This is a genomic window from Bacillus sp. 007/AIA-02/001, assembly GCF_004634455.1.
GTDB lineage: Bacteria > Bacillota > Bacilli > Bacillales > Bacillaceae_G > Bacillus_A > Bacillus_A cereus.
Window position 1 is genome coordinate 1 of record NZ_SEIY01000014.1, and the last position, 57,671, is coordinate 57,671.

Here is a 57,671-nt window from a genome sequence, read left to right on the forward strand (position 1 = left end):
AAGAATTAAAACAAAACTAAAAGGATTGTCCCCTGTGCAATACAGAGTTCAATCCTTAGTAGCTGCTTAATATATTTTTCTAATTTTTTGGGTTCAGTTCAAATCAGGTGTCTTTTTGCAAAAATCATTTCCTAATCTTTGTTTAAATAATTTAAGATTTTGCGATACCTACATCACTAAATGCTTTTTTCACAACTTGTTCTGTGTTTTGGGGCATTTTCCCTTCGGTTATAAGTACTTTCGCGGCTTTTAGAATTTCTTCAAAAGCATCATGGAAATCAGAATTTGGGTGAAGATGAGGCCATGCATTGTACCATAAGATTGCAGCATTATCTGTTCCTATTCCCATAGAAACTAGATAAAATGCTTTGTTTGGAATACCACTGTTAGTATGCACGATATAACTTTGCCTTTTTTCTTCTGTTTCAAAATTAAGATTACTACCATCATCATATTTATTCATGTGATTCGGTTGAGTATCATGATCATTTGCAGTTCCTGGTTCTTTCATTGAACGAAGAGCTTTTCCAGGAAATTTAGGACCAATAATTTTGTCACCTATTAACCAATCGGCATTTTGAGCATTTTGACCCAAATGATATTGTTTTATTGCACTTCCCATACAATCAGAAAAGCTCTCGTTAAGGGAACCAGGTTGATCATGATATTCGAGTTTAGATGTATACTGTGTTACACCATGACTCATTTCATGTCCTATAACATCAATTCCTCCTGTAAAATCAATGAAGATTTCACCATCACCATCACCGAAAATCATTTGTTCTCCATCCCAAAAAGCATTCATAAAATGATTGCTATAGTGAACGTTAAAAATAAGATCCAGCCCTAGATTATCAATAGAATTACGATGTAATACATTTTTATAATACTCTAAAATGACTTGTCCAGCATCATATGCTTGATTCACATCCTCATCATCTGTAGGTGAATCTCCCTCGTCTCGAACTAATTTATGCTGACGTTCTTCCGTGTGTTGACAATCATAAACATGTCTAGTAGGTTTATGCTCTCTATTGTTATCAAATGTAGATTCCATTATTTGTTGACTTTTGATTATACTTTTTCTTTCCTCATGAATTTTCCTAGTATGTTCTAAGCTTTTCTGGGCTTTTTCGCTCCCTTTTTCTGCAAACTTTTCCAATAAGTATTCTGGAACAATACTTTCAATTTTTCTCATAATAATCATCTCTTTTCTATAATAATAGGTATTTTATATCCAAAAGAACTCAATATTTGTTAATTTCATTCCCTAATTCTCATCCAGTGGGAATAAAAAAGCATCCCTACGGGTTGGTTAATTGCAAAAATGACTACTCTAATAATAAATATTACTTCCTATATTTTTCTGCAAATTTTTATTCGTAATGTACACCATTATAATTTACAAAACCTACTGGGTGATGCGTGAAATGTATGACTGGATCACCTGGATTCCCAATTCCTACTTTTACATGTGTTTTATCAACATATTCCCCTTGCAGTTCGATTTCTTCCCCTTCTTTTAAGCCTGGAATTGGATTTTTCAATCCTAATTTATCCCCAAAACGAATTGCACAGAAGGCTTCATCTTCTACTAAAGATTTTTGTGCCCCTTTTATATCAATAACTTGAATATTATTAATTAAAAAATGCTGATGTGTTCCGCCTTCTGAATTAGAATCATCGTCTTCTACTAATTTTATTGTTGCTTTTACATGCACAATTGGAGCATGAAATGAAAGTGGATTTCGATGATGCTCCATAAAATGATCTGCTAACGTATTACCAAAATGTGGATGTCGTTGTAAATGCTCACTCATATTTGTTCACTCCATTTTTTAGTTTTACTTCCATCTGTTAATAATTCGAAATTATAACGAGATTTAAAACAAAACTAATTTTTTTTGAATTTTAGCCAAACAACATTCTCTTTTAATCAGATGGTTTTTCACTTACCCAGCTTATAAATTGATTTAAACTTATTAAACCAACAAATTCATATCCTAATGCCAATCCTTTTGAATTTTAGAATTTATTTATAACTAACAGCTGAAAAATCTAAATGATTTCCAGTAAATTTTCCGATCGATTGGAACATCTCTATTCATTACATTTTACATTATTCGAATTTAACATTATGATGTAACGATTGTAAGTTCAGATATACTCTTCACATATTGATCGTATTTGAAAAACAAGATATCTTTAAATGAACATCACACCAAATACTAAATGCAAACCTTTTAGCTAATTTTAATGGAATAATACTGTACACTAATGTTAATACTAGTAACCCTATAACTTCTATTTTATTCTTTTGCCAGATCTAACAAACCATTACCTACTAAACGCTTCGACTCAGCAAGAGGTGTTGTTCTTTTAATCAATTGTGCATAAATTTCATCCTCAGATAACGTTCTATCGAATTCCTGTTTACTTTCACAAAGTTTAATAATTAATGCTGAGCCACCTAAAATATGTGGAGTTGCCATTGATGTCCCACTTAATGTTGCATAGCCTCCACCTTTATAAGTCGATAAAATCCCTACTCCAGGACCAACTAAATCTATATTTTTATTTGAATCACTAAAAGGAGCTATTTTTTTATTAAAATCAACAGCACCAACTTCTACAACCTCTTGATACGCACCAGGGTAGCTAAACGTATCAGTAGCATGCCCATCATTACCAGTTGCGCAAGCAACTAATATATCGTTATTCACTGCATTTTTTACAGCTTGATGTAGTTCTGGTACATCTTGAGGTCCGCCTAACGACATAGAAATAACTCTTACTTTTTCTCCATTAGGGCCTCTCCAGTTTGCTGCGTAATTAATCCCATTTATTATCCACTCATAGGATCCTTTACCATTTTCCGCTAAAATTTTTACGATAAGTAGCTTAGCTTGTGGCGCTACACCTAAAACACCTTGATTATTTTCTGTAGCAGCAATCGTTCCCGCCACATGCGTTCCATGACCATTTAAATCAGAATAATTACTAGGATCACTATTATTATCAGTAGTAAAGTTTTTCCCCCCAATAATACGATCCTTTAAATCCACATGATCTGTTTGACATCCAGTATCTTACAATATCTTTTCCTTTTTCACTTTTTTCCCATACTGCCGGAGCATTTATGAGTTTGACGCCTTCAGGTATTTCACGAACTTCACTAACAACGTCCAACACTTCAAAAGGGATTAATCCTACTTCGTTACTCTTTACAGCATTTGAATTATTTTGACTCATATCTTCACCTCCTGTAATAGATTTTGATCGTTATTAAACAATCAAAATCTATTCTCTACATATATCTCACTAAATATGCAACTTATATACAAATTGCTCTAAAAATCTTCAAAGCGATAGTATTTAAAAGACATTCTCTTAGTTTATAGTTTAACTTTGTGTCTCTTTATTTGATAAAAAATCTATATGCAACTAAATATAAAAACCACCGATAAACCCCTGTGAAATCAGTAATTTTGGGTACTTTAAATATTTTCTTGAAGAGAGATATTTAAAGGATAAACCGAATAACTCTTCGTAATTTATTTAATATTGTTAAATAAAAGCTAGTTTCACTGTTATAAACGCTCTTCATAGCTTCTATACATTCTTATTAATATATACATAAAATAATATAATGTATTTATCAACTATTATTCAAAAACTTTTTGATTATAAATTTTTAATAGAAAAAATATTTTTTCTCACATTTTTACTAACATAACTTTAGAATAAAAATAAAGGTATTATTGAAAATGATTCGAAAAAATACTTAGATGAAAATGCGGAGAAAAACATTAAAGCATCTTATTATAAAACAATTGATTTCGATCAATTAAAACCAAATGAATTATTTAAGGCTTTGTATTCCTTAATAGAAAGTACACATAAACCCGTCAAATATAATCCCACACAATATTTATATATTTGGGTAGCTTTACAAGAAGACGGAAATTTAATAAGTATCTACTCTGGAAACATAAGAAACCCAGAAGAAGTTATTGCTGAAGACATTGAAATAATCACCCAACGAAAAAATGAATTAGATTCACTTCTTACTAATCACTCATTAACTGAAAATGAGTTAGAAACTCACAAAAAGCGAATTGAAGAAAACAATAAATTGAACTGTGAACATGTAGTGGTTTCATAAATAGGAACCAATGAGAGGTGATTTACATCATTTATTCGCATGTGATCCAGTATGTAACTCGATGAGAAGTAATTATCCTTATCATGATTTCCTAGATTTTGAGAAAGGGATTGAGCTGGAATCAAATAAACAAAAGTGTGGGAAATTAGAGGAAAGTTTATTCGAACCTGAATACGGTAAAGGTATAGTCGCACGAGCCACTTTATACTTTTTACTAAGATATCCAGATAAAATTACAAATGACAAAGAAAAGAATATAGACATTGAATTATTACTTAGATAGCATGAACAATATCCAGTAAGTATTTATGAAAAGCATCGAAATCAAAGTATTCAAGACACTCAAGGGAATAGAAATCCCCTTATCGATTTTCCGGAATATGGTCGTAAAATTGATTTTTCATTGAGTTCTTCTTGAGTTTTTTTAAATCTAATAAATATAAGTTAAAAAGCTTAATCCTTACTCCCTTACCTTTTCAAGGAGGGGGTTTTCTTTATTTTAACAAAATAAACCTAATATAAACTTTTTAATAATTATATACAGAAAAACCATAGAAACTAATTACTTCTACGGTTTTAATTTTATATTTATTTTTTGAGTACCCTCATAAAAACCTTAACGTTTTCAGGTAGTATTTCATATCTTATAATATTTCTAACAATAACACTGTTCGGTTGACTTTCTAGATTTCCATTGTTAACTTATTGATTATAAAAAGTTAATCTCTGATAGTGGATAAAAGGCACGAATTATACTTACATAATCTTTCCCCTGATTAGCAAGGTATATACTTCCCCATCTACAGAAGTATTCATTTGAATCATTTCTTATGCCGCTACAGTAATTAATTAGTAGTGGTTCAATACTATACGGTCTTGTAATATATTGATTAAATATCTCGTCAACTATTTCATCAATTTCAGAAAAAGTACTTCTACCATAATAATAAGATTGATCAAACAAAGACATGCTACTGATTGTAAACCCTCTTTCCAAATAATGATTATTATATATACGATTTAATACAAAAGATGTTATACAAATTATATTTGCCTTAATAGCTTCTTTGGGCCATGTTGGGTAAAGTTCTGAAGCAGCTACGTTTTTTATATATTCCTTAAATTCCACTTTATATCTTGGCGCTAATTCATTAGGATTTCCATCATGAACTATAATGTATTGAGGTATGCTTAAACTATTTGCATGTGGAGGAAAGTGAGAAAAGCGGGGATAGTTCGACTGAAGTTTCCTTTCTAAATAACATTCTGTTAATGCATGTTGAGGAACATCAATTGTTTCAATTAATTGACGTTCTCCTGTTCGATTAATAGGAAGCATTTCCACTCTTTGTTTCGCTGTAGTTTCTGGAAAGATTTGTACACCTCTAACTATTTTAACACCATAGTTAGGTGCTTCGACTGTAAGAATATATTCTGTATAAGGTTTAGGTCCTGAAGGATTATAAGAATACTCTTTAGGAGGCGCTGATAAAGAAATAGGACTTGTTAAACCAATGTCATTTGTTTGGAGTGTAGCAATAACTTGACTACTATCATCTTGCTTACGAATGAATACCTTTGCACCCTTAATGGGTTTATCTGTATTCATTTCATAAACAGATATAATTAATTTACCAGTGGATGCCCGATAAGAATTCAGTGTATCATAATAAATTTGATTTTCATTTAATAATGAATGTGATTGATAATAAAATTGCTGTCCTAAATCCAATGGATAAGCATAATTTTCATTCAAATTTATTCGTCCTCCTTCTATGTCTGTTCATTTAATTACTCCTTGTTGCTTTCACATATATCACTAATTAAGAAAAAGGATAATATCTATTATTATTGTAGAATGGTTGTGTCTGTTGATAATTGGACACACTTGTCATAGAAGGGGGATAAATAGATACTGGCTTTTGATTTTGAGAAGGCGCTTGTGTTTTAAGATTTAATCCTGTATTTGTTTGCTGTGGAATTGAATTACCTGTTAAAGACCTTCGGGAAGTTCCCATAGTATATTCTATCTCTTCAAGGACCATCCATAGTTCCTTACGCACTACTCCTGTAACAGTAAAACTTTTAATCTTCTGAAACTCTTTCACTGATACTTCAGTTCCAAGCCCAAAAAAACCATCTAATTGTCCTTCGTAAAAACCATAATCTTTCAATAAATTTTGTAATCTCCTTACAAGTTCTCCTTGGCTACCATTCTGCAAAATTGGATACATGCCAGGGAGATTGGTAACATATACATAAATATCATTCATTTTATTCCAAGTTATCTCATCTACAGCCCCATTTTCAGAAAGTTGGAACTGTCTTTGAAAAGCCTTAACTGCATTTGTAGTACTTGAATTGAACGTACCATTTACTCTTACTTCAGGAATATCTGTATATCTTTTTCGTATATGGTATAAATATTTTTGAATTGTTTCAACAGCAAGATTTTGATCTCCTTCCTTTAAAATTTTCCCCGGAAAAGATTTGACGACTTGTATAAATTCCGCTAAACGGATTTCAATATCTTTATAGTAATATTTCAAAATATCCAAATAGCTCATTCCTTTTTCTGCTAGACAGAATGTTCCCCATTGATATAGCATTCCTGGTCTTTTAGCATATAGGCATGTTTGTTTTTTCCCATCACGATATTGTGTAAAAAACGGTGTGTTTTCTCCATGCTTTGCAAGATATTGCTTAAACACCTCCTCCACTGCATCATCAGTAGATTCAAAGGTATTTCTCCCATGAGTATACTTTTGATCAAACTGTGTAGTACTTGTGATGTCGAATCCTTTTCCTTTAAAAGGGTTTACATAAAGACGATTTAATGTAAAAGTCATTATGCAAAGGGCATTAGCTAACAACGCTTCTTTTTTCCAATTCGGATAAACCTCAGAAGCGACCACATTTTTTATATAATCTTTAAATCTCATTCTGTAATTTCTTGCAGGTGTATTTGGATGACCATCGTGAACGGTAATAAATTCAGGTATCACAATATCTCTATCGGTATCTTCTCTTATCTCTTGTTGCGTCTCAAGTTCTTTTTGTAGTTCCTGTTGGGATTCCTGCTGGGGATATTGTCCAATTAATGTATGTTCCGGAATATCAATTATTTCAACAAGATCCCGTCCTTCCGTTCCATTAATGGGTATAAGTTCCATTTTCTGAACAGCAGTCACATCTTCAAAAATTTGTGTACCGCGCAGTACTACAGGTGCATAACCCGCAGCTTCAATAGAAATTGCATACTCTGAATAAGGTTTAGATCCTAAAGGATCGGTAGCATTCTCTTTAGGGGGCGTAGGTAAGGCAACTGTATTTGTTTCACCGAATTCATTCGTATATAAAGTAATAACCTCACTTTGTCGGGAAGCTAAAATACGCCCTTCATTTGTCATTTTATAAATTGATACTTTGACACCCTTAATCGGTCTTTCTGTGTCTTTTTCAAATATTTTTGCAAATATCTTTCCACTTGGTTGCCGATAAAAAGCTTCCTGAGCTTCATCACTGACTCCAGCTATAGAATATGATGGATAATTATACAAATTCATCTCTCCTCTCGTTAAATCCTATTTATATTAAAACTCTTCTATATAAACAAAATAAAAGGCCCTTTATCCATGATATTATGCTCAACTCTATTTTTTGAAATCATATAATTGCCTATTTTCTTTAAAGATTCTCTAGATTTTTTAAAAATTAAGTATGGACTACTCTATTTATACTCGACCACTTCCTGCTAATCTACCCAAAATCTCCTTCAATCCAAAAGGTTAATCTAGTTACACTTTTGTTACATACTATAAAAGTTAAATAACCTTATTTACAAAGATAATTTTATGTAATTCAAATTTATATTTGTCTATTGCAAAGAAAGTTATGAATTGAAGATTTCAGTTGATTTATAAAGGAATTTTTTAGAATTACTCCTTTAAAATCTATATTTTATGAGTAGAAAAACACTTACAAATATTCAAATATAGTAACTTTAATAAAATCGATTTTATTTTTTTACGATTAGTACTTGTCATATTAAAGTTCAATCTAACTATAATTAAGTAACAGTATTCTAAAATCAAGGGGTGAAATATGGAGAATTTACCCACTCTTAAATTAGGCTCTACAGGCTATTACGTAACCGTACTCCAATTAAATTTAATTGGTTTGGGAGTAAACTACGAGAAACTTCCTATTACCGGCTTTTTTGATGAAAAAACACATAAATACACAAAAATTTTCCAAGAGAAAACTAAATTAAAGCCTAATGGGATAGTAGGAGTTAACACATGGAAATCATTATTTGAGAACGTAATATTAATACAAAAGAAGCTACAATCTATAGGGTTTTATTTTGGACAACTTGATGGATTATTCGGTTTATCAACTACCCAAGCCACACAAGAATACCAAAAAGAGCAAAATTTATACCCTTCTGGAGATATTACACCGAGAACACGCCACAAATTATTTAATCCCAATTCTCAATCTGAACTTTATACTAGCTCTAATCATTTACAATCCTCACATCCATATGTAGAGATGTTGGCTAAAGAATTTCTTCAATTAGCAAAAACTAATGGCTTAGATGTTCGAATATATTCAGTGTTTAGGAGTTGGAGTGAACAAGATAGATTATTTTCTTTAGGTAGATGGAAACCGGGTAAAAAGGTTACAAACGCTCGAGGCGGAGAATCATATCACAATTGGGGATTAGCTTTTGATGCTGCACCTTATGAAAATAATTCTATACCTTGGAATAACATCAAAAAATTTAAGCAAATGGGGTATATAGGGGAACAACTTGGTCTAACTTGGGGTGGGCGCTTTACTACCCTAGTTGATTATCCGCATTTCGAATATTCTTTTGGATTAAGTACTTGGGATCTCCTTAACGGTATTACCCCTCCTATTTAAAATATATAGCTTTTCATGTAACTTAAATCACATCAACATTTATCATTTTAGCCAAGAAGACTCCTTCCTCAAGGAGAGTGAAGGGTCACAGCCCAGTGAGTAGGTGGGAGATTAATTGGCTAAAATGATAGAAACCGTAAAGATTAGAAATCCTTACGGTTTTTATTTGGATTATTTACATGCGTTGCGTATTCGGGTCTATATAGTTATTCTGAATTACTTTATTTTTAAAAATTTAACTTCATTAGATTTATTTAATTGTAGCCTCCACTTTTATTTGTTCTTTTTGGGTATTGTTATCTATAGCTATATATATTTTTTCAATTTTATAGACGGTATTTCTTGGCAATAATAATTCGTATTGCCCTGGATATGCAGTCAAGTCATCTGAATTCATATAAGCACCATGAGTCCCAGAACCTACCTTAAATTCTGTCATAACTGGTCTTGTTTTGGCATATCCGGCATCAATAAGTATAGAAGTACTTATATATCCAAATTCTGTTATTGTTTTTCCTTGGAATTTTTTTTGTATTTCCTTGAATTTCTCCCTATCAACCTTGCCATTTTTTATTATGGAATTATCATACTCCTTTCCAAAAATCCATGCATCATCCCCTCGATACACTTTTATATTGTCATTCACTTTTGCCTCTTTTCTATTTAATGCTTTATCTAAGGATTCAATTTTTTTCTTCATTGTAGGATCAGAATCTAATTTACCCGCATGCGTTCTTAAAAATTCATTATACGGTCTTGCATTTTTTGTATAATCTCTTATGGCAGACTTCTCTTCTTTACTCCACTTATTAAATTGTTTTTTCCCCCAAGCATCAGCTTCTTCTTTGCTTGTACACAGCTTATATTTGTCTACATTATTACAGTCCTTGGGTTTTGACGGTATATTTCCTATATATTTTGATGTAGATTGAACCGTCACATTATCGTTTGGCTCACTCATCGCAAATGTAGATGTAGTACCACCAAATACAGTTAAACTTAATGATAGAATAGTAGCTATAGCTAGACTTTGTTTTTTCATATTAAAACTCCTCTTATTCTGTATTTTTTAAAAATTAAAGGTTGCCATACCAAAGGAACAAACTTATTTATTGAACTTTATTTATTAATTTGTTTGTATCAAATCTCAGAGTCCTTAATTATTTCCTATTAAATTTTTTTGATTCTGCCAAACTATAAAGAACCCTATAGTAAGAGATATCCATTCTCCAAAACTATGTTTATATAGATACGTAAAGCCATCATGACTATGAACTTTTATAAGTGGATAACATAGTTATAAAACAAAAGAAAAATATCATTATAAAAATAGTATTCATTTCAAAGAATAAACAACCCCATAAGAACTCGTATCTTAATAGTTATTCCTACAATTTATCTCTGGTTATTTATTGTATATAAAGTGAAGTACGCATTGTATTGAATGGGAAATTAATAGAGGTTTTTTGATATTCAAATGTCCCCTGTTGATGTCCAGATGCATCCCACTTATAATACCAACCAACTATTGGGTTGCCGCCAATTACAGTTGATCCAATACTCTTTACTGCTGAACCATTCATTTTTGCAATTGAATTTTGTCCATATCCAATTTCTTTTGTGTAAATATATAAGTAACTTCCCCCATGGTTTCTTGTTGTACTAAAGCTATTAGTATTGATTGTCTCTACCCCACCTTGCTCAGACTCTACTTGTACAACGTTTAATGAAGATAATGGTGCTGCAGGACCAGCAGATGCCTCTGTTGCCATTCCTAAACCTACAAATGTAGTGATTGCTAACGATAAAATCCCTAAAGCTACTTTTTTAAACATAATAAGATCACTTCCCTCCATTTATTGTATATCATCACAAACATAACTTTTTCCCCTAAATATGTAAATAACTTGAAGTTTTATAAATATAAGATGGAATATTCTGTTTTATATTTCTGCAGCTTTATCAACAAGAGAGATAGGATTTTCGCATCTCTACGTAGACCGTATTACAGGCCTGTAAAATTGTTCATACTTTGTTAATATACGGAATTAAATTATCAAATTAATTAATTTGATAATTTAAATTCAAGATTTTTATCAATGATAGAACCATTATAGGGGTAGCGAAACGATTCTGGGTATGAGGTGCCACTATGGGATTAATTAAAAATAAAAAAAGAACTTTATTCAAGTTCTTTTACCCAATGAGACTAGGTGGTCTAGCTCACACCTGTAATTTGATATATTTCTTCATTTTTTCCTTTAATCTATTAAAGCGTGTAGTTATAGGCATACCGCCAACATTTTAACGAGAATATACGCTAAGCAAGATTTCACATAAGAAAACGTCACTTTATATATTATTCCTATAAGAAATCACAGTGTGCAATCCAATCATTTGTTTTACTATTTTTAGCAAAATAAATTCCGCCGCCATGAATAATCTTTAAATGTGCTTTTGGATCGTCTGTTATTTGAAAAACAAATTCATAATCCGCGGGCCATTGGATGCCTGATTGGGCAAAACAAGCATAGCCACCTAATTTATGTATGTAATAATTTTCTTCAAAAATATCCTCGTAGTATTCAATATCAATTGTGTTTTCAAGTTCTAAAATTCTATCTTGCATGTTGTTTGGAAAATCTTCCGTATCCCATTGTGGAAACTCATCAGTTACTAATCTAGGGATTAAGGGAAAAGGTTTTAGATTTGGAAACGTAAGTGACATCTCATTGGGTACTAGTTCCTCTAAAGAATCATATTCTCTAATACAAAAATTCCCCGATAAGTTGGACAAATCTTTAGCAAAGTTTGGAGAAAGAAATACTGTGATGGCTTTCATATCTTTTACTGCTTCTGGAACAAAGGGTATTTGGGTTAAATTAAACATCATGATTGCATACATTTTTTCTTGATAGCGGTCGATTGGGTAAGTTTCATTTGGTAATGAATAGGGAATCTTTCCAATCCAACTTTCATTTATAGATAAATCGGGTCTTTTTCCTCCTGTTTGAAAGATAGTTGCTCTTTTTCTTAGGATATTCTTTATTTGATCTATTTCCAAAGTATTTCACCTCCTAAATTTATATTTTATTTTCTCCTTATCTCAATGAATAATTATATTGTATCAATATTGCGAGTTTTTTGTTATAACAATTCTTTTGAAAGGTACTATTAGCAGCAATTTAACGTATCTTTTTGTGGTTTTACTGTCAATTTAAAATAAATTTGTAGTGTTGTAGGTCCTTTCAATTTGCAAAACTATGTGATATATTTTTAACATATAGAGCGAAATATATCACATAGGAGGATTGTATGAAAAATAAAATGGCTTATTTAGGATTTATCGGTTTTTTAGGGTTTTTGGCACCTTTCTCATTTTTAGGTGATATTACGTGGGCAGGTCTCCTATTCAATTTCTTTTTCTTCTTTGCATATGCAAAAGTGGTACCAGATGAGCTTTTTATACTACATGTTCGCATCTCTGCTACAAGAGCTTTTTTCGTAGCATTGGTGCTAGGTATCATACTAGTTTTGAGTATATTTATTTTTGAAAATCTACATATAATTCGTTTCCTTGTTATTATTTCAGTTTTTGCACCATTAGGTACCTTCTTAATTAACTTAGAAATATTTGAACGTAGGGAAAAGAAAGGAATGCAAGATGCCACTTAAGACTCGAATGAAAGAATATAGAGTAAAGTTAAATATGTCTCAGGAAGATTTAGCTAATAAGGTTGGGGTTAGAAGAGAAACAATTGGCAATCTCGAAAACGGAAAATATAACCCTTCATTCAAACTTACTTATGATATCGCAAAAGTTTTAGAAGCGCCTATCGAGACTCTGTTTTGGTTTGAAGAATAGAATAATTCTAGTACAAGTAAGTCAACTTTTGTAATTAATATATTCATGTGTTTTAATCAATTTTTTCATAAAATCTACAATCAGAATTTAAAAATTGGAATCTGTTTTGATTAATTTTTTTCAAATTAGATTCTTTTTAGTGTTAATTCAATACAGATTTTCAAAGCATTTAGGGGCACGCCACATCCCTATCAAGCTGACAAAACAAAATATCCCCTAAAACGAAAAAGAGATGAAGAAAATAATAAAAAGCTTATCATTATGTATTAAAAGATAAGCTTTTTTGTCTATACTTATTAAATTTTATTGGATTTATTCCATGCTAATACAGTAATAAAATATTGAATACCAAACAAAATAGTAACAAGTAGAATAAACTTAATACATACTAAGATCCATCCAACAATATCTTGAGGTAATTGATTATGATATGTAGTGTAGGCTACACCAGAAAAAGATAAAATAAGAGTATAAGATAATTTAGCTTTTAATTTTTGTTTTAATTTTTCCTTGTTATCGATTTCTGGTTCGTAAACACCAGCTAAAATGGATCTAATAAAGAAGAATACCATATAACAGATAATGATACCAAGAGCTGTAGCCCATTCTAGAAACGGTCTTTGTAAGTATACGCCCCTTATTATTAAATCTAAGAAGGCTAGCAATAAAACCACAATTCCAGATTGAGCCCAAATTTTCATTTCGATTTGTTGAATTCTTTCATCTGAATGTGTACTGAGTGAAAACAAAGCTTTAAATTTTTCCATTCTATTTTTCCTCCCAAAATAATTCATCTAAAGTTTTATCGAGTGATTTAGCTATATCAATACAAAGCTTTAAAGATGGATTGTATTTATTAAGTTCAATAAGGCCAATGGTTTGCCGGGTAACATTTACAAGCCCAGCTAATTCTTGTTGAGTTAGCCCCTTTTCTGTTCTAGCAATTTTTATTTTGCTTACTGACATTAAATACACCCCGTTTGTAAAGATAATCTTTACTTCTTTTATCTTATATTCTATATATTAAATTATAAACAAAATAAATGCAATATATACTTTACATTAGGGCGTATATAAATTGCTTTTATCCTTTCTGTTTCCATTTCTAGTGTTTTTATCTCTAAAACTATCTCACAAAGATAAAAAATAAATTATGATTCTGGTACTGCGCATATTTATGGGAGCTTTGTAACACCTATTACATCAGTTTATAAGCCAGGATTATTTGTAGATGTTATGAAAATTGATAAACATAATTATTATGGTGGCAGCTTTAAAATTAAAAAATAATAAAAGTTAATTTCACTAATGATAATATTTTTGATATGATCAATGTATAATAAAAACATAACTCATGTAATAGTCTAGGCGGTATACTTAACCAACGGCCGCTCAGCTAATGAGTTATATCCCTTAGAAAAGGTACCTTGCAGCAGGGGTGCCTTTTCTTTTACTTTTTAGTGATACATCATTCTAAATTGAAGCCATATAGTTAAAAAGTATAATGATTAAATTGTAATTGAAGTGAAGTATGTATCCCATATGAATATTTTTAAATATTAGAAAAAAAATCATTTGAGCGATAGCTGGTATTCCAATGATAATTAAACATTGTACCCAATTATAGTTATACGTAGAGAGATGGAGTAATCCAAATGAGCTTCCAGACAATATTAAAGAGGCTGTAATTGAAGCTATGGGGCTTATTTTGAAGAAGCGTATGATCTTATGCCAAAAGAAAAAGCATCCCTCAGGATGCCTAACTTACCCTATTTATTAAATACATTTTCATCATGATGATATAAAGGAATACTTCTAAAGGATAAATTAAGAACTATTTCTTCATCCTCTTTTCAACCCAACTAATAAAACTGGTACTTAGTTGCTGTTCTTGCAGCCAGTCTTGTAGTTTTCTATATTCATCCCAATATGTTTCCTGGGTCCCTTTAATTGATTCTAAATAAATTGATTTTGTTGTAAAATATATAAATTGCTCTTCAGTGTATTTAGCCATATTTTTCACTTCCTTTTTCCCTGCACTTTAACGAAGCTTATTATTTATAGTACACACGTAACCCTATTAAGCTAACAATACCGGTTGAGCTCAAAATAAAAATGAATTTCATCAATATAAAAATATCTGTATTAATTTTGCTCCACTAGGCGTACCACCAACATTTTAACGAAAATATACGCTAAGCAAAAATATAATAAGCTGTCCATATGGACAGCTTATTTACATAAAATTCGTTATTGGAAGTTGATTAATATCAGTTCATTTGTTTTTCGAAAGGAGTTATTTTGTTCTTTCAAAGATAATATCAAAGTAATTCGCGTACCCTATAGTTTGGGGCACAAATAGTTGATTTTATAGGGGGAAAACCTGTAACTAAATCCTAATATAGGTGTTTTTGTTTAAATTTTGCTTAATTCTCACCGGTAATTAACTAAAAATTTAGGAATCGTTATATAATGAATTTAATTTAAAATTAGGAGTGATTAAATTGTCAGATATGATAAACCTCGTTCTTTTCATCATTATAGCGATTAGTACTGTTTTTTATTTAATAAAAGAATTTCAAAAACCTGAGAAAAAGTACTTTGGATTTCACTAGAGTTTTTAGTTCTTTTCTGGGCTATAGGAAGCATATCGACTATCATAATCTAATAGGGGTACCACCACATCGCTATCAAGCTAATACAACAGAATCCTCCTAAAATGGAAATTAATAAAGATAGAGTTTTGGTGAAACAAAGATGGAGAAAGACAAAAGATACAAAGGGTCGGTTATATGATTTCTGTCAAGACCTTACGGTAGTAGAAAAAGACTATAAACCTGAAGTATGTTGTAGCAGTTACGAGTGTGGATGCTATGGTATGCCAAACAATCCAGTAGTTTGCAAGAAGTGTATCAAACAACATACTTTTAAATTAAAACTAAATCTAAGAAAGAACTCAAAACGAGGTCTTCATAAACGTAAAATAGATGTGTATCTTCCGTAAAGGAGGGGGATGATGTATTTTTATAAGGAGTCAAGATGGAGTAAGTTTAAACGTAAGAGTAAATCCTTTGGAAACTGGTTACTGGAATTAATAGACTTCATTATAAGCGATATCATATGGAATTTCATCTTCAGAGGTTTCTTTAGACTAATAGGTTGGGTGTTTTGGGGTATTGGAAAGGTGTTAAAACTTCTAATAGAAAGCATATTCGATTAAGAAAGAAGGGGGAGTTATGAAAACTAGTGAAGAAACGCATTGGCAAAGGTTTAAACGTAAGAGTAAATCCCCGAAAGAGTGGTTAAAGAAAGTATATGAATTTTTTATTAATGAACACGTATGGGATGCTATCTTTAAAGTGTTCATTAAACTAGTATGGGCAGTAAAAGGTATGGGAAAAAGCTTGAAACGGGTAATAGAAAACATATTCAATTAAGAAAGATGGGGTATTGCAATGGAAATGAAACAGATTGATAGTAAAGGGAAACCAATTGTTCCATTTCACATTAAAAATAAATTAAAATTTTTTCTCTGGGTGTTTTTGTTTACTCCTTGTGCTAAAGATAAGATCGTGTTCCCGGATCTTATCTTTTTTTGTTTGTAGGGGTACAGCCACATTGCTATCAAGCTAAGCTCATACAACGTCAATTATAGTAAAAGGTTGTTTCTTTTTTCTAAAGGCTACCGTGTAGGAAATGGTGCCCCCTATTTATCAATCAATATCAATGGTAAATTAAAGCGATGACTTCATTAATTATAAGTTTTTAATAAACTAGTTAAAAAACAATAAAATATAATAAGAATATGTTAAACAGCCCTTAATCTACTTGTAATGAATTTTTTAAAATTAGCCCTTATTGTATTCCCTCGTTGAATAAAACCTCTTATAAAGGAATCTGGAAGGTCGTTTTTAAGTTATAAAAACTAATTTTCGGATTTAGTGTAAATAAAAGGAAAAAGAATCCGTTTTATGGATCCTTTTTCCTTTTTATTTTGACTTAATGTAATCTGTGTTGTCCTGATAATTGCTCTTCAGCCATTCGAACTAAGCGTTTTGTAATTTCTCCACCGACAGAGCCATTTGCACGTGACGATGTATCTGGTCCAAGTGTGACTCCTAATTCACGGGCAATTTCATACTTCATTTGCTCAATAGCACTTGCAGCGGCAGAAATAAGAATTTCATTTGTATTACTTTCGTGTCTTTGAATATTCATAATTGCACCTCCACTATATTTGTATATAACATGTGCTTAATTATAATATTTATACGTAAGTAAACTATTTTCTTCTATTATTTTTAGGAGAACTCTTTTTCGTTCTCTCTTTACCATATTCCACTAACTGAATTTGAAACACATCTGAATCCTGAATTCCTAACACATTCATTTCTTCTCTAAATGAACGCCAGGACTCTACCTTTATTGATTTTTCTTGGCCATTTCTTAATGTGTAGATTCTTGAGTTACTCTATAATTAACCCTCCTTACACGTTAAATAATGCGTATTTAATTATGTAAAAAAGACATAATTAAACAATTTTTCATATTAAAATTTCATACCAACATATCTGCAAATGTAGTCCCCACATTATTCTTTCGTTTCATATGCTTCTCTAAATAGATCTTTGTTGTTTGAATATTTTCATGCCCAAGTGTTTGCATTAAATGATATAGATCCGCATTTCCTTGTTCAACTGCCATGATTGCAAAAGCATGACGGAATGTATGTGCCGTTACAGGATTTTCACGATACTGTAGAAACTCTAAATTTGTCTTTTTTATCATATCTGTTACCTGGTTTGATAACGTTTTGGGATTATAAAAGTTACCTCTTTGATTGATAAATACAGGACTTTCATCTCCACGATTCAATACAGTTTGGAATCCTCTTCTCCGTCTCATTTCGCTAATACATTGGAATAAATGCTCAGGAATGAAAAGTTCACGTACTTTATCCCCTTTTCCTGTGACTTTTAACCAATACTTTCCGTCATAATGTAAGTCTTTAACTCTCGCGGTGCACAATTCTTGAATTCTTGCACCGGTACTCGCTAGAGCGAGTAAAATTGTATAGTTTACTAAATGCCCTTGTTCTTTATAAAACCCTAAAATTTTCATCACTTCATCATAGGATAGGTCTCGATTTGGCCGATCCTGTTCATTTACATTAGCGCGCTGCAGTTCTTCATGAAGAGGCTTTTCAATGTAAGAAAATACATGAAGATGTTTTAGAAAAGAACGAATGAGCACTGTTTTCTTCGCAAGTGTTGCGACCGCGTACGTATCTCCTTTTCTACCGTTCTCTACCTGCTTCAACCAAGCATTATATTTACGAATATGCCAAGGTTGCAATGTTTTTAATAAAGAGTCGTTTTGCTGTACCTCTTCCCCATTCAATTCGAATTCCTCTGCATGCTGCACCATGCACTGACAAAATGACAAGATTTCGGATACATAACTCTTTTTCGTATCCTCTTTTCTATTCTTCTTTTCATCCATATCTTTTTGTAAATGCACAAAATGATAAATTACTTCTATATCACTTAAATACGTATATTTACTCTTTCCCTCTTTTTCTGCAACCTCCATTTTCTCTTCCACTTTATCTACATAACGATTGTTATGCAGAAATGGAATGATACCACTTATATTCTCTACATATGTATCCATATACTTACTTTGATTGTTTATAATAGGTACATTTTCTTTTGTATTGTTATTACCCATAATTCGAATTTACCTCTCCTATTGAAGATTATGAATATAATTATCTTTATTACCTATAAGTATTATTTTATTTCACTTCTATCTATTATACAAATGATAATTCATATTATTTCTGTAAGAATTCTACATTCTTCTCTATTTACTTATACTTATATTTTTTTATAATTTATTAGTAAATAGATATCTTTTAATTATTCACCATTTAACATTAAAATTATTTTTATAATAAAATCAACTATAAAAACCGATTAAAACACAAAACCAATTACAAGTATTTTTAAATTATAAATATGTATAAGAACTTTAATAAATTCTATTTCTTATTTTAAATATAAATCATATTCTGATATGATATATACATACCTAAAATATTACCAAACGATAGTTATGGAGGTGTCCTTTCATGACACAAGATTTATTGTTCATTACAAAACCTACTGTAACGACAAAAGAGGCAGCCGACTTATTAGGAGTAACGGTACAAACAATTTTAAAAAAAGAAAAAGATGGATTAATAGAATGTGTATATAAAGATAACTGGAAGCAATTCGGTAGTAAGATTTTCTATTTAGAGGATATTGAACGTTTAAAAAAGAAAAATGAAGTTAAAGGCCTTAGCACGAAAGAAGTAGCTGAAATTCTTAATGTTGCACCATCTACTATCTTTACATACATCAAATCTGGTAAATTACCCGCAACAATGGTAGAAAAACGAGGAAAACAAGTATATATTATCGATGAGGAAGAACTAGAGATTTTTATGCTTGATTATGAAAAAACTAAAACAAAAGAGCGAAAAACATTTATTACTAAGATTCAAGATGAAGATATATATTTATATCAATTATTAAAACATCTACATACTGGAAAAACAGCTAGGGTAATAGAGGTTAATGGAGGAGACGGCAAGATTCTTACAGAAGACGAAGAAATTTTCCCTCTATCCACTTATAAGCAACATGATTACTCCTTTGAACCTTTCAATAAGAAAGCGGTAATTACAAAACGAGGGTATTTATCTTTTTCATTTAAAAAACCTCAACTATTTAATTCTATCACTTATAATCTAATAAATTTATTTTATAAAGAGCTAGGTGTCACAAATATGCGATTAAGTAATTCATCAGATACTATCAAATTAGAAATTAAACCTTTTGTATTACAAGTAAATCCATTGCAGTTTCAAGAAGAAATTAAATACTTACATTCTCATATAAAATCCGGCACGATACTTCCACATGTAGAAGGAATTTACTTTAAAAGTAATGTAGAGCCATTAACTTTTCATGTCGATCATCAATTCAAGCAAAAAGTAGTTCAGATGGCAGCCGGTGCTGGTATGGGACAGGAAGAATTCTTATTGCAAGCTGTGAAATCTTATATAAGAAATTTAGAACAACAGTAAATATTTATTAATAATAAGAAGCGTGGAAAATAAACCTTTCTACGCTTTTTTAGATTTATAAATTTAAACTCCCCTCCTATCTTAGCAATTTTACAAGGACATGAATCAGCATTAGACTCAAATTTAATCGGACCTACATTTCCACCTACCCCAACATTTACAATACCTACTGGCACTACAGGGCCAACCGGTGATACAGGACCAACCGGCAATACAGGGCTAACCGGTGATACAGGACCAACCGGTGATACAGGGCCAACCGATGATACAGGGCCAACCGGTGATACAGGACCGACTGGCACTACGGGGCCAACCGGCGATACGGGATCAACGGGTACTACAGGGCCGACCGGCATATCACCTGTTCCAGTTTTTGTTGCAAATCGGAATTCAAATAATGTATCTGTTATTGATGCAAATACGAACTCTATTATTACCACCATTTCAGTTGAGGTAGCTCCTGTGGGAGTGACCGTAAATTCTAATACAAATCTTGTTTATGTGGCCAATCAGGGCAGTAATACGGTGTCTGTCATTAATGCGAATACGAATTCTGTTATTGCTACTATTCCTGTTGGTTCATTTCCTATAGAAGTTGCAGTAAACACTAAAACAAATCTTATTTATGTGACTAACACAGGCAGTAATACGGTGTCTGTCATTGATCCTATTACCAATTCTGTTATCGATACGGTCCCTGTTGATTCATTTCCTTTTGGAATTGATATTCTAATTAGGTAAGGATATCTCTATATTAAATAAAATTTGAATACGAAAATAACTAGTATATACTTTTCTGCTTGAATTTTTTTCTTATAGAATAAATCATGAATATATTCATAAAGATTCCTTTCAAAGGGCATGCCTAGTTGTATGCTCTTTTATAATAAATTTCAAATTTAATGTCTATCAAAACGATAAATTAATTCATATTTTTTGTTTCTTTTTTTCCTTTTAAAGTATAAATACATAATAATACTAATTAATATGATAATTGGTATAGATATTATCCAACCTTCCTTTAAAGAAGCTTTTTGTATCATAGCTTTTTCTTGTTCAACATATGGGATACGATGACCTCGGACTAACAATCTATGTGTATTTACACCATAAGGGGTACATGTGATTAATGTCGCATAGTCCTGCCCTTTTACAATCAGCAAATCCGCTGTTTCATTTGGTAATACTTCTTTAATTTGATCTACTTTATAAGCGAGAATGGTATTTAGTGAGTGAATATAAAATGTTACTCATTATCTTAAATAAAAAGGATTGTGCGAATTAGAAGCTCACACAATCCTTTTTAATACCATTTTATTTTTTGTGTACAAATATCTAGCAAATATGACGTTGACTAATAAGCGTTCTTATTACGAAATTGAATAGTGATTAGTAACTGTACATTATGAAATATATCATATTTTATATTTATCTTGAGTCAAAAAGGATTATTCTCTGTTTACTTACATTTTAATAGATATTATATTTCAATAAACCCCTAAGCTTTCTGATCCATATAATTTTAAATATTCTTGGATTGCAGATAGATGGATATAAGTTCTCCCGTACTCTTTTTCCATATATCTCATTACATCAGAGATTTTAGCTACTGCATATATTTCTACACCATACGTTTTTGATGCCTCTTCTAAGGCTGAAAGTTGAGAATCTAATGCTTTTTCTTCTCTATCAAGAGCAACCAAAAATGCAGATAATTCCCCACCTTCCTTCTCAATAATTTCTTTTGTTTCTTTGATTGTTCTACCTGAAGTAATAACATCATCTACTGCAAGTATTTTCTTTCCTTTTAGAGATGTTCCAACAATATTTCCGCCTTCACCATGATTTTTTGCTTCTTTACGATTAAATGCATAATTAACTCGTAAGCCATGTTTATAAAACAAAGCCATTGATGCAGATAAAGAAATTGGAATCCCTTTATACGCAGGTCCAAAAATGACATCAAACTTAATGTCATTTTCTATAATATTAGAAGCATAGGATTCTCCTAATCTAGATAATTTAACTGAATCATCAAATGATCCAAAATTAAAGAAATATGGACTATTACGTCCTGATTTTAATTCAAAATTACCAAATTTAAGAATGTTTTCCTCGAAGATGAATTTTATAAATTGTCTCTTATTAGCATTCATTTCTCTGTTTGCCCCCTTATTAATAGAAATTACATATATTTATGTGCATAGGTAGCTATTTCCTGTTTTTTAAACTTATAATATAAACTAGTATATTTAATATAGGCCATGGATTTAAAAGCTATTCTTTTTAGACAAAAGTTTTACTTTCTAGGTTGTCTGTTGTCATAAACTGCTTCGCATTTATCCTTTGTTGAAGCTGTTCTTTTTCTAATAATATTATTCCTCTTTGCTCTAACCAGATATCATCATAAATTTGATCCAAATAGTTTACTCCTGTGTCTGGAATAATTGCCACAGCTGCCTTTGCACTACTATTTTGTAGCCATGCTAACGCTGAAATGACTGATAACCCGCCAGAACCTCCTATCATAATGCCATACTCTTTAGCTAATATGCGACAAGTTGAAATTGCTTCTTGATCACTTGCTATACAAACTTGATCTATCACTTCTAAATTCGTATTTTGACCTCTCCAGCTCAGCCCGACCCCGTTAATTAAGTACGGATTAAATTGATTTTGGAATACAGCAGAACCTTTAACATCACAAGCAATTACATTTATCTCAGGGTTAAATCGTTTGATAAATTTTCCAATTCCACACAAATGTCCACCTGTGCTTACTGCCCCTACAACAGAATCAATAGGTAAATCGACAATTTCTTTACCAGTAGTTTCAGCATGAAAATTAGGGTTATCGGGATTATCATATTGGTTTGTCCAATATGCATTAGGATATTGTGATATAAGCTCTTTCACACGTTGAATTCTCGCTTTTTGGAAGCCACCATTTTCATCTGGATTTTTTACCATCTCAACTCGAGCACCATATGCGTTATACCATTTTAATAAGTTAGAACTAATCTTTGGGTCCACAACAATAATTACCTGAAATCCATACACAGCACCTAACATTGCTAGAGATTTACCCAAATTTCCTGAAGTTGATTCTATTAAAATGTCACCTTTTTGAATTTTCCCGCTTTTTATAGCAGCTTTTACTAATCCAAGGGCTGTTCTATCTTTCACGCTGAAATTTGGATTAAAATAATCCAATTTTAAATATAATTTTTTACCATAAGGTACTAAATCACTTTTGAAATCTACTACGGGTGTATTTCCAATGCATTCTGTAATATTATTATATATCATACATTTATCACTCCACGATTTTGATATGCCCTTTTGTGCGAGTTAATACTTTATTACCACTAGAAGAAATCAAAACTGGATCCTCGACATGTAAGGCTCCTAAACCAAACTCATAATATGGTGTTTCTACAGATAAGACCATTCCTTCTTCAATTACATCCTCATTATTTGGAGCAAGTATAGGCAACTCATAAGGCTCCAATCCTATACCATGTCCCACATGATGTCTTCTATATTCCGTGAAACCAGATTTATAAACTGAATTCATCGTTAAGTCAAAAACATCTGCTCCCTTCATGCCAGGCTGAATCTCTTGCATAGCTATACATTGGCCTTGATAAAGAGCATTAAATTTATCATATTCCGGTTTCATATACTTATATGATAAGACTCGTGCAATATCAGCCCAGTATCCATCACATACAATATCGCAGTCGAACCAAATTAGGTCACCTGGCATTAATTTAATGTCTTTACTTTGTCTTCGCTGTCCTCCCACAGCATGTCTTCCTACCTTAATCATCGGTAAAACAGGCAATGCTCCTTTTTGGGCGATAGAACAATTAAAAATGTCTGCTATTTCATATTCACTTATGCCTTCAAATAAATTATTTGTTACATCTTCAATTGCATTTTCAATACAATTTGCCGAATAAGTTAGTGCCTGAATTTCATGATTTGTTTTTATAGATCTAACATGTCTTAAAATATTTGAAACAGGATTTATACTACTTTTCTTAAAATAATTACTCATCGTATTAATATGATTTGGTTGCATTCCGTCTTCATCTATACCTATGTTGCAATGTTCAACATCTATATCTTTTAAAAGAGCAATCAATGCTTCAATTCCATTAGAATAGCTCGCATCAACATTAGATAATAGTTTTAGTTGCTCTTCTTCTTCAGTCAGAGGAACGTTATTTGGATATTCTCTAAAAAAAACTCCATAAGTATATACTTTTCCTACTTGCACTCGTGCATCTAATACTTGATCAATTTCTCCAATAGAATGTACAAGATGCACAACTTCAGGACTATCAATTGTAACAATTGCATAACATTGTCCAAAGTATGGATTTAATGTCTTTACGACTGGCTGAAACCCAGTAAAATAACGAATATTTTCTTTCGTAGCAGCAATAATGACATCTAAATTATTTTGTTTCATCTTATTAACTAAACGTTCTATATTATAAATCAATGTAGTTGTTCACCCCAATATTAATAATTAATCCCAGCTTTTTATTAATTCCAACACTGCTGGAGCTAATAAATTCGCTTCCTTACATTCAATCCAATCCACTTCACTAATCTCTGCTTTAGGTTGAATTTCCCCTTCCCAATCTGCAGAAAAACAAACCAGATCAACTAACGCTTCTTCATTATATGCTGGTCCAGTAACTGTATATAAATATTGAATACTCTTCGGTATTAGTTTTATATTTAATTCCTCACGTATCTCTCTTTTTAAAGCTTCACTAGCTATCTCGCCTTGTTCAATCTTCCCACCTGGTAAATACCAATGCTGATTATCTCGTACCCTTACCAATAACAATTTATTGTTTTCTTTTTTAACGAGACATGCACACTTTATTCGTTTCACTCTTCAAAATCCTTTCCACCATGCTATACATTTGACCTTTTTCATATGAAAGATAATGCCCAGCTGCTATACGCATTGGATCACCAGCATGGTAGTACTCATATACTAATTGACGCTGACCAAAAGCGTCTCCCGAAGCATCCCATGCCAAATTAAGTAGCATTGTTCTTTCTTTCGCATCAAATTCGCCTGTTGATAGAGCCATCATTAAGTAATCTCCATTTTCATTAAAGAAATCTTCATGATGAGGTGTCGCAAGCATAGAACCAGCAGCTAGAGATTGAATACACTTCACCATTTTTTCATACATTTTTGGAAAATTATATCTAATAGCTTGGATTGCATTAATACTTGGTGTAATCACCCCTTCAGGACTCATATATGCGTCCTGCTCACTTAACACGATACTTGCTTTTAATAACTCTACATAGGATGTTAACTCTCCTAATTTTTCTTGCACATTTATAAATTGATTAAGTTTTAGCATTTCAGCTAGTTTAATCGCAATGCCAGTCAATAGCTCAGCTTTTGCAAGCCCTCTTACAATTCCTTGATGTCCTGTATGGTGCCTTGCAAAAGTCTTATCATAAAATTGATTAGATTTTTCTACATCTCTAAATATTAGAACTCTATCCCAAGGAACAAACACTTCATCTAATAATAAGTAAGCATCTATTTCATCAAATTGATTTGTTAATGGATGATCAAACTTATCATATCCCTCTTTCACCAAAGGTTTTCTGCAGATTACTTTTAATCCTGGAGAATTTACAGGTATAGTAAATGCTACTGCATAATTCTCATCACCAGCTTTAAGCCCCGGCATATTAAAGATTAGTAGTTCATCTGCAATTGGTGCTAAAGTAACAATCATTTTTGCACCTTTAACCACAATTCCGGATTCATCATAACGCACCACATGTACTCCTGCAAAATCATGCTCTTGTGCACCTAAAGCTTTTGAACGATCAATCTGTGGATTAATTGATCCATGTGCTATAAATAAATTATTTTTCTTTACATGCTTATAATATTGCTTTGCATTTTCTGTGTAATTTGCATATTCCCCGCTTCCGAAAAAACTAGCATGGGCAGAAATTGTAGCTACTGCCGCATTAATAAAATCAGGTGTTCTACCAAGCATTCCATAAGATATATCAGCTATTTCTTTATAAGCCTTTCTTTTTCTTTCTAAATCCTCTATATTTTTCGGAACTAGTAAACTAATTGAGCATTGTTGTCCATCTTCATCTATAAAACTATGCTCTTCTGGTTTCTCATTCTGTAAACTGTAATACTGTTCTACACAATGCATCGCTCCTTCAAATGCTGAGTGTTTTGATACGTCCTTAATTAATTCGCCATTTAAATATACTTTTCGATTATCATTAGTTCTTTCTCTATATAACATTTAAAATACCTCCAAAATTATGAATATTTAGTTTTTCAGAAAAGTGATTCTCCTTTTTGTTTAAATCTCACATAAATATATTGGATCTGTATACAATCTAATAGATTCTCTCCATAGACTTAACATCTCTTTCCAATCTTCTTCAACATAATCTTCACGGATAATAAAACTTAAAGGCACATTTAAATTTAAAAAACGCCCGCAATTTATTGTGAATTTTGTAACACCAGCAGGAAGTAAGATACCTTCTTCTACTACTTGAGAGATTTGTTTTAAATCTAAAGAAGGATAACGAATAACAATACCATCTTCTTTTAACTCATTATTAGAAATACGTTGAAAATGATATTTATCTGTATATACATTTACAATTTGTTTCCATAAATCTACCATTACGGTCAAATCTAATAGATTCATAAACTTAGAATAAATATAATGATTATTCCCATCAATTGTAATAATCGCCAAAAAATTTTGTTTTTGAATCGGAACATCGCTCCAATAAAAATTAGGATTTTTTTTAAAATCTGCGAGAAAGTTTCTGTCATTTGGAATATAGTGTGCCCATGAATCAATAGATATCAATTCTGATTCCACTACTTGAACAACCATTCTCTTACAATTTAGAGCTTGCAGCGATGATGTTCTATGTGCACCATCAAGTATTAAATACTTGCCATTATTTATTTGTAAAGCAATAGGTGGATTCTTTAACGTTTGTTCATCTTTAATTTTTTTACAAATTGATTTTAACCTCTCTACCTCATATTCTTCATGTAAAAATATTTGTTCGATTGGCACTACCCTTAATGCAGATAACACAGATTTCCCTCCCTGATTTCTTAAATATCTTGCTAGTAAAAGCAATAAATTCATTTTGCATATTCAATGCATTCTATTTCAATCCATTAATTCACGAGGTTAAACAGATATCAATAGTCTAATAATTCTCAAACTTCCGTTGGTTAATAATATATCAAACAAGAAATGTATATTCAATAATATATTGGTAAAATTTAATATTTTTTTACAAAAAAGTAAACGTCTGACATCACTCCTCGGATTTCATACATTTCATTTTTTATTCTTTCTCTAAAACTACTAGTATTATCATAAACTCAAAGATTCTCTTAATTAAAAGTACAGATTACAGTGCAATAAAATCCACTTGTTAATATACTTATTTTTTATATTTGTAAACTAATATCATCAGAAAAAAACTTGATAAAGTTTTGTTAGAATTTTTTTATTATTAATTAATACAAGCATTTGTTATATCAATTCTTATTTTTCAAACGAAAAAGAGGGAACTTATTTTAAGTTTCCCTCTTTCCTTATTAAAAACTATATTCATTCTCTTTATTTAACCCATTTATTGACTATAACATGATTATAATTTTTCATTTTCTTTAAAAGATCTTCTATATTTGTTGAAGAAAGAATTAAACTAAGATTTTCAGGTCTTGCAAATCCTTTCTCAACTGTATGTTGTAACATATCAATTAAGGGATCAAAGAACCCGTCAACGTTAAGTAGGCCTACCGGCTTTTTATGTATACCAATTTGTCCCCAAGATAAAACTTCGAACATTTCTTCATAAGTTCCATATCCACCAGGCAATACAATAAATCCATCGGCCATATCATTCATTTTTTGTTTACGCGAATGCATAGAGTCTACAACTATTAAATCCGTAATACCTTGATGCGCAATTTCTTTATCTCGTAAAAATTCAGGGATAATCCCTACTACATTTCCACCAACTTGTAGGGCAGAATTTGCTACACTCCCCATTAATCCGACTTTTCCTCCACCATAAATTAATGTGATATTTTTTCGACCTAAATACTCACCTAACTTTTCTGCTGCATTTTTATACTCTTCACTTTCCCCATAATTTGATCCACAAAATACACATATTGATTTCATAACTTTGACCCCTCATTTCTAAAAAATATTTCTCTATTATTATCGCTAACACTAATAATCATAACAAAGAAATTCTATTATTTTTTTTTTTTTATAAAGATATTAAGAAATAAATTTCATAGTCTGAAAAATCAGCCTAAAAAACATTTGAATAACACCCACCTATGGAATATAATGGGTGAGGTGCCCTCGGATTATTCATAAAATACTATTAATTTTTAAAAATAATATTACATGCTTATTCTATATTTAACAATTTCATATAAGTAAGGAGATATTTTAATATGTGGATTTTATTCTTAATATTTGCCTTCTTGGCTGGACTTGCTTTGCCTATTCAATTTAGTATTAATGCCCAATTACGTACTGTTGTAGGGTCCCCCCTTGTAGCTGCGACTATTTCCTTTATAGTTGGGGCGATTACTTTATTTACCATTTCATTATTTAAAGCCGGTTTTAGTTTTAATAAAGGGATTGCTTCTGCACCCTGGTGGGTATGGACTGGTGGCGTTTTGGGAGCTTTTTATGTACTGGCTACCATTATTCTTATTCCAAGAATCGGAGCAGGAACCACCGTTGCGTTAGTGCTTGCCGGGCAGATTGTTGCATCTGTATTAATAGATCATTTTGGTCTAATTAATGTGCCTATACATCTATTGTCCATGCCACGTATTCTTGGTGCTATTTTAGTTATTATAGGTGTTGTACTTATTCAAAAGTTTTAATTATAAACCATCTAGATTACACTTTACATTGTTCATTTTAGATAGAGAGTTTTTATCGTTCTTTTTATTTTATTTGAAGGGAAGATTCTAACCATGTATGCAAATATCCGCAATTTATTATTTAAGATGGACCCTGAAAAAGCTCATACGAGAACTATTCATGCTCTAAAAATGATGCAATCATTTTCATTTGCTAGAAATATGTACAATAAAAATATGAGATTAAATGATTCTAGATTGGAATGTAAATTACTAGATATTAACTTCCCAAACCCTATTGGTTTGGCCGCAGGGTTTGACAAGTTTGCTGATGTATACCCAGCTCTTGCATCCCTTGGATTTGGATCAGTTGAAGTAGGTTCTATCACACCTAAGCCTCAAACCGGAAATCCTAAACCGCGCCTATATCGTTTACCTGAGGATACGGCACTTATTAACCGTATGGGTTTTAATAGTGAGGGATTGAATAGAGCCAAGCAAAACTTTATGACTTTACCACGTCCCAATATTCCTCTAGGGATAAATTTAGGGAAAAATAAAGATACTCCAAACTCAGATGCCACTTTAGACTATCAAAAGGGATTGGAAACACTATATACCTATGGTGACTATTTTGTTATTAATATTAGTTCTCCAAACACTGAAGGATTAAGAGACTTGCAATATGTCGATACTTTAAAACCATTATTAATTTCTATATTAAATAAACGTAATGAGTTATGTAAAAAACATAGTGTATATCGTCCTATTATTTTAAAAATTGCTCCTGACTTAACTCTAGAACAACTGGAAGGAGTTATTGCAATAATTCAAGAAGTAAAAATTGATGCAGTTATCGCTGCGAACACGACTATTAGTCGCACTAATCTAAATTCAAAATTTCAAAAACAAATTGGTGGTTTAAGCGGTAAACCATTAAATCATCGTTCTACAGAAATTATTTCAAAAATCTATCGACAGACTCAAGGTAAATTACCCATTATAGGATCCGGTGGGGTATTTACTGGAGCAGATGCATATGAAAAAATTAAATCTGGTGCTTCACTTATTCAGATTTATACTAGTATGATTTATCGTGGCCCCTCTGTTGCAAAGCAAATTAATCAAGAAATCTTAACTTTACTAGAAAAAGATGGACTCAATAATATTACTGAAGCTATTGGTCTATATCATAAATAAATGCTGCCTCGATTTAAATTTTGAATCGGGGCAGCATTTTTTATAATAACCTTGTGTATTCTTCTTTGGATGGTTAATTTTTATTAACTATTTTATTGAAGCTTGAAGCTCATTCCAAGTCATTGGTTCTTTACTTGTAGTTTCAATCATATCAATTGCTCCATCAACAGGACAAACAATAGAACATAAATTACACCCTACACAATCCTCTTCACGAACCTTGAGAAATTTACTTCCATTATCGCTAGTAAGTATTTCAATACACTGATGTGATGTATCTTCACAAGAAATATAACATTTATTACATTTTATACAAACCTCATCATTGATTCTTGCTACCACATGATAACTTAGATTAAGGTCCCCCCAATTGGAGTATCTTGGTACAGATTTCCCTACTATATCCATTACAGAAGAAATTCCCTTTTCATCTAAATAATTATTTAAACCGTCTAACATATCTTCTATAATACTAAAACCATGATGCATAGCAGCTGTACAAACTTGTACGCCTGTTGATCCCATTAATATAAACTCTACCGTGTCACGCCAATTAGAAATCCCCCCCATACCTGAAATTGGTACATTGATTTTAGGGTGACGTGCACACTCTGCAACCATATTCAATGCAATTGGCTTTACAGCTGGACCACAATATCCACCATGTGCTCCTTTTCCATCTACATGTGGAATGGGATTCCATGTATCAATATTAACTCCCATTAAACTATTAATTGTATTAATCATACTAACTGCATCTGCTCCCCCTTTTACGGCTGCATATGCAGTTGCTGTAATATCTGTAATATTAGGTGTTAACTTTACAATTACCGGCACTTCTGCTACTTCTTTTACCCAATATGTCTGCTTTTCTACAAGATCAGGGACTTGCCCGGATGCAGATCCCATTCCACGCTCAGCCATGCCATGAGGACAACCAAAATTTAGTTCAAACCCATCGACCCCTACATCTTGTACCCTTTTAACAATCTCATGCCATTGATGTTGCTTTGGCTCTACCATAAGTGAAGCTATAATCGTATGATTCGGAAACTTTTTCTTTGTGTCATAAATTTCTCGCAAGTTTTCTTCAAGGGGACGATCTGAAATTAATTCAATATTGTTAAATCCAGAAACTTTTTTCCCTTGAAAATTTATAGCTGAAAAACGAGAAGAGACATTTACAACTGGTGCACCTAACGTTTTCCAAACAGCTCCTCCCCATCCTGCTGCAAAAGCCCTTTGTACTTGGTATCCTGAATTTGTTGGTGGTGCCGATGCTAGCCAGAACGGATTAGGAGATTTTATCCCTGCTAGGTTAATAGACAGATCCGCCATTATAAAACCTCCTTTATCATTCCATCTAATTTGTAACCAAACACATATTTATGAATAGCATATGCTGTTTGTTTACCTTGCTCTGCCGCACTAACTACCATTGCTTCACCTTGACCATCACCAAAAACAACATCCCCTGCAGCAAAAATTTTCGGATTAGATGTTTGGTTTGTTTTTGGATTAATTTTAACGATACCTTTATTATGAAGCAGACCAAATTCTTCAATTAATTTAATATAACGCGTCTGCCCAATCGCCTTAATTACTGCATCCACTTCAATAATAAATTCCGAACCCTCGATAGGAATTGACCTACGACGCCCAGAAGAGTCTTCTGCTCCTAATTCCATACGTATACATTCCAATTGCTTTACATGTCCATTTTCATCACCAATAATTCGCTTTGGTTGTGTTAACCACTTAAATTCTACCCCATCTTGTTTAGCAAACTTATATTCAAATTGGTATGCAGGCATTTCTTCCTGGGTACGACGATAAATCATTTTTACATTTTCAGCTCCCAACCGAACTGAACAAGTTGCTGCATCAATTGCTGTATTTCCTGCACCAATAACTGCAATACGCGAACCTAAGAACCGACTAGTGGGCTCTTTACTTTTTGTATCTTCAACAAACTGGATTGCATCATATACTCCCTTTAAATTTTCCCCTTCTATATTAAGATTTGTTACAGAAGACATACCAATCGCTAAAACAATCACGTCAAAACTGTTCATGAGTTCTGATACTGTAATATGCTTACCCACTTTTGTGTTAGTAAGAATATTAACACCTAATTTTTTAACTTGATCAACTTCCCACAGTGATACTTCTTGCGGCAATCGAAAAGATACTATCCCATAAGTATCTAATCCTCCAGCTTTTTCTTTTGCTTCAAAAATTGTAACAGTATAGCCTAACCTTGCTAATTCTCGCGCAGCTGATAAGCCTGCTGGACCACTTCCAACAATAGCAATGGTTTTCCCCTTTTTTGCTCCTTCCTTAAACAACTGGACTTCATTTTTCATTGTCCAATTTGTAACATGGCGCTGTAAATCTCCTATCTTTATTGGCTGAGATGCTTCATTTAATACACATGCACCTTCACATAATTCTTCAGTTGGACACACTCTTGCACAAGTTGCTCCAACTGGATTAGCCTTAAAAATTACGCGAGCGGACCCTTTTAAGTTATCTGTAGTAATTTTTTTAATGAAAGAAGGAATATCTATGCTTGTAGGACAAGCTTTTATACATGGAGCATCGTAACAATATAGACATCGATTTGCCTCTTCTATTACTTCTTTAAATGTTAAATCTGGTTTCACCTCAAGAAAGTTATGCTTTATATCTTCTATCGCACTATAAACTTTAGAGGTTTTATTCATACTTTCTCCCCCTCAGTAACAATTTAATTAGTAAATTTCAAGCTATCTTACTCAATGAAAATCTATATGCACATATCGTTGCTTATAAATAAAAAAGGATAAGACAATTCACTGTATCTTATCCTCTATTAAGTTTCACACTTTATAAATTTTGAAAAGACAAAATGGAAACTAAAATTTTTTTCAATCTTATTTGATTACAATTCTATCTCAAAATAACCTACTATTTATTTTCTAATTTTTGATTTAATAGTTCTAATAGTTCACTTGGTGTATTAAACAAAAAATTTGGCCCCTGTATAACTAGTTTTTCAAACATACCCTCTCCCCATAATGCTGCTCCACTCTTCATTTGAGAAGCATGAGCAGCTTGTATATCAGTAATTTGATCGCCAATATACATGCATTGTTTAGGGTCTATATTTAATTCCTTAGCTGCTTGAATAAGTGGTAAAGGATGCGGTTTACTTTCTACACAATCTTCTACCGTTAAAACACTCTGAAAATATGAGTAAATTTTATTATTTTCCAATTCACTATTCGCAAAATGTTTCAACTGTGATGTAACTATTCCCAATTTATAATCCTTCATTAACAAACTCTCAAGCATATTTTCTATCCCATCATATAGCTTAACTTTATAAATATTTTCTTGATAATAGTGAAGAATATGAGATTTAATTAAATCCGATTTATCAGGGAATCGGCTTAAAAATAGAGCTATTGGTTTTCCAACTAGTTCTTCTTTCTCCTCTACAGTTAGTGGTCTCCCTAATACCTCTTTAAGACCAAAATTATACGCCTCTTTTGCTAACCACTCACTGTTAACTAATGTGCCATCTAAATCCATTATGATAGCTTTCACTATTAGCACTTCCTTACATTTTCTTTTCTATACGCCTCTAAAGCCTTAATTGTTGTAAGTGTTAACGGTTTTGGCAGATCATTTAAAGAAAACCATCCGATTTCAAGTATCTTATCTGGTTCCATTCTTTTAACTACGCCATCATTTACCGTTGCAATATATGTTGGACAAACCCAATGCACTTCTTGTTCTTTTATAATATGATCTGTTACGCATAATAAAGATTCTAATTTTATATCTAAATTTGTTTCTTCTTTGATTTCTCTAACAACTGTATCTTCTACAATTTCCATCCACTCTACTTTTCCTCCTGGAATACTCCAGTGCATTTTCTCAGGATTTGTATTACGTAATATTAATAGTAATTTCTCATTTTCATCAATAATAAATGCTCCTACTCCAACTCTTGGGTTCAAAAAACCACTCCTAACTTTTTACTAATTCTTTATTTCTGGTATGAATATCTCTAGCTATTACTACTCCAGTAGTCGCGGCTTGAATGATCCCTCTTGCCCATCCAATGGCATCTCCAGCTACATAAAATCCTGAGATATTCGTACGTAAATGTTCATCTACATGCACTTTATCCCAACATAATTCCCATACTGGGGCATGTAGTAAAGTATCTTTTGTAATTAACTTATTTGATAAACCAGATAATTTCCCCAAAAAGCTTTCTATATGATTTGTTATATAATCAGGAAGTACCCATCTTAAGTTAACCGGTGTAGCTTCTGGAAGCGTTGATTGGATTGAATTATTTTCTAGCCCCTCCTTACTTGTAGGTCGATTTGCAATAAAGTCTTCGTATCTCTGTACAATCGTTCCCCCATAACCCGAGGCCCTATTAATTGCTTGTATAATTCCCAATTGCATTCCCATTGGATCAACATAATCTGGGAAGCTTTGTCTTACTAACACACCAAAATTAGCATTATCTGATTTTTTATCTCTAAAAGAAAATCCACTGATCGTACAAATTTTTTCGTTAGGAACATAAGAATCATAGTAACAATTAACTAGATATCCTCCATTACACATACAAAACGTTCTTACTTCAGCTCCATCATCCATCTTCGTTTTTATTTTAGCGTCTAAATGAGTTTCCGACAATGCAACTATACCTTCTCTTTCAGTTTCCACTCGAACACCTAATTCAATTTCATTAAAAGAATAATTTACAGTTAATTTATCCATTATGTTTCTTAAAACATGACCAGAAGCTTTTCCAGTTGCCATGACTAAATTATTTGAAGAAATTTGATACTCTTCTCCCCTTCTATTTATTAAAGTAGAGATAAAAATATCTTCTTCCTTTTCTACGCTTTTTAATTTTGTTTGAGTTAGTAAATTTAGTCCACTATTGATTAACTCCTCTTCTAACTCAATACAATATTCAATAATACCTTCTGTACCGATATGATAGACATCATAACATTTCCAGTCTAATTTATTATCTGTAGCCTGTTGTATCATACATGAATCTTGCGATTCATCTGCTTTTGTTTGCTTAATTCCATCATTATTTACTTTGGAAATAAATGGGTCTAAAACATAATTATTTAATTCAATTACTTTTTCTTCGCTTCCAAGAAGCTTAACTAAACCACTACCTGCTGGAAAAGATGATAATTTTCCATCTGAATACATTCCAGCACCACCAACCCCCTCAACAACATGACAAATATTACATTGTGTACAATTCCCTTTGTTAACCAAAGGGCAATATCTCTTTTTAATAGATCTTCCACTATCCACTAAAGCTACTGTCTGATTAGAAATCTCTAGTAATTCTTTTGCTAGAAATAATCCAGCTGGTCCAGCACCAACGATAAGTACATCAACATGTTCACTCATAATTTCCCCCTGTAAAAAATGTAATATATAACCATACAAATCGAATAATACCACAATTTTACAATTCGTAACTTTATAAATAAAAGACGGAATTTTCAATATAAAATGTTATCCCTAATATATTTTCTCCCGTTATATAATTAAATGTATTTCTTATCCCTTAGCTTTTCACTTTTTAACGAATTTATCGAAAGGATTCCCTTTCCTCATGTGCGGAAAGAAAATAGATTAGAGAAATAAACTCCCTCGGTTTCTGAGTAAAATATCAACTTTACTACCGGAATAGCCATACTGAACATCTTACAGAATTTACGATACGGGAAAGTCCACGCAGGACTTTAGTCCACCTTTAGACCTGGGATGAAAGTACCGTTTTCGGCATAGCAAACAGGGTACACTTTATTCCTAGTCATGCAAAAGACGTAAAACATTTGAGAACCAATGTTCTGTACGGTACAATAACATTAGAACCGTAGCCCATGAACCTATATTGTCTATTGTGGGAGTGATGATGGCACACCAAAATCTTGCACGTCAGCCATACCAGAAATGGACCTCGCCTTTGGTAGCAAGAATTCCACTTATGTTAGTCTTAGTTCTGGGTGTGTTAAACAACAAACATATCTTCGATAGATAATGAAGTGACGTTTTATGTATGTCGAACAATTCATCTTCCACCTATTCACTAGGCTACAACCCTTTACGCTACATTAAGGGGGCAGTCTTCTTGGCTAAAAAACAGACCAAGCATCAAATGATACCTGATCTGTTTTAATTGCCTATTGAAATTACATTTTTATATTTTAATATATACCTAAATTTATTTTCCATTTTGAAAGGTATATTCCACTCTGTCTGTGTAGCTTTAAATAACATAAAAGTTAATAAATTTTTCCTAGTTCTTTATTCCACTTTAAGAGACCTTCAAACTAAATCTTTCTCAATCTTTTTAGTTAAAGTTGTTTTCAAATACATCTCAATATCTTCTCCAGATGCCGTATTAATTACTGTAGGAATATTAAGGCGCTGTGCCAAGGCATAAGGGGGTTGCTTAAAAGTAGCGATTGCAATTTTTTCTTTATTCTCTTTATAGACGTCCTACCCCATCGCTATCAAGCTAAGATTTTGAATTATCCCCAAAACGAAAATTTCATTCTTTCATAGTTGTCCATAGAAGTTCAGTTCGTTTTTTTCGTTTATGGAAAGAATTTATTTCTTAACTTGATAGCGCTGTGACGATTCCCCTAAGAGACCTAAAAAAACTATGTAAAGAAGGTTTTCCAAAAGATTAAGCATAGCACTACTCTTTTTGGAAAACCCCTAATCGATAAATTCGTGTTACTATTCTTGATATTGCTGTTGAACCGCCTCTGGTAGTTCCTCAAAAATTACTCTTTTAAAAATGTTAATAATGCTTCATTAAATTCTTTTGCATGAGTTGCGTTTAATCTATGAGGACACCCTGTATTAGAGCAAGTTTACTATCAGGAATGGAATCATATGTGCGTTTCCACTTAACTCAAAAGGTACAGTTGCATCAGAGTCACCCTGAATTATAAGATTTAATATCAAATATATTACTTTTATAGAAACTATTTTTCATCAGTTCAAATATTGAATAAATTGCACACTAATTATTTCTCTATTTGGTTATCTAGAATAGGTCTCTTTTATTATTATTGATAACGTTCTTAAAATTAGCTTCTCTTTAGCAATCTTTTTTCTCTGATGGTTTATGTTTTACTCTATAAGAGAGAGCGGTAACTTGTTGGGAATATTTAAAACCTTTTTCGGATTTTTCGGAAACCCATTTTGAAACAGGTCTTAGTAAACTATTTATGCTGACAATAAGAATGGTTCCCGTTATAGCTATAAGTAAGTAGCCACTACCTGCTAATGTTCCTACAGCAGCAGAACACCATAAGGTTGCTGCTGTATCCAGTCCTCGAACTGTCAATCCATCTTTCATAATAACTCCAGCACCTAAAAAACCAATCCCGCTTACAATTTGAGAAGCTATTCTTGTAGGGGTATTATCAGTTGGAGTGAGTACACTTAATAGTACAAAAAGTGCAGCACCAACGGAAACAAGTACATTTGTACGTAATCCAGCAATGCAATTATGCCATTGACGCTCTAATCCAATTATTGCTCCAACAAGTATTGCTACAAGTAACCTGAGTAGAATGTCTAGTTCCATATTTCTGTCTCCTTAATTTCCATTCTTAATGATCATCATGCTCTAAATTGACTTGTTGTAATGGAATCACCTTTGTTTTTTTTATAATTTTATAGCCGAACCAAAATACAAGAAAAAGCAGTAAACCAATATAAGTAGCAAGTACTTCATACCAATCGACATGTGATTCTATAAAGACTGAATAATTCTGTCCTAAAATAATAATAGTACATATTACAAATGCCAAAATAGGACCGATAGGATACCACTTTGCTTGATACGGGAGCTTATTTAAATTCTTTTGTTGATGTAAAAAAGCCTGACGAAAACGATAATGGCTTATAGCAATCCCTAACCATGCAATAAATCCACAAAGTCCCGAAGCATTCAAAAGCCATATAAATGCTTGCCCTTCTCCAAATAAAGAAGCTGCAAACGCTACGATTGCCACAGTCGTTGTCATAAGTAAAGCATTTATAGGAACACCTTGTTTATTTACTTTTTTCAAGAAATTCGGAGCTTTCCCTTCTTTTGCCATTACCCATAACATTCGGGTTGCAACATACATTCCAGAATTACCAGCTGATAGAACAGATACCAAGATAACTGCATTCATAATAGAAGCTGCAAATGCGAAGCCAATTTTTTCAAATACTAGTGTGAAGGGACTCATTGTAATATTACTAATGTCATTGTTAACTAGATTCGGATCTGTGTAGGGAACTATGACTCCAATTACGCAAATGGTAAGTATGTAAAATAAAAGAATTCTCCAAAAGATTTGCCGCACAGCTTTTGGAATATACTTTTCAGGATCTTTACTTTCTCCAGCTACAATTCCGACCATTTCTGTACCTTGAAAGGAAAATCCAGCAATCATAAACACACTAAGAATAGAAAGAAAACCTCCATGAAACGGTGCGTCTCCAATTGTTAGATTGTGAAATCCAATAGGATTCCCTTTGAAAATTCCAAATATCGTAGCTATTCCTAACATAATAAACACGACTATAGTAATAACTTTTACAAGTGAAAGCCAAAACTCCATTTCTCCATAATGTTTCACTGAAAGAATATTAATTCCAAACATAAACAGTATGAATAACGCACTCCAAAGAATAGATGGACTGTATGGAAACCAATATTTCATAAGAATAGCTCCTGATGAAATTTCAACTGCAAGAGTAATAGTACAGCTAAACCAGTAATTCCAACCAATTGCAAAACCAAATGCAGGATCTACAAATTTAGAAGCGTACGTACTAAAAGAACCCGATGTAGGCATATAAGCTGCCATCTCTCCCAAGCTGGTCATCAACAGGTAAACAATACACCCCATCAACAAATAAGCTATAATTGATCCACCAGGTCCTGCTGTATGAATTGTATTTCCGCTTGCTATAAATAACCCAGTCCCAATGCTTCCGCCTATAGAAATCATTGTTAAATGTCTCATCCCTAATTCTCTTCTTAATTTAGAAGGTTGGGAATTAGAAGGGAAAGAAAAAAGTGGATTTTTCGTTTTTATGGGTGTCTCTTTCAAGTGTCTCATCCTTTTTTGAATTATTTTCCAGAAAAAGAGTATAAAAAAAGACACCAAAGTTCACCCAGTGTTTTTAAAGTCACCATAGTATCCCCTCTCGAAACGCTTCCGAGGTTAGCTGTCGGATTCGGGCCTTGAGAGTAGCCCTACCTTCATTTAAGAAGGATTCACCCCGAGTGCAATCGCACAAAATTTGGTTCCCCCGCTCCATATGGATTCAGCGAATAGTGATATGAATTTATGTACAATATATTACTCCTATGCCCTCTTGTTTGTAAACAAGAAAATTAACGTTTTTTCAGGGGTAGAATTTTCGCACTGTACACTCCATTTATAGTTTGAATTCTTAAATTAAGTCACATACTAAAAAAAAGTGAGAATTACAAGTATAGTAATACATGAAGAAGAGTTTGAATTAAATAAAAATAATAGACCTAATTTTTATTAGGTCTATTATTTGCTAGTGTCTTTACTACTTTTAATTACATGGACTACTGATAAGTGGTGTTATGGTAATTAAGTAGGTATTGTATAATTTAGAAAATATATATTAATCAAAGTTAGGAGGGAGTTCATGGGAAGAGAAGTATTATTTGATAATGAAAGTGTAATTTTAAAGTTAAGTGGGGTAACAGGATTTTTTGATTTAAAATTAAAATTAAAAATTCCTTATAATACTATTAAGAATGTATATGTTGACCATTTTGATGCTCCATATGCCTGGAACCTCAATTTCTGCACTTAACATTTTTGAAGGTAGTTTTAAATATGCTGATGAATGGTATTTTCTTTCTTATGAAAATAGAGTACCACTCGTAATGATTGAATTAGAAGGACATGAAAAATATAAATATGTTTATTTTGAAATCAATGACCCTACTAAAGTAGCTTCGGATATTAGAAAGCATATAAGGGATTTGTAATTATTTTTTTGTATCTAAGAGAGTACTGCTTATGCTGATGTAATTTATTCAAACAAGTTAGATTAACTCTAGCTTGTTTTTTGTTTACAGATATTACAACCTCTTTATTATTAGCATTTCCAATGTATACTTTTGTTTCTATTTTTGAGGATATCAGGGGGATCGGTATAAAGTTTACTTTCATTTGAAAAAACATTTCCAACTAAATTGGTAATAAATTTCTCAATATAAATATAGATACTAAACATGGGTTTTATATCGAAAATTAACAAAAAATATAATATCATAAAAATTAAGATGGTTTGTGTCACTTGTTTTTCCCTTATGCTTAAGATAAGATCGTATTCGCCGATCTTATCTTTTTTTATTTTGGGTCAAATTGGACGTTTAGACACACTTGTCCAGAAAGCCCTATCTTATTGAACAGGGTTATTGACTCCTAGCGTACAATCTTTCACTTTTGGTGATGTGACACCTATAATGTACATATATTTTTTTCAAAGGAGGAATCTAATGTATATATCAAACAGAATTGGCTTATTTAGCTGGATTACAACTTGCATATACTTTCTAATTGAACCTTTCTTTATTTTCACATCTACAGTACCTTATAACTATTTGCATCATGCAATGAGTGATCTAGGTGTAACAACCTGTGGAAAATTCACCTATGAAATAGCTCCTTATGAAATATGCTCTCCTAATCATTTTTGGATGAATTTACTCTTTATTATTAATGGATTAACATTTTGTGTTGGAGTACTATACATTTCACAACATCTAGAAAAAACAAAAATTAATAAAATAGCAACATTTTTTATACTTATAATAGGAGTCTCCACTATAGTTTCAGGATTAATTCCTGCAGATGTAAACCTAATTGGGCATTCTATTCTAGTTTGGATAGGTATGCTTACTGTATATCCAGGATTATTTATTTTTGCTAGGAATCTTAAAAAAGCTAAAAAATGGACATATTTCTGTTTACTAAGCTTAATATTAATAATAATCCTTATCTCACTTGTTTTTCTTTTCCCTTTACCTTCAGGTCTACTACAAAGACTTTTTTATTTAGTTCTGTTCGTTTGGGGAACTGTATCAACCTACAAATTAATTAGATAAAGAATTTCTGTACAAAACATGAAATTGTGTCTAAACGTACAATTTTCTTTTTTTGATATGGTGACCCCATGCCCATCAACTTAAGAAAACAAATCCACCCCAAAACGAAAAAATGAGCTTTTTTATTACAAATTAGCACAAAATCTTGTTCTGGGGGTAGTTGTAAAATCTTAGCTTGATGGGCATGGGGTACCGCCAGCATTTTGGAAAAAAACACGTTAAGTAAAAAATACAATAAGCTGCCCATATAGACAGCTTATTTACATAATTATCGTTATCAGAAGTTGTTTTTAGATGATCAGTTCTTATATTTTATAATAGTGCCATTTGTATCTTTAAATTCTAAAACAGTCGTAATAAGATCAAAAGACTTTAAATCATCATCTAATTTATTAGGAAGGATCACGTACCATAAACTCCATCCTTTGTACTTTGTTTCGTTTGGTAAGAATTTATCTAAATCTACAATATGTCCTGGGGTAGATTCATATGATACCTTGCTAATAGATGGGTTTTTAAGATAACCAGAAATAACTTTTCCATTTGATATTCCCATAGTAGGTGATATACCAGAATCTTGTACTTCTAACTCACTTACATTTGTTGCTCCTGTTATCCCACTAACAGTCCATTTTCCATTTTCTATTTCTAAATCTGCTATTGAAATGTAATTATCAGGTGTAACAAAAAAGGCTATTTTTTCATCTATTTTTATAATATGTTTTAGAGCATTATATTTATCTAGCTCTGTATTATTTGTTGGTTTTAACCCTTGTTTTAATGCTTCTTGTTGCGTGTTGTACCCTGTTGAAATTGAACAGCCACTAATGATAAGAAATAGGGAACCTAATATAAGATGTTTTCTTAGTTTTTTATACAAAAGTTTTCCCCCTTTCATGTTTTGTTAAAATATGGATTTGTTATATTCTATCACGAAGAAATTAGAATAAGTCGTACATTTTTTGATGTATACCATATTCATATGAGGTTTACATAACGTCCTATTATTGGTAGCAAGGAAAAAGGCGGAATCTTATTCTCACAAAGGAACCTTCTTTTTTTGTTCTATGGATCTATGCCTTTTTTTATACATTCCTATCCTGAAAAGGTTTTAGAGTTCTCGTTTGTTACTGAATTAGCTGAAAAACTGCATAAAATTTTGCATACTCTTAGCGTGGGTTTTTTCCGAAATGCTGGCGATACTCATTAAATAGCAAGTGTAGGGATTGCTTGTTTGTAGATTAGTTGTTGTTTACCATGAACCCTCATTAGGACGGTAAATTTATCTGTTGCAAGGATCTGCCCACATACTGGAACGCCATTCTTTAAAAATACAGTAACTTCCCCTTTTCTTTCAATTGTTCATACATATCTTCTTGTAAATTAAACATGAAATGCGCCCCCTGGTTTCTTTGTATTTATTTTTCTTCTAATACCTGCTGCTTTTCACTGTTGGATATTTGTGATTCCCATTCACTTTCTATTTTTCTAAACCATTTTCCTATTTTGCTTAGATAATATCTTTTTACTTCACCATTAGGAATCCAAATTTCACGTTCCTGTATTTGATTCATCACTTCATGAAGAATCTCATCATGTTCATACTTCCTAGGTTTTCTATAATGTGTTTTTACAAACTGTGTATATTCTCTACGTAACCAATTAGAAATATGTTGCCTTTGTCTTTGCTTGAGATGTGACCATTTTTTATTTGTTTGAAGGATTTTTCCATTTACTTTTATGTGGTTTTTCATTGACACTCATCCCCTTTTACTAGCAAAACGAATATATAACTATCGTATCATATTTAAATCGAAATACTGCTCTAGGTACATATTTCGCAAGAAATCTATCCAAAATACACAATACATTCTCCATTTAGCTGATTAAGTCTACACAAGATTAAATGTAGACTATTATTGTATTGTTTTAGTTTTTTAAATCATTACGGTACGTGAAATTATTATGTTAACCATAAAAAAAAGCCCCTTGAAAGGAGCACTTATTTTACAAGATACTGTTCTAATTCTTTTAGTAATAACTCTGCACCTTCTGGACTTAATGTTATCTTACCATTTGCTAATGCTATGTTACGATTTGACACTTCTCCTGTTAATGCACAAACATGACCAGGCTGATACTTCTGTAAAATGATGTCTTCCCCTTCTACAAAAATCTCTAATGGTGATTTTTCTTTAATCCCAAGCGTATTTCTAAGTTCCTTTGGAATTACTATACGCCCTAATTCATCCACTTTTCTAGTTACTCCGGTTGCTTTCATCCAGCATATTTCCCCATTTCATTATCAATTTGTACCCAAGTTATTCTTTACTATTGTAACAGGCTTTCACCATACATGAGAAACATAATGAACCAAAAACAGACAATCCTAATAAGGAACTCTTTAACCCCTTGCTGAAAGGGAATACGACCTTCTTCCATCCTACACGCCCCTTTTCTCTACAACTTTTTTATATGTTAAAATATAGAGGAAAGAAACCAGCCAATTTCTTTCCTCGACGGTCACTCATGACTTTGCTCTTTGTTTGCTTCTTGCAAATGAAGAGCTTTTATTTTGCATACTTATACTTACTTTCTAACATCGCATAGCGCAATAACTTTAACTTTGTCTCTTTCCCCAATTCTTTCCACTCAGATACACCAATTTTCATTCCTCCAATAATTAAATTTGTTATTTATATAGCTTATAAGTTCCAGTTGTAAATCTTTCTAATTTGTTTATCACTAAACCCTTCATGGATTGCAAATATTTCTGGAAAATCAGAGATACACAAATCAATAGTTGTGTTATCAGTTGTTCTTATATAGTAATATTGGACAGCTCCCTCATAGGGGTCACCATACATACCCATCAACTTAACAATTTTATAACACTCTAAAACAACATTTCCCTAAAATAAAAAAAATGCTATTCTTTATATATATTTCTCCAGCAAGAATAGCGTTTTTTTATATCGATGGTTCTTCTATTTAATTACGATAGATAATTTGTAATTAGCATGTTCGTTTAGTTGAGTTAAGAATTGATCAAGGGCTTCATTAGATGGAAACTTACACTCTAGAAGATAACAACCTTCACCGCTAATTTTGAAGTTCTTTATGATATATTCCTGTTGCGTTTTTACAAATGATAAATAGGAACTGTGTTGAATGCTCCTTGTATAAATATTTATAAATGCATGAACATAGTAACCTATTTTTCTTTCATTCAGTTTAATCGTATAACCTTCTATGATGCCTTTCTCTTCCAGCCTTATTACTCTAGATGAGGTTGCTTGCCCCGTCAGATGGACTTTTTCTCCTAATTCTTTCATTGACGTACGTCCATTTTTCAATAACGCTTCTAGTATTTTTTTATCTGTATCATCTAACACCGTGACACATCCTTTCACATTTCAAGTCAAACCTTATAAATTTTTGATTTTATCTATGTAACATGATATCTCTCATATTTTATACTATTGGTGAATCATATAAAAGGGAGGAATACCGCATGGATATTAGACTTATACGTAATGCAACACTTGTTGTACACTATGCAGACAAGAAGTTTTTGATCGATCCTTTTTTAGCTGATAAAGGATCCACTCCACCGTTTCCAAATACACCAAATCAAGATATGAGAAATCCGTTAGTTAGTTTACCAATTTCTATAGAAGAAATTATTCAGGTTGATGCGGTTATCATCACGCATTTACATCCTGATCACTTTGACGAAGTTGCTAAAAAAGTTTTACCTAAGGATATAAAAATCTATGCACAAAATGAACATGATATTGAGGCTATTAATAAAGAAGGGTTTCACAATATAGAATCTTTACAGCATGTTACCAACATAGAAGAAATTAAGCTATTTAAAACAAATGGACAACATGGAACTGGCGAAATCACAAAGTTTACCGGTGAAGTATCAGGTATCGTATTTAATCATCCAGACGAGCCGAGATTGTATGTGGCAGGTGATACAATATGGTGTAACGATGTTCAACAAGCAATTGACACGCACGCCCCTGAAGTTATTGTGATCAATGGAGGTGCTGCTCAGTTTCTAGAAGGTGGCCCTATTACAATGACAAAAGAGGATATTTATGACACAAAACAGGCAGCACCACAGGCCAAAATTATCGTTTCTCATATGGAATCACTTAACCATTGCCTATTAACAAGAAAGGAATTGAATGACTTTATTGATGAGAAAGGATTATCTAACACTATTTTAGTGCCATCTGATGGGGAGTCCTATTCGTTTTAAAGTGGTGCAGTTAACCTAAACCAGAATATGAAAAGCCCGCTTTCTTAGTATGATGAGAAATTGGGCTTTCGTTACTTCACAATCTTTGGTCTATAGAAAAAGGAAAAATTCACACCTGAAATTAAACTGATATAACCTTAAGTTGATGGATGTGGGGTACCACCACATGCCCATCAAGTTTAGATTTTAAAGTACCCCCATAACGAAATTTTTATCTCTCTACAGTTATTTATGTGAATTAAGCTCGTGTTTTGCGTTTTGGGGGATAATTAGTTTTTTAACTTGATGGCGATGTGTCTGTACCCCTAATTTAAGATGATGTCGTACTTCCTCTTCAATCAGATTCGACTATACTTATTCTAACTTTCTACCTGTTAATAAACTTTACAACAGACCCCTAATTTACAAGCTGGCGGAACAAATCGAAATATCATGCTTTCCCATCAAATAACAAACAGCAACAGTACTTTAAATTTAATTCTTAGGATATCGCTCTTTTACAAGTTCTTCGATGTTAATAGCTTTTTTAATTTCTTCTGATGATAACCAAGGTGTATATCTTGTTCCATTCTTAGTTTGTAAATATATCTGAAATTTTTTATTATATAGTTCTTCTTTAAGGATTGTGGTTACCTTGATTAAATCTTTAATTACAAGGGGATTATTTTCAAATTCATTACTACCGGTATTAATAATTAAATTCACCTTATATCCTCGAACATCCATATATTCCAAATTCGCATAAGTAATACCTTGCAATTCAAAACGATTGTTTTGAATTGCAATTAATCTCTCTTCTATTTTTGTATGATTTTTAATCCAATTTTCCAAATAAATGTCTATGGTATTGTTCATCGTTTTTTTCATTGTTAATAACAGCTCTTCTTTTGTTATCATTTTTTGCACATTTTTAAAAGGTCCACCTAAAGATTTTCCATTATAATCCTTAATTTCAAGTTCTGTTATCTTTTTATTATTTTTCTGGATGAGTTGAAATAGAGTATATAAACGATCTAATTCCACTGATTCAAATTGGCTAAAGTCAATCTCGTTACTCATTTGCAAAGTTAATAATAATTCATTAGTTGGTTTTCCTTCATCTGATCTTCTATCCTCTGACAAATATTGAAGAGTGTTATCAGTTTTAGTTTCCACGTACCCTAATTTTTTTATTTCTTCTAGAGTTGGTTGGAATTTCTGATATGCCTCAAATGTTTTTTTTCCATATTTGTATTCATCACTTTTTATGGATGAATAGAAGAGACCATCTACCTCTACTCGAAATTGAATATTTTTATTATTCTTTGCTTGCACAGTATGGTATGCATGTCCCATATTATTTTCATTTAAAGGGCTCATATGTGTTACAACAACATCGATTCCGTGTTTTTCTTTTATATATTTTTGTACCTCATCTTCACCAACTTGATTACAACCACTTAAAAATATGAAACATACTACTAGCAATATTACATTTTTCATGCTTTTCATATAAGCACTCCCTACGTAAGATTAATTCTTGAATATGCAGCACACTGCAAAGCACTCTTTCCTTAGTCGTATACTTCAACTTTTATATAGTGTGAATCTTAAATCATTTAAGTTCTTGATGTTCCCATCTATACTGCTTGGAATATTACCACATTAAAATATATAACTTATTTGTTTCAAGGTCTTTCTCAGTTCTAAAAGCATATGGTTCATTGGGCAAATATCTAAATTGTACATTCATACCATGAGACCTATTTTACTATAAAATAATGAAAAAATACGCTATTCTTTCTGTAGAATCATAGGAAAGGATGGCGTTTTTTATGTCTGTTTCTGTGTCTAACGAATTACAACTATTTGCTCAAGAGATTCAAAGCGCCCTATCTCCAAATGCCTTACGAAATCTTGCTAGAGATGTTGGCTTTGTACAACGAACCAGTAAGTACCAAGCAAAAGATTTAGTCGCTTTATGTGTATGGGTGAGCCAAAATGTAGCTATGACTTCTTTAACTCAGTTATCTAGCTGTTTAGAAGCATCAACAGAAATACTCATCAGTCCTGAAGGACTGAATCAACGATTTAATCAAGCAGCCGTCCAATTTTTACAACACATACTTGCTGAACTACTAAACCAAAAATTAGCCTTATCTATGCCGATTTCTTCTCCATATACTTCTGTTTTCAAGCGCATCCGTATTTTAGATTCAACTGCATTTCAACTCCCAGATTCCTTTTCATTTGTTTATCCAGGTGCCGGAGGATGCAGCCATACAGCTGGGATAAAAATTCAACTTGAGTATGATTTGTTAAGTGGACAGTTCCTACATATTCATACAGGTCCAGGTAAACAACATGATCGTACTTACGGATCTCTGTGTGCCCCAACTGTGAAAGCGAATGATTTATGTATCCGAGATTTAGGTTATTTTCATTTAAAAGACCTTCAATATATACAAGATAAAGAGGCCTACTATATCTCTCGTATCAAGTCGAATACACGTATTTATCAAAAAAATCCTAACCCTGATTATTTTCAAGACAGAAGAATTAAGAAAGGTACAGAGTATATACAGATAGATATGGAGACGTTAATGAGCTCCCTTCAACCAGAACAAACATGTGAAATAGCTGATGCTTATGTAGGAATGATTGATAAAGTGCCAGCTCGTGTAATTGTTCACCGATTAACAAAACAACAGCAACAAAAACGATTACAAGATCAAGCTGTAAGAGAAAAAAAGAAAGGAATGAAGTATTCTCCTCGTAGTAAACGACTCAGTGGTATCAATGTATATATGACAAACACCCCTATAGATATTGTCCCGATGGGACAAGTACATGATTGGTATTCTTTACGTTGGCAAATCGAGATTTTATTTAAAACATGGAAATCATTCTTTCATATTCATCATTGTAAAAAGATAAAACGAGAACGATTGGAATGCCATTTGTATGGGCAACTGATTGCCATTCTACTTTGTTCTTCTACCATGTTTCAAATGCGGCAATTACTTCTTATGAAAAAGAAACGAGAACTGAGTGAATATAAGGCCATATATATGATTAAAGATTACTTTTTTCTTCTTTTTCAATCGATACAAAAAGACACCCAAGAGCTATCAAAGGTGTTACTTCGCCTGTTCAACCTCCTACAGCAAAACGGGCGAAAATCTCACAGATATGAGAAGAAAACAGTCTTTGATATATTAGGTGTCGTTTACAATTGTACCATGTCAGATAATCAAGCGGCTTAAATCAAAAAAATGAAACCCGTTAGGGTTTATTTCGTATGCAAATCTTTAAATTGCCTACACGTAGCCTTTAGAAAAAAAGAAACAACCTCTACTATGATTGATGTTGTATGACCTTAGCTTGATAGTGATGGGGTGATGCCAGCATCATAATGAATTTCCTCTTTTTATCAGTATTGGTAGGTAAAGAGGGGGCTAGGCACAAAAACAGGTTGTGGAGAAAGTCTTCTTCACAACCTGAGAGTAAGTTATATATCCAAATATGACCTGTTCTTTTAACTATTTAGTCTTTTATAATCTGTTATAGTCGATATAACTAGAGTCATAATAAATCCACTGACCTGTTCCAATTCTTAGCCAGCCATTCTTTTCTTCATATACTGTAACTTTTTCGCCTTTACTTGTCTTTCTAACAATAGAATAGTTTGTACCTGATCCGCTTCGAACATTTACCCCAATACCATTAATTTGAGCCGTTCCAATTATCTTTTCAACACTACCATTTTCAATTACTTGTAGCATATTTAGAATGAATGTTGCTGTTTCACCACGAGTTGTTGTTCCTTTAGGGTCGTATTGATTGTCACCCTTACCTCTTACAATACCTAGGCCATACAATCTTTGTACGTCTTCTTTATAGCTAATTTGGTCTTTGTCTGAGAATGGTAGGTTTACAACTGGTCCCCATATACCTTTATGCTGTAAAGCCTTGTTTACAATAATTGCTGATTCTTCTCTTGTAATAGGTGTGTTTGGGTCAAAATAACCATCACCTCTACCTAGAATAATACCTGCACTTGCAGCACGTTTAATACCATCTCGTAAAGTTGAGTTTGCATCGTTTAGGTCTTTAAATGAAGCATCTCCAGCTGGCAGGTTTAGAGATTAATTGAGCAAATTCGGCTCTTGTTATCGCTCTATTAGGTGCGAAAACTCCGTTTCCTTCCCCTATCATAATACCTCTTCTATTTAACTCTCGAATAGCTTCTTCATACCAACCTCCTGTAATGTCATCTTTTGGTTGATAAAGATTATTATAATACCCCTCAACGCTATTTACGAATACATCCCATTGCCCATTATTAATCATGTTAGCAGGGCAGATTTTACCGCTCCATTTTTGGTGTTTTACAATGTTATTTAACGGTACACCAGTTTCTTTCATTAAATAAGCTACAAGTTTCTTAGCGTTATCTACCGCTTTACTGTAGTTTCCGTCACTGTTAACTGCGATTTCAATTGCAATAGATTCTCTATTACCTGGACCATCACCGTCTCCTGCGTGCCATCCGTTCTCGTTTAATGGTAGGTGTTGATAAATCTCTTTATCGTCTACTGTAAAATGCCACGATGCAGCTCGGTCTGTGTTGCCTACTGCTTGGTTATATAGGTATTGGGCGTGGTTTCTAGCACCTGCTCCTACACTTGTATTATCAGTCTCATGAATTGTAATGTACTTTGGACTCATATAGTTTTGAGGACGAATATTATCGTTACCTGCTGGAACAATCCATTCAGTGAATGGAACACCATTTATTGTACTAGAGGTGCTAGGTGATATGGGAGACAGACTACGTTTTGTTCTGTTTGAATTGTTAGGAACAGTTAGTGTACCTGTTTCTTCATGAATACCTCCTGAACGTTGAAGACTATCTACTTTCTTATTGTCGACAGTACCTCCACCACGTCCGTCTACCTCTTCAAAACTAGCTTCAATACTTTTTAAAGCCTGTTCATCTGATGTTGTTTTACTTTGTTCCTGAACGTTTGTTGGTTGCTTATTGTTTACTAATTGTTGTTCCTCTGCAAACGATACCAATGGTGAAGATAATACCGTTAATCCTGCCGTGAATGCTACTACTTTTTTATTAAATTTAATATTCATTTTGAATTTGGTATATCTCACTACTTTAATAGATATACCTTCCTCCTTGTACTTCTTTTAGTCTAAATAATAGTGTGAATAATAGTTTAAATAATCATAGCCTGACCCTCAAATATAATGGATTAATTTTCCACTTTATATGATAAACCGAAATCTTTAAGTCCTACTAGATATATGAGTATTTCAGAATTATAACACAGCACAATTGCAAAAATATAATTAAATAACATAAATAATTTATAATGTATAAAACGATTCTGGTGCAAAAATCCCAAGACTCTTTCAAGTAATATCCTAATCTTGAACACTGATATGTATGACTCTAAAAAAGGTGCGTTATTAGTATAGAAAAGGAAAATTTGTTTAAATGGAGGCATTATCAGCCTGAATTAATCCAATTAATAGTAAGTTTGGTACCTATGGTACAATTTGAGCTTCCGTAACCTGATGGTATGCGACTTAAACAACAAAAGACATGAATAACATAGTAGAACAAGAGCATTGCCTAATTAAGAAGCAATGCTCTTATTCTATGCTAGCGTTCAAATATTTTGAAACATCTACAACCATTCATTCTGATCAAGGGTGGCACTATCAAATGAAACAATACCGTCATTCTCTTAAGCAATGTGACATAACACAAAGTATGTCTCGCAAAGGAAACTGTTATGAAAATGCCGTTATTGAAAATTTTTTCGGTATCATGAAATTGGAATTTCTGTATCGAAAAGAATTTGAAAGTATAACACATTTCAAACAAGAATTAGCAAAGTATATAGACTACTATAATCATAAAAGAATAAAGGCAAAATTAAAGGGTATGAGCTCGGTACAATACCGGGCTTATACCCTAGGGGCTGCCTTATGAAACGACTTGTCTAACTTTCGGGGGGCACTTCAGGGTTTACCGTACCAATCAAACTAATTAAAATAGGTACACTAAAATGATTAGAGACCCTAATTTATTTACACAGGTTAGAAACATCAGGCGATTTTTAAAGACTTTAGGATTATTGAATAAACAGTAAGAAATGGATTAAGCCAGTATTTTATTCTTCACTAATAAAGGGAGCAATTATTTTTTTTCACAAGAAGATAGCACGATATTCGTTGAAGGCGTACCATATTGCATTGTATTATCAATAAATTTCTCTAAACTTTCTACAGAATATGTTGCTATTTTTACAATATAGCTAATTTCCCCTGCTACTCTGTAACATTCAAGTACATCTGGATGGTTATAGCAAAAGTTAGCTAATGATTTACAATCCTTAGTCTTAAACAATATAAGTGCAGTAATTGGGCGGTTCAATTTTTTTAGAGAAACATGTGCATGATATCCTTCAATAATTTGCTGTTCCTCTAACTTCCGTACGCGCTCAGTTACTGATGGAGAAGATAAGTGAACGAATTCTGCTAAATCCTTCATTGAAATTTTTGCATTTGACTGTAATAATTCTACGATTTTTTTATCAATCTGATCCATAAATTATCCAACCTTTTTTTATAAACTAGAATAAATGAAATTCTTTATATAATAAAGCTAAACAATCAAATTTCCCTGTTCAACTTATGTATCAGCCTACTATCTTTATATAAAATTAGGATAGAAGGAGGCGATTTTCAATATGAAAAAAATTTGTTTATTATTAGCTGACGGATTTGAAGCAGTGGAAGCGAGTGTATTTACTGACGTACTAGGTTGGAATAAATGGGAGGGTGATGGGTCCACCGAGGTCGTAACAGTCGGTCTTCGAAATAAATTAACCTGCACCTGGAATTTTACTGTCATACCAGAAAAAACAATTGATGAAATTCAATTAGACGAGTTTGATGCATTAGCTATTCCAGGAGGATTTGAAGAAGCTGGTTTTTATCGGGATGCATACAGTAATGAATTCTTACATGTAATTCAACATTTTCATGCCAAACAGAAGCCAATTGCCAGTATATGTGTAGCATCCTTAGTACTTGGTAAAAGCGGAATCCTTATAAATAAAAAAGCGACCACATACGGTCATCCAACGAGTAAACGAAAAGAGCAATTAAAGAATTTTGGTGCGATTGTACAAAATGATTTAATTGTTCAGGATGGAAATATTATTACATCCTCAAATCCAGGTACAGCTTTCGATGTTGCCTTTTTATTACTTGAAAAACTAACATCTAAACAGAACGCTACACATGTAAAGGATCTTATGGGATTTTAGGAATATCTCATCAATAAATGGGTAATTTGTAAGTTTCTGAAGTTTATGAGTAGTTATGCGGTAAACATCCATGCTCTAGTTCTATGTGTTGAACCAATGGGAAGTCTATCTTCAAATTCACTACATAAGCAATTATAATAGTATATAGTTTACATATTAGAATATCTAGTAGCAAAAGGAGACATACAATTCATGTTAGACACGATTTATACACCACTTATTTTAGGTATAGTCTTTCTACTTTTATATTTTACAGGAAAAAGAGAAGATAGAATGATACTCTTCTTATCTTTCATTTTCCTGATCGATTTCGTGAGCCGTGCCATTGAAGAATCTAGTTTTAGAGGTACAAATGTAGATGCATTTTGGAAATTACTGCATATTATGCTGACATTTATCTTATGTGTACTTGTATTCCGTGATTTCCAAAAATCGTGGAAGAAGCGGAAAGAAGCGAAGAAGAAGATATAAAGCGTTGATGTATCTAAAAAGAGAAAGGTATTCCATCCAAAAATATGGAATACCTTTTTTCTGTTACGAATGTGTTTCTATTTTTTGGAACCATACACCGTAAGAAACCCCAGAAAATGCATAATATCTGCATGTATAATATTTTTAAACACTGTCAGCTGCTCCCCCGTAAAGGGGTACAGTTCCCTAAATGCAATTAATCTCGGGTATTTGTCTTTTTAAATTACCTCATGTAATTGCTGTATTTGTTTTTGTGAATAATGTTATTTTACTCCTCTATTCCCTTCTGTTCTAGCGTTCTCCCAAGTCGCATCATCCATGACTATAATAAAGTTATCGGGATCAACGTATAAAGTAACTTCGCAGACTTCTAAAATAGGAGAAAACCTTAACTTTTCTTGAAATAAGAACTCTAGGTACATTTTTGTTTCCACCGCATTGCCTGTATGAATGAATTTATTTTCTTTCACAATATCAACCATCATTTGCATCTATTGTAGTAACTTTTTTATTCGTAAATATAGCCAATTCACATTCTATTCCATAAACGTAGTTATTAATCAAGATTCATTCATAATGTCTCTTACTGCTATGAGTTTATGCTTCTTTTAATCTTTCAAATATAAAAATATTAGTTCCCCTCTTTGGTACAGATACGGAATGTTGTGACCTTTAGTGCCTGCTTCTCTTGATAGGGCATAAATAAGTAATCTTGTAATGTACCTTTAAAGACCTGAACCCCATTTGAGTATGCGATAAATGTTTTATCAAAATTTGACGACGTAAGTGTAGACATTAGGTTTTTCAGCTTATTTGTTCACTCCTGTTTTCCATTCAGATTTTGTAATGGTCCCGTCAAAGTTGTATGTAATCTCTAATTGGTCATAACCACTCTTATAGATATGCTTCGTACTCGTTCCGTTCGGCTCAGTAACATCTGTCCAAGGTAGGTTACTATCATCTATCTCACGAAAGTTCACACCCTCCTTCGCTATTTGTAACATATCCTTACTAGCCCATCTTGAAAGCTTTGGCTTAATTAGTTCTTTGTATGTTTCCTGCGCTTCTGAACTTCCTAGAGAAGTGAGATTCGCATATGCTTTCTTTTCTCGGGCTGCATATTGCTCCTCTTTGAGTGTTTCCTCTTCAGATTTCTCTGGCTCCGTATTTTGAATCGGCGTTTCTTCCTCTTTCTCAACAGGCTTTTCTTCAGCGCTATCTACTTCTCCATATGTTTCTTCAGGTGGATTCTCTATAGCATACAGCTTAGCCTTCAGCTTGTCGTAATCACTTACTAGGTCATCATACTTTTCGGCTAATTCCATTGACTTTTCTCGATAAAGTTCTACTTGTGACGATAATCTATCGTTTTTTTGGTTATAACAAGATGTCAACCCAAAGAATAGGAAAACGACTGCCCCATACTTTGCAACTGTCTTTCCTTTAATAGATTGTACTTTCTCAGCAATTGTAGATTTCTCTGATTTCATAATTTGTAATCTTTCCCCCTAGTTACTCAATAATCTATTTATAATAATTTGGTTACATGTAAATTTTTACCTGACTAGACATCGGATGTCCGGTTGACTATCCTAGACAATTAGTCCTTTTTTGTTTAAATAAATGATATTTCATTACATCATAGACAACAATATCTTCTTGCTCGTTGTTGCTATCCAGTCACTTATTCATGTGTTACCAATTCTTTATTGATTAGCAATTGCTTATAATTTCTTGGTATTACCCCGCGATAACTTTGTGCATTCAGAAAGAGATTTCTTTTCTCCATTTTCTCTAATTCAGATTGTAATTTATCAAGGTCAACTTGTTTTTCTTCTAATTTTTGATACACTTTATGCTGCATAACCTGAGCAATTTTTTGGAGCTGGTAATATGTATCATTCCAGATATTCACCCACAGATAGAATTCTTCTCTTGTTTCATCCGTTATATATGAACTATCTACTAAACAAGGAAGTAGTTCATCCTCACCAACTAAATAATACACGGCACAAGCTGGTTGCTCTCCTTTATCTGATACAAAAATAACAAGACGGTCTGTTGTTTGTACATAATGAGAAAACGATACACCGTCTAATACTACTGGTTCTTCATCAGAAATATGCTGAATGGATACATCAGGAAATGCCTCCAGTATGGATTGATATTGATACAGTTCATTGTAATATTTATGTACTAGGTAAACTATTTCCTGCATATGTTGGCATGATGCCTGTAATGTACTCATAAATTCCTCCGTTTTCTGTATTAATGTTATCATTATTCCTTATATGGATATATAATTATACTTTGATATATAAGGTATATCATTGTAAATTTACTCTGCCAATCAGCTTAACTAACCATTTGGTACTTATATAGCACCATTTATTATGTACTTCTGTTACAGTTAGGAAAAGTAGATTCTTTTCATTTATTACACCTTATGAAGCAAACTCATTTATTATATATATTATAAGATAGAAAAACAACAGAATTTTCATAAAGAACTCAAAAATTTTATTATTTAGGGAGAACGACATATTCGTAGTAGCAAAATAAATACAGTGAGAGTAGCTTCCTTTTCTAAAAATATGTACTAAAAAGTGAAAGAAAGACTAATATGGATTAATCAATAGGATCTAAATATGTTTACAATCCAACTGTTTTGGAAATGTATCTTTGTAAATTGAGAGTTAAAGGGGAATACAAAATGCATGAAAATTGGATTAGATTAAATGGAGGTTTTCATAACGATATTTTTTATAACAAAGAGCATAACAGCATAGTCAGGATTTCCAAAAAAGGTAAAACGAAAGAAATAGTAATGCAAGAAATAGAGTGGATGGGTTTTCTACATGATAAAGGTGTACCTGTTCCAAAGGCTATACTCCCATTAGCGTATGAAGGAGAACGAGTTAAGACAAATTTCGAATATATTCCAGGCGATTCAATTGATGTTACAAATAAATCACACTGGAATGAAGTAACTTTTAAACAATTTGGTAAAAGTTTAGGGAGAATGCATGCAATATCAAAAATTTACAAATTTGAAAGCATACACCGTCCTGCTTGGCGTAATGATAACCCTGATGTCTTTAATATTAGAGAAAATCTAATTCCGTGGATTGGCGAAAAATATGATAAGTTACTTAACAGTCTCAAAGCCTATAACATAACGCCTGACAATTTCGGCCTTATCCATAATGACTATCACCAGGGAAACTTAATTATGAACAAGAAAGGATTTATAACCATAATTGATTTTGATGATTGTTCTTACAATTGGTTCGCACAGGATCTTGCAGTAGCTTTCTATCATGCTTATTGGCAGCACGACTCCTACAATGGCAATACACATAATTTTTGTGATAGTTTTATGCGTAATTTCTTTAAGGGATATAAAATGGAAAATAGTCTACATAAGGTTACAATCAAACAAATCCCAATCTTCTTGAAATTAAGAGAGATTTATTTATATCAACTATTTAAACAATCATGGGATACGTATCATTTAGAAGCATGGCAAGAGTACACCATACAAAATCTAGAAACAAAAATTAATAATGAAACTCCCTATGCTGGTATTCATGATTTTTCTATTTATTTATAATGCCCTAATCATATTTCATTTTATCAAAACAGAACATGAAAACGAGTGTTGAACTCCCGCCACAAGTTTTTTCAGTAAAAGTATTAGCAAAAACCTTGTTAGGATTTCTCACTTCTCTTACATACTTACATTTTTATGGGTTTTTTTAGAAAATATTTGAAATATAATACAGTTGATTATATTATTATGTGTGTAAGATTTCTAGTTTTGAAAACTTTGAAGTTAATAGGGGGAAACAATAATGAAGTTAGGAAAATTAGCATTAATTGGTGTGTTAACTTTCAGCGGTTTTACTGCAATAGAAATGAGTAAGCCTACCTCACATGCAGCTGCAGCTTACTCAGATTCACTTAATGATGATTGGGGATTTAAAACCATTATGGATTTACAAAATTCAGATGAAAGTACATATCAACCTGATTGGAAGATTGGGAATTTAATGACTGGTGATACATTTTACTTAACACAGCACTTTGGTAGGGAACATTTTGGTGCACAAATGAAAATTT

At 32.3% G+C, this 57,671-nt stretch carries 50 protein-coding genes, 12 pseudogenes and 1 riboswitch (1 of these 63 running past the window's edge); of the genes and pseudogenes, 21 read left to right on the forward strand and 41 right to left on the reverse strand.

Translation table 11 applies throughout. The features are described from left to right. Positions 1–151: 151 nt before the first annotated feature. The 3 genes and pseudogenes from ES895_RS22065 to ES895_RS22075 form a co-directional block, all read right to left on the reverse strand. Complete coding sequence (locus ES895_RS22065; protein ID WP_135238646.1) at positions 152–1,198, reverse strand: M4 family metallopeptidase; 1,047 nt, start codon at positions 1,196–1,198, stop codon at positions 152–154. 178 nt (positions 1,199–1,376) lie between these two features. After that, positions 1,377–1,820: a hypothetical protein gene (locus ES895_RS22070; RefSeq protein ID WP_114160626.1), complete on the reverse strand. Its 444-nt coding sequence runs from the start codon at positions 1,818–1,820 to the stop codon at positions 1,377–1,379. 489 nt (positions 1,821–2,309) lie between these two features. Further along, positions 2,310–3,252: pseudogene (locus tag ES895_RS22075) on the reverse strand (S8 family peptidase). 505 nt (positions 3,253–3,757) lie between these two features. On the opposite strand from ES895_RS22075, the pseudogene ES895_RS30260 reads away from it, so the two are divergent. Further along, positions 3,758–4,583 (forward strand): annotated as a pseudogene (locus ES895_RS30260) (endonuclease I family protein). A 291-nt stretch (positions 4,584–4,874) separates the two neighbouring features. Here ES895_RS30260 and ES895_RS22085 read toward each other — a convergent pair. After that, on the reverse strand, positions 4,875–5,921 hold the full coding sequence (locus ES895_RS22085) for a SpoIID/LytB domain-containing protein (protein WP_135238647.1): 1,047 nt from the start codon (positions 5,919–5,921) through the stop codon (positions 4,875–4,877). Positions 5,922–5,988: 67 nt separating this feature from the next. Then, positions 5,989–7,731, reverse strand: a complete 1,743-nt coding sequence (locus ES895_RS22090; protein ID WP_135238648.1) for a peptidoglycan-binding protein — start codon at positions 7,729–7,731, stop codon at positions 5,989–5,991. 538 nt (positions 7,732–8,269) lie between these two features. On the opposite strand from ES895_RS22090, the gene ES895_RS22095 reads away from it, so the two are divergent. Next, entirely contained in the window at positions 8,270–9,094 is an 825-nt protein-coding gene (locus tag ES895_RS22095; RefSeq protein WP_135238649.1) for a peptidoglycan-binding protein, read from the forward strand. A 250-nt stretch (positions 9,095–9,344) separates the two neighbouring features. Here the strand turns inward: ES895_RS22095 and ES895_RS22100 are convergent, their stop codons facing one another. From ES895_RS22100 to ES895_RS22110, 3 genes are all read right to left on the reverse strand, one after another. Beyond that, the gene (locus tag ES895_RS22100; protein WP_135238650.1) at positions 9,345–10,136 is read right to left on the reverse strand and encodes an ADP-ribosyltransferase; all 792 of its coding nucleotides are present in this window, start codon (positions 10,134–10,136) and stop codon (positions 9,345–9,347) included. 367 nt (positions 10,137–10,503) lie between these two features. Beyond that, positions 10,504–10,929 carry a DUF4879 domain-containing protein gene (locus ES895_RS22105; RefSeq protein WP_135238651.1) on the reverse strand — a complete coding sequence of 142 codons (426 nt, stop codon included), beginning with the start codon at positions 10,927–10,929 and terminating at the stop codon, positions 10,504–10,506. A 530-nt stretch (positions 10,930–11,459) separates the two neighbouring features. After that, the gene (locus ES895_RS22110; RefSeq protein WP_135238652.1) at positions 11,460–12,158 is read right to left on the reverse strand and encodes a DUF1963 domain-containing protein; all 699 of its coding nucleotides are present in this window, start codon (positions 12,156–12,158) and stop codon (positions 11,460–11,462) included. Positions 12,159–12,409: 251 nt separating this feature from the next. Between ES895_RS22110 and ES895_RS22115 the strand changes: the two genes are divergently transcribed. Both ES895_RS22115 and ES895_RS22120 read left to right on the forward strand, forming a co-directional pair. Continuing rightward, positions 12,410–12,769 (forward strand): DUF3796 domain-containing protein, encoded by a 360-nt coding sequence (locus tag ES895_RS22115; RefSeq protein ID WP_000791799.1) that lies wholly within the window; start codon positions 12,410–12,412, stop codon positions 12,767–12,769. Next, entirely contained in the window at positions 12,759–12,959 is a 201-nt protein-coding gene (locus ES895_RS22120; protein ID WP_001128814.1) for a helix-turn-helix transcriptional regulator, read from the forward strand. The genes ES895_RS22115 and ES895_RS22120 overlap by 11 nt, the downstream gene beginning before the upstream one ends. Positions 12,960–13,255: 296 nt before the next feature. Here the strand turns inward: ES895_RS22120 and ES895_RS22125 are convergent, their stop codons facing one another. Both ES895_RS22125 and ES895_RS29835 read right to left on the reverse strand, forming a co-directional pair. Then, on the reverse strand, positions 13,256–13,726 hold the full coding sequence (locus tag ES895_RS22125) for a DUF6773 family protein (RefSeq protein WP_000410444.1): 471 nt from the start codon (positions 13,724–13,726) through the stop codon (positions 13,256–13,258). A gap of 1 nt (position 13,727) precedes the next feature. Then, complete coding sequence (locus ES895_RS29835) at positions 13,728–13,925, reverse strand: helix-turn-helix transcriptional regulator (protein ID WP_000116560.1); 198 nt, start codon at positions 13,923–13,925, stop codon at positions 13,728–13,730. Positions 13,926–14,105: 180 nt separating this feature from the next. Here ES895_RS29835 and ES895_RS30005 point away from each other — a divergent pair, with 180 nt between their 5' ends. Next, positions 14,106–14,249, forward strand: a complete 144-nt coding sequence (locus tag ES895_RS30005; RefSeq protein ID WP_098219107.1) for a DUF5065 family protein — start codon at positions 14,106–14,108, stop codon at positions 14,247–14,249. A 183-nt stretch (positions 14,250–14,432) separates the two neighbouring features. Here ES895_RS30005 and ES895_RS30135 read toward each other — a convergent pair. Next, positions 14,433–14,699 (reverse strand): annotated as a pseudogene (locus ES895_RS30135) (hypothetical protein); the annotation flags it as partial. A 94-nt stretch (positions 14,700–14,793) separates the two neighbouring features. Then, entirely contained in the window at positions 14,794–14,973 is a 180-nt protein-coding gene (locus tag ES895_RS22145; RefSeq protein ID WP_001151986.1) for a hypothetical protein, read from the reverse strand. A 1,222-nt stretch (positions 14,974–16,195) separates the two neighbouring features. Here ES895_RS22145 and ES895_RS22160 point away from each other — a divergent pair. After that, a complete protein-coding gene (locus tag ES895_RS22160) occupies positions 16,196–16,396 on the forward strand; it encodes a hypothetical protein (RefSeq protein ID WP_017658129.1) in 201 nt (66 codons plus the stop codon). 562 nt (positions 16,397–16,958) lie between these two features. Here ES895_RS22160 and ES895_RS22165 read toward each other — a convergent pair. After that, on the reverse strand, positions 16,959–17,177 hold the full coding sequence (locus ES895_RS22165) for an alpha/beta-type small acid-soluble spore protein (protein WP_001025757.1): 219 nt from the start codon (positions 17,175–17,177) through the stop codon (positions 16,959–16,961). A gap of 339 nt (positions 17,178–17,516) precedes the next feature. Further along, positions 17,517–18,689 carry a tyrosine-type recombinase/integrase gene (locus ES895_RS22170; RefSeq protein WP_098219070.1) on the reverse strand — a complete coding sequence of 391 codons (1,173 nt, stop codon included), beginning with the start codon at positions 18,687–18,689 and terminating at the stop codon, positions 17,517–17,519. 403 nt (positions 18,690–19,092) lie between these two features. On the opposite strand from ES895_RS22170, the gene ES895_RS22175 reads away from it, so the two are divergent. The 3 genes and pseudogenes from ES895_RS22175 to ES895_RS29850 all read left to right on the forward strand — a co-directional run bounded on the left by ES895_RS22175 (position 19,093) and on the right by ES895_RS29850 (position 20,835). Then, positions 19,093–20,094, forward strand: coding sequence for a helix-turn-helix domain-containing protein (locus ES895_RS22175; protein WP_135238653.1), 1,002 nt, complete (start codon positions 19,093–19,095; stop codon positions 20,092–20,094). A gap of 126 nt (positions 20,095–20,220) precedes the next feature. After that, a pseudogene (locus tag ES895_RS29845) lies at positions 20,221–20,523 on the forward strand (YVTN family beta-propeller repeat-containing protein); the annotation flags it as partial. Positions 20,524–20,556: 33 nt separating this feature from the next. Next, positions 20,557–20,835: a YncE family protein gene (locus ES895_RS29850; RefSeq protein ID WP_240690234.1), complete on the forward strand. Its 279-nt coding sequence runs from the start codon at positions 20,557–20,559 to the stop codon at positions 20,833–20,835. A 158-nt stretch (positions 20,836–20,993) separates the two neighbouring features. Here ES895_RS29850 and ES895_RS22185 read toward each other — a convergent pair. The 8 genes and pseudogenes from ES895_RS22185 to ES895_RS22220 all read right to left on the reverse strand — a co-directional run. Further along, positions 20,994–21,338, reverse strand: a pseudogene (locus ES895_RS22185) (sortase); the annotation flags it as partial. 243 nt (positions 21,339–21,581) lie between these two features. Then, on the reverse strand, positions 21,582–22,250 hold the full coding sequence (gene pyrE, locus ES895_RS22190; RefSeq protein ID WP_098204606.1) for an orotate phosphoribosyltransferase: 669 nt from the start codon (positions 22,248–22,250) through the stop codon (positions 21,582–21,584). A gap of 130 nt (positions 22,251–22,380) precedes the next feature. Next, complete coding sequence (locus tag ES895_RS22195) at positions 22,381–23,403, reverse strand: PLP-dependent cysteine synthase family protein (protein ID WP_135238655.1); 1,023 nt, start codon at positions 23,401–23,403, stop codon at positions 22,381–22,383. A gap of 7 nt (positions 23,404–23,410) precedes the next feature. Further along, positions 23,411–24,607, reverse strand: a complete 1,197-nt coding sequence (locus ES895_RS22200; RefSeq protein ID WP_098204608.1) for a M24 family metallopeptidase — start codon at positions 24,605–24,607, stop codon at positions 23,411–23,413. 27 nt (positions 24,608–24,634) lie between these two features. Then, positions 24,635–25,009, reverse strand: a complete 375-nt coding sequence (locus tag ES895_RS22205; protein ID WP_098204609.1) for an NUDIX hydrolase — start codon at positions 25,007–25,009, stop codon at positions 24,635–24,637. Continuing rightward, entirely contained in the window at positions 24,978–26,420 is a 1,443-nt protein-coding gene (locus tag ES895_RS22210; RefSeq protein ID WP_098204610.1) for a 4-hydroxyphenylacetate 3-hydroxylase family protein, read from the reverse strand. The genes ES895_RS22205 and ES895_RS22210 overlap by 32 nt, the downstream gene beginning before the upstream one ends. A 60-nt stretch (positions 26,421–26,480) precedes the next feature. Next, the gene (locus ES895_RS22215) at positions 26,481–27,242 is read right to left on the reverse strand and encodes a ParB N-terminal domain-containing protein (protein WP_098204611.1); all 762 of its coding nucleotides are present in this window, start codon (positions 27,240–27,242) and stop codon (positions 26,481–26,483) included. A gap of 537 nt (positions 27,243–27,779) precedes the next feature. Next, on the reverse strand, positions 27,780–28,349 hold the full coding sequence (locus ES895_RS22220; protein ID WP_098204612.1) for an LOG family protein: 570 nt from the start codon (positions 28,347–28,349) through the stop codon (positions 27,780–27,782). A gap of 284 nt (positions 28,350–28,633) precedes the next feature. On the opposite strand from ES895_RS22220, the gene ES895_RS22225 reads away from it, so the two are divergent. Next, positions 28,634–29,074: a DMT family transporter gene (locus tag ES895_RS22225; RefSeq protein WP_098204613.1), complete on the forward strand. Its 441-nt coding sequence runs from the start codon at positions 28,634–28,636 to the stop codon at positions 29,072–29,074. A gap of 93 nt (positions 29,075–29,167) precedes the next feature. Next, positions 29,168–30,253: a quinone-dependent dihydroorotate dehydrogenase gene (locus ES895_RS22230; RefSeq protein ID WP_098204614.1), complete on the forward strand. Its 1,086-nt coding sequence runs from the start codon at positions 29,168–29,170 to the stop codon at positions 30,251–30,253. Between the two features lie 87 nt (positions 30,254–30,340). On the opposite strand, the gene preA is transcribed toward ES895_RS22230, so the two are convergent. The 8 genes and pseudogenes from preA to ES895_RS22270 form a co-directional block, all read right to left on the reverse strand. Further along, positions 30,341–31,591: an NAD-dependent dihydropyrimidine dehydrogenase subunit PreA gene (gene preA / locus ES895_RS22235; RefSeq protein ID WP_098204615.1), complete on the reverse strand. Its 1,251-nt coding sequence runs from the start codon at positions 31,589–31,591 to the stop codon at positions 30,341–30,343. Then, the gene (locus ES895_RS22240; RefSeq protein ID WP_098204616.1) at positions 31,591–32,979 is read right to left on the reverse strand and encodes an NAD(P)-dependent oxidoreductase; all 1,389 of its coding nucleotides are present in this window, start codon (positions 32,977–32,979) and stop codon (positions 31,591–31,593) included. The genes preA and ES895_RS22240 overlap by 1 nt, the downstream gene beginning before the upstream one ends. A 223-nt stretch (positions 32,980–33,202) precedes the next feature. Then, entirely contained in the window at positions 33,203–33,844 is a 642-nt protein-coding gene (locus ES895_RS22245; protein ID WP_240690235.1) for an HAD family hydrolase, read from the reverse strand. 2 nt (positions 33,845–33,846) lie between these two features. Continuing rightward, on the reverse strand, positions 33,847–34,260 hold the full coding sequence (locus ES895_RS22250) for an NUDIX hydrolase (RefSeq protein WP_098204617.1): 414 nt from the start codon (positions 34,258–34,260) through the stop codon (positions 33,847–33,849). A gap of 10 nt (positions 34,261–34,270) precedes the next feature. After that, entirely contained in the window at positions 34,271–35,701 is a 1,431-nt protein-coding gene (locus tag ES895_RS22255; RefSeq protein ID WP_240690236.1) for an NAD(P)/FAD-dependent oxidoreductase, read from the reverse strand. 1,388 nt (positions 35,702–37,089) lie between these two features. Continuing rightward, positions 37,090–37,270, reverse strand: a pseudogene (locus ES895_RS22260) (alpha/beta fold hydrolase); the annotation flags it as partial. Between the two features lie 139 nt (positions 37,271–37,409). Beyond that, the gene (locus ES895_RS22265; protein ID WP_000417877.1) at positions 37,410–37,901 is read right to left on the reverse strand and encodes an MgtC/SapB family protein; all 492 of its coding nucleotides are present in this window, start codon (positions 37,899–37,901) and stop codon (positions 37,410–37,412) included. Positions 37,902–37,926: 25 nt separating this feature from the next. Next, positions 37,927–39,423 carry an amino acid permease gene (locus ES895_RS22270; RefSeq protein WP_098204618.1) on the reverse strand — a complete coding sequence of 499 codons (1,497 nt, stop codon included), beginning with the start codon at positions 39,421–39,423 and terminating at the stop codon, positions 37,927–37,929. An 87-nt stretch (positions 39,424–39,510) separates the two neighbouring features. Further along, positions 39,511–39,656: riboswitch (cyclic di-AMP (ydaO/yuaA leader) on the reverse strand. A 341-nt stretch (positions 39,657–39,997) separates the two neighbouring features. Between ES895_RS22270 and ES895_RS22275 the strand changes: the two are divergent. Together ES895_RS22275 and ES895_RS22285 are read left to right on the forward strand one after the other, a co-directional pair. Further along, positions 39,998–40,346, forward strand: a pseudogene (locus tag ES895_RS22275) (hypothetical protein). A gap of 513 nt (positions 40,347–40,859) precedes the next feature. Next, on the forward strand, positions 40,860–41,468 hold the full coding sequence (locus ES895_RS22285; protein WP_098204620.1) for a DUF998 domain-containing protein: 609 nt from the start codon (positions 40,860–40,862) through the stop codon (positions 41,466–41,468). Between the two features lie 298 nt (positions 41,469–41,766). Here ES895_RS22285 and ES895_RS22290 read toward each other — a convergent pair whose 3' ends face one another. The 5 genes and pseudogenes from ES895_RS22290 to ES895_RS22310 form a co-directional block, all read right to left on the reverse strand. Beyond that, the gene (locus tag ES895_RS22290; RefSeq protein ID WP_098204622.1) at positions 41,767–42,348 is read right to left on the reverse strand and encodes a hypothetical protein; all 582 of its coding nucleotides are present in this window, start codon (positions 42,346–42,348) and stop codon (positions 41,767–41,769) included. A 326-nt stretch (positions 42,349–42,674) separates the two neighbouring features. Next, positions 42,675–42,859: pseudogene (hfq, locus tag ES895_RS22295) on the reverse strand (RNA chaperone Hfq). 27 nt (positions 42,860–42,886) lie between these two features. Next, on the reverse strand, positions 42,887–43,222 hold the full coding sequence (locus ES895_RS22300; protein ID WP_000788513.1) for a hypothetical protein: 336 nt from the start codon (positions 43,220–43,222) through the stop codon (positions 42,887–42,889). A gap of 248 nt (positions 43,223–43,470) precedes the next feature. Continuing rightward, positions 43,471–43,749 (reverse strand): AbrB/MazE/SpoVT family DNA-binding domain-containing protein, encoded by a 279-nt coding sequence (locus ES895_RS22305; protein ID WP_000648346.1) that lies wholly within the window; start codon positions 43,747–43,749, stop codon positions 43,471–43,473. A gap of 706 nt (positions 43,750–44,455) precedes the next feature. Further along, positions 44,456–44,863, reverse strand: a complete 408-nt coding sequence (locus tag ES895_RS22310; RefSeq protein ID WP_135238656.1) for an Lrp/AsnC family transcriptional regulator — start codon at positions 44,861–44,863, stop codon at positions 44,456–44,458. Between the two features lie 119 nt (positions 44,864–44,982). Here ES895_RS22310 and ES895_RS22315 point away from each other — a divergent pair, with 119 nt between their 5' ends. Further along, complete coding sequence (locus ES895_RS22315; protein WP_098204623.1) at positions 44,983–45,741, forward strand: MBL fold metallo-hydrolase; 759 nt, start codon at positions 44,983–44,985, stop codon at positions 45,739–45,741. Positions 45,742–46,215: 474 nt separating this feature from the next. Here the strand turns inward: ES895_RS22315 and ES895_RS22320 are convergent, their stop codons facing one another. Beyond that, positions 46,216–47,232, reverse strand: coding sequence for a hypothetical protein (locus tag ES895_RS22320; RefSeq protein WP_000839698.1), 1,017 nt, complete (start codon positions 47,230–47,232; stop codon positions 46,216–46,218). Between the two features lie 323 nt (positions 47,233–47,555). Here ES895_RS22320 and ES895_RS22325 point away from each other — a divergent pair, with 323 nt between their 5' ends. Beyond that, a complete protein-coding gene (locus ES895_RS22325; protein WP_098204624.1) occupies positions 47,556–48,986 on the forward strand; it encodes an IS4 family transposase in 1,431 nt (476 codons plus the stop codon). A gap of 288 nt (positions 48,987–49,274) precedes the next feature. Here ES895_RS22325 and ES895_RS22330 read toward each other — a convergent pair. Continuing rightward, positions 49,275–50,868: pseudogene (locus ES895_RS22330) on the reverse strand (S-layer homology domain-containing protein). 344 nt (positions 50,869–51,212) lie between these two features. Between ES895_RS22330 and ES895_RS30265 the strand changes: the two are divergent. Both ES895_RS30265 and ES895_RS22335 read left to right on the forward strand, forming a co-directional pair. Further along, a pseudogene (locus ES895_RS30265) lies at positions 51,213–51,318 on the forward strand (IS6 family transposase); the annotation flags it as partial. 88 nt (positions 51,319–51,406) lie between these two features. Further along, positions 51,407–51,736, forward strand: a pseudogene (locus ES895_RS22335) (IS3 family transposase); the annotation flags it as partial. 181 nt (positions 51,737–51,917) lie between these two features. Here ES895_RS22335 and ES895_RS22340 read toward each other — a convergent pair. Continuing rightward, positions 51,918–52,354: pseudogene (locus ES895_RS22340) on the reverse strand (Lrp/AsnC family transcriptional regulator). A gap of 142 nt (positions 52,355–52,496) precedes the next feature. Here ES895_RS22340 and ES895_RS22345 point away from each other — a divergent pair. Both ES895_RS22345 and ES895_RS22350 read left to right on the forward strand, forming a co-directional pair. After that, positions 52,497–53,078: a DJ-1/PfpI family protein gene (locus ES895_RS22345; protein ID WP_098204626.1), complete on the forward strand. Its 582-nt coding sequence runs from the start codon at positions 52,497–52,499 to the stop codon at positions 53,076–53,078. A gap of 192 nt (positions 53,079–53,270) precedes the next feature. Further along, positions 53,271–53,549 (forward strand): hypothetical protein, encoded by a 279-nt coding sequence (locus ES895_RS22350; protein ID WP_074593984.1) that lies wholly within the window; start codon positions 53,271–53,273, stop codon positions 53,547–53,549. Between the two features lie 263 nt (positions 53,550–53,812). Here ES895_RS22350 and ES895_RS22355 read toward each other — a convergent pair whose 3' ends face one another. The 3 genes from ES895_RS22355 to ES895_RS22365 form a co-directional block, all read right to left on the reverse strand. Continuing rightward, a complete protein-coding gene (locus tag ES895_RS22355) occupies positions 53,813–54,031 on the reverse strand; it encodes a hypothetical protein (protein ID WP_074593985.1) in 219 nt (72 codons plus the stop codon). 327 nt (positions 54,032–54,358) lie between these two features. Continuing rightward, positions 54,359–55,039: a hypothetical protein gene (locus tag ES895_RS22360; protein ID WP_074593986.1), complete on the reverse strand. Its 681-nt coding sequence runs from the start codon at positions 55,037–55,039 to the stop codon at positions 54,359–54,361. 194 nt (positions 55,040–55,233) lie between these two features. Continuing rightward, a complete protein-coding gene (locus ES895_RS22365) occupies positions 55,234–55,797 on the reverse strand; it encodes a hypothetical protein (protein WP_135238659.1) in 564 nt (187 codons plus the stop codon). 465 nt (positions 55,798–56,262) lie between these two features. On the opposite strand from ES895_RS22365, the gene ES895_RS22370 reads away from it, so the two are divergent. Beyond that, a complete protein-coding gene (locus tag ES895_RS22370; protein WP_098204628.1) occupies positions 56,263–57,162 on the forward strand; it encodes a phosphotransferase enzyme family protein in 900 nt (299 codons plus the stop codon). Between the two features lie 241 nt (positions 57,163–57,403). After that, positions 57,404–57,671, forward strand: the 5' portion of a protein-coding gene (locus tag ES895_RS22375) for a DUF5065 family protein (RefSeq protein WP_097862964.1). It continues 176 nt past the right edge of the window; only the first 268 of its 444 coding nucleotides appear in the window; the start codon lies at positions 57,404–57,406; its stop codon lies off the right edge, out of view.

Bases quoted from the DNA above. Each gene is read 5' to 3' on its own strand.
- ES895_RS22065 (WP_135238646.1), bottom strand. From the start codon at position 1,198: ATGAGAAAAATTGAAAGTATTGTTCCAGAATACTTATTGGAAAAGTTT.
- ES895_RS22070 (WP_114160626.1), bottom strand. From the start codon at position 1,820: ATGAGTGAGCATTTACAACGACATCCACATTTTGGTAATACGTTAGCA.
- ES895_RS22090 (WP_135238648.1), bottom strand. From the start codon at position 7,731: ATGAATTTGTATAATTATCCATCATATTCTATAGCTGGAGTCAGTGAT.
- ES895_RS22095 (WP_135238649.1), top strand. From the start codon at position 8,270: ATGGAGAATTTACCCACTCTTAAATTAGGCTCTACAGGCTATTACGTA.
- ES895_RS22100 (WP_135238650.1), bottom strand. From the start codon at position 10,136: ATGAAAAAACAAAGTCTAGCTATAGCTACTATTCTATCATTAAGTTTA.
- ES895_RS22105 (WP_135238651.1), bottom strand. From the start codon at position 10,929: ATGTTTAAAAAAGTAGCTTTAGGGATTTTATCGTTAGCAATCACTACA.
- ES895_RS22115 (WP_000791799.1), top strand. From the start codon at position 12,410: ATGAAAAATAAAATGGCTTATTTAGGATTTATCGGTTTTTTAGGGTTT.
- ES895_RS22120 (WP_001128814.1), top strand. From the start codon at position 12,759: ATGCCACTTAAGACTCGAATGAAAGAATATAGAGTAAAGTTAAATATG.
- ES895_RS22125 (WP_000410444.1), bottom strand. From the start codon at position 13,726: ATGGAAAAATTTAAAGCTTTGTTTTCACTCAGTACACATTCAGATGAA.
- ES895_RS29835 (WP_000116560.1), bottom strand. From the start codon at position 13,925: ATGTCAGTAAGCAAAATAAAAATTGCTAGAACAGAAAAGGGGCTAACT.
- ES895_RS22145 (WP_001151986.1), bottom strand. From the start codon at position 14,973: ATGGCTAAATACACTGAAGAGCAATTTATATATTTTACAACAAAATCA.
- ES895_RS22160 (WP_017658129.1), top strand. From the start codon at position 16,196: ATGAAAACTAGTGAAGAAACGCATTGGCAAAGGTTTAAACGTAAGAGT.
- ES895_RS22165 (WP_001025757.1), bottom strand. From the start codon at position 17,177: ATGAATATTCAAAGACACGAAAGTAATACAAATGAAATTCTTATTTCT.
- ES895_RS22170 (WP_098219070.1), bottom strand. From the start codon at position 18,689: ATGGGTAATAACAATACAAAAGAAAATGTACCTATTATAAACAATCAA.
- ES895_RS22175 (WP_135238653.1), top strand. From the start codon at position 19,093: ATGACACAAGATTTATTGTTCATTACAAAACCTACTGTAACGACAAAA.
- pyrE (WP_098204606.1), bottom strand. From the start codon at position 22,250: ATGAATGCTAATAAGAGACAATTTATAAAATTCATCTTCGAGGAAAAC.
- ES895_RS22195 (WP_135238655.1), bottom strand. From the start codon at position 23,403: ATGATATATAATAATATTACAGAATGCATTGGAAATACACCCGTAGTA.
- ES895_RS22210 (WP_098204610.1), bottom strand. From the start codon at position 26,420: ATGTTATATAGAGAAAGAACTAATGATAATCGAAAAGTATATTTAAAT.
- ES895_RS22220 (WP_098204612.1), bottom strand. From the start codon at position 28,349: ATGAAATCAATATGTGTATTTTGTGGATCAAATTATGGGGAAAGTGAA.
- ES895_RS22225 (WP_098204613.1), top strand. From the start codon at position 28,634: ATGTGGATTTTATTCTTAATATTTGCCTTCTTGGCTGGACTTGCTTTG.
- ES895_RS22230 (WP_098204614.1), top strand. From the start codon at position 29,168: ATGTATGCAAATATCCGCAATTTATTATTTAAGATGGACCCTGAAAAA.
- preA (WP_098204615.1), bottom strand. From the start codon at position 31,591: ATGGCGGATCTGTCTATTAACCTAGCAGGGATAAAATCTCCTAATCCG.
- ES895_RS22240 (WP_098204616.1), bottom strand. From the start codon at position 32,979: ATGAATAAAACCTCTAAAGTTTATAGTGCGATAGAAGATATAAAGCAT.
- ES895_RS22255 (WP_240690236.1), bottom strand. From the start codon at position 35,701: ATGAGTGAACATGTTGATGTACTTATCGTTGGTGCTGGACCAGCTGGA.
- ES895_RS22265 (WP_000417877.1), bottom strand. From the start codon at position 37,901: ATGGAACTAGACATTCTACTCAGGTTACTTGTAGCAATACTTGTTGGA.
- ES895_RS22285 (WP_098204620.1), top strand. From the start codon at position 40,860: ATGTATATATCAAACAGAATTGGCTTATTTAGCTGGATTACAACTTGC.
- ES895_RS22300 (WP_000788513.1), bottom strand. From the start codon at position 43,222: ATGAAAAACCACATAAAAGTAAATGGAAAAATCCTTCAAACAAATAAA.
- ES895_RS22305 (WP_000648346.1), bottom strand. From the start codon at position 43,749: ATGAAAGCAACCGGAGTAACTAGAAAAGTGGATGAATTAGGGCGTATA.
- ES895_RS22315 (WP_098204623.1), top strand. From the start codon at position 44,983: ATGGATATTAGACTTATACGTAATGCAACACTTGTTGTACACTATGCA.
- ES895_RS22320 (WP_000839698.1), bottom strand. From the start codon at position 47,232: ATGAAAAGCATGAAAAATGTAATATTGCTAGTAGTATGTTTCATATTT.
- ES895_RS22325 (WP_098204624.1), top strand. From the start codon at position 47,556: ATGTCTGTTTCTGTGTCTAACGAATTACAACTATTTGCTCAAGAGATT.
- ES895_RS22345 (WP_098204626.1), top strand. From the start codon at position 52,497: ATGAAAAAAATTTGTTTATTATTAGCTGACGGATTTGAAGCAGTGGAA.
- ES895_RS22350 (WP_074593984.1), top strand. From the start codon at position 53,271: ATGTTAGACACGATTTATACACCACTTATTTTAGGTATAGTCTTTCTA.
- ES895_RS22355 (WP_074593985.1), bottom strand. From the start codon at position 54,031: ATGGTTGATATTGTGAAAGAAAATAAATTCATTCATACAGGCAATGCG.
- ES895_RS22360 (WP_074593986.1), bottom strand. From the start codon at position 55,039: ATGAAATCAGAGAAATCTACAATTGCTGAGAAAGTACAATCTATTAAA.
- ES895_RS22365 (WP_135238659.1), bottom strand. From the start codon at position 55,797: ATGAGTACATTACAGGCATCATGCCAACATATGCAGGAAATAGTTTAC.
- ES895_RS22370 (WP_098204628.1), top strand. From the start codon at position 56,263: ATGCATGAAAATTGGATTAGATTAAATGGAGGTTTTCATAACGATATT.